Origin of the sequence: Virgibacillus sp. (genome assembly GCF_013393565.1) — a bacterium.
Classification (GTDB): Bacteria; Bacillota; Bacilli; order Bacillales; family Amphibacillaceae; genus Virgibacillus; species Virgibacillus dokdonensis.
Genome location: NZ_JABXHF010000019.1, coordinates 1 through 56,875, shown reverse-complemented (window position 1 = coordinate 56,875; position 56,875 = coordinate 1). Strand labels below are relative to the sequence as shown.

54 protein-coding genes and 1 rRNA gene are annotated in these 56,875 nt (G+C 36.0%); 34 read left to right on the top strand and 21 right to left on the bottom strand.

Annotation, left to right across the window (positions count from 1 at the left end):
* The 3 genes from HLX49_RS05980 to mreBH form a co-directional block, all read right to left on the bottom strand.
* The coding region (locus HLX49_RS05980; protein ID WP_296361001.1) for an acyl-CoA dehydrogenase family protein at positions 1 to 867 on the bottom strand (867 nt) is incomplete at its 3' end.
* Between the two features lie 83 nt (positions 868 to 950).
* On the bottom strand, positions 951 to 2,087 hold the full coding sequence (locus HLX49_RS05975) for a CaiB/BaiF CoA transferase family protein (RefSeq protein WP_296360997.1): 1,137 nt from the start codon (positions 2,085 to 2,087) through the stop codon (positions 951 to 953).
* Between the two features lie 776 nt (positions 2,088 to 2,863).
* Entirely contained in the window at positions 2,864 to 3,871 is a 1,008-nt protein-coding gene (gene mreBH / locus HLX49_RS05970) for a rod-share determining protein MreBH (RefSeq protein ID WP_077702730.1), read from the bottom strand.
* Between the two features lie 685 nt (positions 3,872 to 4,556).
* Here mreBH and HLX49_RS05965 point away from each other — a divergent pair.
* The 6 genes from HLX49_RS05965 (at position 4,557) to HLX49_RS05940 (ending at position 9,853) form a co-directional block, all read left to right on the top strand.
* Complete coding sequence (locus tag HLX49_RS05965) at positions 4,557 to 5,465, top strand: CAP domain-containing protein (RefSeq protein ID WP_367112724.1); 909 nt, start codon at positions 4,557 to 4,559, stop codon at positions 5,463 to 5,465.
* Positions 5,466 to 5,953: 488 nt separating this feature from the next.
* Complete coding sequence (locus HLX49_RS05960; RefSeq protein WP_296360996.1) at positions 5,954 to 6,712, top strand: lysophospholipid acyltransferase family protein; 759 nt, start codon at positions 5,954 to 5,956, stop codon at positions 6,710 to 6,712.
* Between the two features lie 108 nt (positions 6,713 to 6,820).
* Positions 6,821 to 7,816, top strand: coding sequence for a glutaminase (locus tag HLX49_RS05955; RefSeq protein ID WP_101933537.1), 996 nt, complete (start codon positions 6,821 to 6,823; stop codon positions 7,814 to 7,816).
* Between the two features lie 315 nt (positions 7,817 to 8,131).
* On the top strand, positions 8,132 to 8,605 hold the full coding sequence (locus HLX49_RS05950; protein WP_296360995.1) for a low molecular weight protein-tyrosine-phosphatase: 474 nt from the start codon (positions 8,132 to 8,134) through the stop codon (positions 8,603 to 8,605).
* A 9-nt stretch (positions 8,606 to 8,614) separates the two neighbouring features.
* Positions 8,615 to 8,914 (top strand): YtxH domain-containing protein, encoded by a 300-nt coding sequence (locus tag HLX49_RS05945; RefSeq protein WP_254843938.1) that lies wholly within the window; start codon positions 8,615 to 8,617, stop codon positions 8,912 to 8,914.
* A gap of 114 nt (positions 8,915 to 9,028) precedes the next feature.
* Positions 9,029 to 9,853, top strand: a complete 825-nt coding sequence (locus HLX49_RS05940) for a YihY/virulence factor BrkB family protein (RefSeq protein WP_077702736.1) — start codon at positions 9,029 to 9,031, stop codon at positions 9,851 to 9,853.
* Between the two features lie 131 nt (positions 9,854 to 9,984).
* Here the strand turns inward: HLX49_RS05940 and HLX49_RS05935 are convergent, their stop codons facing one another.
* Positions 9,985 to 11,859: a heavy metal translocating P-type ATPase gene (locus HLX49_RS05935; RefSeq protein ID WP_296360994.1), complete on the bottom strand. Its 1,875-nt coding sequence runs from the start codon at positions 11,857 to 11,859 to the stop codon at positions 9,985 to 9,987.
* 567 nt (positions 11,860 to 12,426) lie between these two features.
* Here HLX49_RS05935 and HLX49_RS05930 point away from each other — a divergent pair.
* From HLX49_RS05930 to HLX49_RS05920, 3 genes are all read left to right on the top strand, one after another.
* Complete coding sequence (locus tag HLX49_RS05930) at positions 12,427 to 13,305, top strand: transporter substrate-binding domain-containing protein (protein ID WP_296360999.1); 879 nt, start codon at positions 12,427 to 12,429, stop codon at positions 13,303 to 13,305.
* 309 nt (positions 13,306 to 13,614) lie between these two features.
* On the top strand, positions 13,615 to 14,310 hold the full coding sequence (locus HLX49_RS05925) for an amino acid ABC transporter permease (RefSeq protein WP_077702739.1): 696 nt from the start codon (positions 13,615 to 13,617) through the stop codon (positions 14,308 to 14,310).
* A 732-nt stretch (positions 14,311 to 15,042) separates the two neighbouring features.
* Positions 15,043 to 15,609, top strand: coding sequence for a Uma2 family endonuclease (locus HLX49_RS05920; protein ID WP_296360993.1), 567 nt, complete (start codon positions 15,043 to 15,045; stop codon positions 15,607 to 15,609).
* Positions 15,610 to 15,786: 177 nt separating this feature from the next.
* Here HLX49_RS05920 and HLX49_RS05915 read toward each other — a convergent pair whose 3' ends face one another.
* Complete coding sequence (locus HLX49_RS05915; RefSeq protein WP_296360992.1) at positions 15,787 to 16,962, bottom strand: MFS transporter; 1,176 nt, start codon at positions 16,960 to 16,962, stop codon at positions 15,787 to 15,789.
* 410 nt (positions 16,963 to 17,372) lie between these two features.
* Between HLX49_RS05915 and HLX49_RS05910 the strand changes: the two genes are divergently transcribed.
* The 12 genes from HLX49_RS05910 to HLX49_RS05855 all read left to right on the top strand — a co-directional run bounded on the left by HLX49_RS05910 (position 17,373) and on the right by HLX49_RS05855 (position 30,348).
* Positions 17,373 to 17,765: an OsmC family protein gene (locus HLX49_RS05910; protein ID WP_073011308.1), complete on the top strand. Its 393-nt coding sequence runs from the start codon at positions 17,373 to 17,375 to the stop codon at positions 17,763 to 17,765.
* A 120-nt stretch (positions 17,766 to 17,885) separates the two neighbouring features.
* Complete coding sequence (locus tag HLX49_RS05905) at positions 17,886 to 18,632, top strand: YfkD family protein (protein WP_414930284.1); 747 nt, start codon at positions 17,886 to 17,888, stop codon at positions 18,630 to 18,632.
* Positions 18,633 to 18,922: 290 nt separating this feature from the next.
* Positions 18,923 to 20,224 carry a Na+/H+ antiporter family protein gene (locus HLX49_RS05900; RefSeq protein WP_077702743.1) on the top strand — a complete coding sequence of 434 codons (1,302 nt, stop codon included), beginning with the start codon at positions 18,923 to 18,925 and terminating at the stop codon, positions 20,222 to 20,224.
* Between the two features lie 167 nt (positions 20,225 to 20,391).
* Positions 20,392 to 21,183 (top strand): delta-lactam-biosynthetic de-N-acetylase, encoded by a 792-nt coding sequence (pdaA, locus tag HLX49_RS05895; protein ID WP_077702744.1) that lies wholly within the window; start codon positions 20,392 to 20,394, stop codon positions 21,181 to 21,183.
* Positions 21,184 to 21,439: 256 nt separating this feature from the next.
* Positions 21,440 to 23,017, top strand: coding sequence for an acyl-CoA synthetase MbcS (mbcS, locus tag HLX49_RS05890; RefSeq protein ID WP_077702745.1), 1,578 nt, complete (start codon positions 21,440 to 21,442; stop codon positions 23,015 to 23,017).
* 678 nt (positions 23,018 to 23,695) lie between these two features.
* Positions 23,696 to 25,831 (top strand): ATP-dependent Clp protease ATP-binding subunit, encoded by a 2,136-nt coding sequence (locus HLX49_RS05885; RefSeq protein WP_077702746.1) that lies wholly within the window; start codon positions 23,696 to 23,698, stop codon positions 25,829 to 25,831.
* 331 nt (positions 25,832 to 26,162) lie between these two features.
* On the top strand, positions 26,163 to 27,077 hold the full coding sequence (locus tag HLX49_RS05880; protein WP_296360991.1) for a ComEC/Rec2 family competence protein: 915 nt from the start codon (positions 26,163 to 26,165) through the stop codon (positions 27,075 to 27,077).
* A 23-nt stretch (positions 27,078 to 27,100) separates the two neighbouring features.
* Positions 27,101 to 27,946 carry an SPFH domain-containing protein gene (locus tag HLX49_RS05875; RefSeq protein WP_296360990.1) on the top strand — a complete coding sequence of 282 codons (846 nt, stop codon included), beginning with the start codon at positions 27,101 to 27,103 and terminating at the stop codon, positions 27,944 to 27,946.
* A 16-nt stretch (positions 27,947 to 27,962) separates the two neighbouring features.
* Positions 27,963 to 28,130, top strand: coding sequence for a type II toxin-antitoxin system antitoxin (locus HLX49_RS05870; protein ID WP_296360989.1), 168 nt, complete (start codon positions 27,963 to 27,965; stop codon positions 28,128 to 28,130).
* 292 nt (positions 28,131 to 28,422) lie between these two features.
* Positions 28,423 to 28,791 (top strand): GntR family transcriptional regulator, encoded by a 369-nt coding sequence (locus HLX49_RS05865; protein ID WP_077702750.1) that lies wholly within the window; start codon positions 28,423 to 28,425, stop codon positions 28,789 to 28,791.
* On the top strand, positions 28,788 to 29,663 hold the full coding sequence (locus HLX49_RS05860) for an ABC transporter ATP-binding protein (RefSeq protein WP_296360988.1): 876 nt from the start codon (positions 28,788 to 28,790) through the stop codon (positions 29,661 to 29,663). Before HLX49_RS05865 ends, HLX49_RS05860 begins: the two co-directional genes overlap by 4 nt.
* Positions 29,647 to 30,348 (top strand): hypothetical protein, encoded by a 702-nt coding sequence (locus HLX49_RS05855; protein ID WP_296360987.1) that lies wholly within the window; start codon positions 29,647 to 29,649, stop codon positions 30,346 to 30,348. Before HLX49_RS05860 ends, HLX49_RS05855 begins: the two co-directional genes overlap by 17 nt.
* Before the next feature lie 65 nt (positions 30,349 to 30,413).
* Here HLX49_RS05855 and HLX49_RS05850 read toward each other — a convergent pair whose 3' ends face one another.
* The 6 genes from HLX49_RS05850 to HLX49_RS05825 form a co-directional block, all read right to left on the bottom strand.
* Positions 30,414 to 31,193 carry an ABC transporter permease gene (locus HLX49_RS05850; RefSeq protein WP_296360986.1) on the bottom strand — a complete coding sequence of 260 codons (780 nt, stop codon included), beginning with the start codon at positions 31,191 to 31,193 and terminating at the stop codon, positions 30,414 to 30,416.
* Positions 31,190 to 32,098 (bottom strand): ABC transporter ATP-binding protein, encoded by a 909-nt coding sequence (locus HLX49_RS05845; protein ID WP_077702754.1) that lies wholly within the window; start codon positions 32,096 to 32,098, stop codon positions 31,190 to 31,192. Before HLX49_RS05845 ends, HLX49_RS05850 begins: the two co-directional genes overlap by 4 nt.
* The gene (locus tag HLX49_RS05840) at positions 32,099 to 32,302 is read right to left on the bottom strand and encodes a PLD nuclease N-terminal domain-containing protein (protein ID WP_296360985.1); all 204 of its coding nucleotides are present in this window, start codon (positions 32,300 to 32,302) and stop codon (positions 32,099 to 32,101) included. It abuts the gene before it with no gap.
* A gap of 14 nt (positions 32,303 to 32,316) precedes the next feature.
* On the bottom strand, positions 32,317 to 33,411 hold the full coding sequence (locus HLX49_RS05835; RefSeq protein ID WP_077702756.1) for a DUF1648 domain-containing protein: 1,095 nt from the start codon (positions 33,409 to 33,411) through the stop codon (positions 32,317 to 32,319).
* Positions 33,408 to 33,803, bottom strand: a complete 396-nt coding sequence (locus HLX49_RS05830) for a GntR family transcriptional regulator (protein WP_101933551.1) — start codon at positions 33,801 to 33,803, stop codon at positions 33,408 to 33,410. Before HLX49_RS05830 ends, HLX49_RS05835 begins: the two co-directional genes overlap by 4 nt.
* Positions 33,804 to 34,039: 236 nt before the next feature.
* Positions 34,040 to 34,453 (bottom strand): helix-turn-helix domain-containing protein, encoded by a 414-nt coding sequence (locus HLX49_RS05825; RefSeq protein ID WP_077702758.1) that lies wholly within the window; start codon positions 34,451 to 34,453, stop codon positions 34,040 to 34,042.
* Positions 34,454 to 34,601: 148 nt separating this feature from the next.
* Here HLX49_RS05825 and HLX49_RS05820 point away from each other — a divergent pair, with 148 nt between their 5' ends.
* Complete coding sequence (locus tag HLX49_RS05820) at positions 34,602 to 34,910, top strand: hypothetical protein (protein WP_077702759.1); 309 nt, start codon at positions 34,602 to 34,604, stop codon at positions 34,908 to 34,910.
* A gap of 106 nt (positions 34,911 to 35,016) precedes the next feature.
* Here HLX49_RS05820 and HLX49_RS05815 read toward each other — a convergent pair whose 3' ends face one another.
* On the bottom strand, positions 35,017 to 35,907 hold the full coding sequence (locus HLX49_RS05815) for a TIGR01777 family oxidoreductase (RefSeq protein WP_077702760.1): 891 nt from the start codon (positions 35,905 to 35,907) through the stop codon (positions 35,017 to 35,019).
* Between the two features lie 440 nt (positions 35,908 to 36,347).
* Between HLX49_RS05815 and recX the strand changes: the two genes are divergently transcribed.
* Both recX and HLX49_RS05805 read left to right on the top strand, forming a co-directional pair.
* Complete coding sequence (gene recX / locus HLX49_RS05810; RefSeq protein ID WP_077702761.1) at positions 36,348 to 37,169, top strand: recombination regulator RecX; 822 nt, start codon at positions 36,348 to 36,350, stop codon at positions 37,167 to 37,169.
* 145 nt (positions 37,170 to 37,314) lie between these two features.
* Positions 37,315 to 37,653, top strand: a complete 339-nt coding sequence (locus HLX49_RS05805; protein WP_101933552.1) for a YfhH family protein — start codon at positions 37,315 to 37,317, stop codon at positions 37,651 to 37,653.
* A 334-nt stretch (positions 37,654 to 37,987) separates the two neighbouring features.
* Here the strand turns inward: HLX49_RS05805 and HLX49_RS05800 are convergent, their stop codons facing one another.
* The gene (locus HLX49_RS05800) at positions 37,988 to 38,974 is read right to left on the bottom strand and encodes a metal-dependent hydrolase (RefSeq protein WP_077702763.1); all 987 of its coding nucleotides are present in this window, start codon (positions 38,972 to 38,974) and stop codon (positions 37,988 to 37,990) included.
* A gap of 162 nt (positions 38,975 to 39,136) precedes the next feature.
* Here HLX49_RS05800 and mutY point away from each other — a divergent pair, with 162 nt between their 5' ends.
* A complete protein-coding gene (mutY, locus tag HLX49_RS05795) occupies positions 39,137 to 40,225 on the top strand; it encodes an A/G-specific adenine glycosylase (protein WP_101933554.1) in 1,089 nt (362 codons plus the stop codon).
* A 140-nt stretch (positions 40,226 to 40,365) separates the two neighbouring features.
* On the opposite strand, the gene HLX49_RS05790 is transcribed toward mutY, so the two are convergent.
* The gene (locus HLX49_RS05790) at positions 40,366 to 40,542 is read right to left on the bottom strand and encodes a hypothetical protein (RefSeq protein WP_164085468.1); all 177 of its coding nucleotides are present in this window, start codon (positions 40,540 to 40,542) and stop codon (positions 40,366 to 40,368) included.
* Positions 40,543 to 40,784: 242 nt separating this feature from the next.
* Here HLX49_RS05790 and HLX49_RS05785 point away from each other — a divergent pair, with 242 nt between their 5' ends.
* From HLX49_RS05785 to HLX49_RS05775, 3 genes are all read left to right on the top strand, one after another.
* On the top strand, positions 40,785 to 40,964 hold the full coding sequence (locus HLX49_RS05785) for a gamma-type small acid-soluble spore protein (protein WP_073011385.1): 180 nt from the start codon (positions 40,785 to 40,787) through the stop codon (positions 40,962 to 40,964).
* Between the two features lie 321 nt (positions 40,965 to 41,285).
* Positions 41,286 to 41,813 (top strand): nucleoside tri-diphosphate phosphatase, encoded by a 528-nt coding sequence (ntdP, locus tag HLX49_RS05780; protein WP_077702765.1) that lies wholly within the window; start codon positions 41,286 to 41,288, stop codon positions 41,811 to 41,813.
* Between the two features lie 237 nt (positions 41,814 to 42,050).
* Entirely contained in the window at positions 42,051 to 43,814 is a 1,764-nt protein-coding gene (locus tag HLX49_RS05775) for an ABC transporter ATP-binding protein (protein WP_101933555.1), read from the top strand.
* A gap of 292 nt (positions 43,815 to 44,106) precedes the next feature.
* Here the strand turns inward: HLX49_RS05775 and HLX49_RS05770 are convergent, their stop codons facing one another.
* The 6 genes from HLX49_RS05770 to HLX49_RS05745 all read right to left on the bottom strand — a co-directional run bounded on the left by HLX49_RS05770 (position 44,107) and on the right by HLX49_RS05745 (position 50,668).
* The gene (locus HLX49_RS05770) at positions 44,107 to 44,352 is read right to left on the bottom strand and encodes a DNA alkylation repair protein (protein WP_296360984.1); all 246 of its coding nucleotides are present in this window, start codon (positions 44,350 to 44,352) and stop codon (positions 44,107 to 44,109) included.
* Between the two features lie 180 nt (positions 44,353 to 44,532).
* Positions 44,533 to 45,828 (bottom strand): glutamate-1-semialdehyde 2,1-aminomutase, encoded by a 1,296-nt coding sequence (locus HLX49_RS05765; protein WP_296360983.1) that lies wholly within the window; start codon positions 45,826 to 45,828, stop codon positions 44,533 to 44,535.
* 209 nt (positions 45,829 to 46,037) lie between these two features.
* On the bottom strand, positions 46,038 to 47,960 hold the full coding sequence (locus HLX49_RS05760; protein WP_296360982.1) for an ABC transporter permease: 1,923 nt from the start codon (positions 47,958 to 47,960) through the stop codon (positions 46,038 to 46,040).
* Entirely contained in the window at positions 47,935 to 48,711 is a 777-nt protein-coding gene (locus HLX49_RS05755) for an ABC transporter ATP-binding protein (protein WP_101933558.1), read from the bottom strand. Before HLX49_RS05755 ends, HLX49_RS05760 begins: the two co-directional genes overlap by 26 nt.
* A gap of 254 nt (positions 48,712 to 48,965) precedes the next feature.
* Positions 48,966 to 49,970, bottom strand: a complete 1,005-nt coding sequence (locus HLX49_RS05750) for a sensor histidine kinase (RefSeq protein WP_296360981.1) — start codon at positions 49,968 to 49,970, stop codon at positions 48,966 to 48,968.
* A complete protein-coding gene (locus HLX49_RS05745) occupies positions 49,970 to 50,668 on the bottom strand; it encodes a response regulator transcription factor (RefSeq protein WP_296360980.1) in 699 nt (232 codons plus the stop codon). Before HLX49_RS05745 ends, HLX49_RS05750 begins: the two co-directional genes overlap by 1 nt.
* A 396-nt stretch (positions 50,669 to 51,064) precedes the next feature.
* On the opposite strand from HLX49_RS05745, the gene HLX49_RS05740 reads away from it, so the two are divergent.
* From HLX49_RS05740 to perR, 4 genes are all read left to right on the top strand, one after another.
* A complete protein-coding gene (locus HLX49_RS05740; protein WP_101933560.1) occupies positions 51,065 to 51,490 on the top strand; it encodes a potassium channel family protein in 426 nt (141 codons plus the stop codon).
* 57 nt (positions 51,491 to 51,547) lie between these two features.
* A complete protein-coding gene (bcp, locus tag HLX49_RS05735) occupies positions 51,548 to 52,018 on the top strand; it encodes a thioredoxin-dependent thiol peroxidase (protein WP_101933561.1) in 471 nt (156 codons plus the stop codon).
* A 637-nt stretch (positions 52,019 to 52,655) separates the two neighbouring features.
* On the top strand, positions 52,656 to 53,207 hold the full coding sequence (locus HLX49_RS05730; RefSeq protein WP_296360979.1) for a cob(I)yrinic acid a,c-diamide adenosyltransferase: 552 nt from the start codon (positions 52,656 to 52,658) through the stop codon (positions 53,205 to 53,207).
* Positions 53,208 to 53,619: 412 nt separating this feature from the next.
* Complete coding sequence (perR, locus tag HLX49_RS05725) at positions 53,620 to 54,078, top strand: peroxide-responsive transcriptional repressor PerR (RefSeq protein WP_414930285.1); 459 nt, start codon at positions 53,620 to 53,622, stop codon at positions 54,076 to 54,078.
* Positions 54,079 to 54,336: 258 nt separating this feature from the next.
* Here the strand turns inward: perR and HLX49_RS05720 are convergent, their stop codons facing one another.
* The gene (locus tag HLX49_RS05720; RefSeq protein ID WP_414930286.1) at positions 54,337 to 54,729 is read right to left on the bottom strand and encodes a YgzB family protein; all 393 of its coding nucleotides are present in this window, start codon (positions 54,727 to 54,729) and stop codon (positions 54,337 to 54,339) included.
* A 313-nt stretch (positions 54,730 to 55,042) separates the two neighbouring features.
* On the opposite strand from HLX49_RS05720, the gene HLX49_RS05715 reads away from it, so the two are divergent.
* Positions 55,043 to 55,909 (top strand): nucleotidyltransferase-like protein, encoded by an 867-nt coding sequence (locus HLX49_RS05715; protein ID WP_296360977.1) that lies wholly within the window; start codon positions 55,043 to 55,045, stop codon positions 55,907 to 55,909.
* An 858-nt stretch (positions 55,910 to 56,767) separates the two neighbouring features.
* Positions 56,768 to 56,875, top strand: a 16S ribosomal RNA gene (locus HLX49_RS05710); the annotation flags it as partial.

Genomic DNA, 56,875 nt, shown 5'->3' with positions numbered 1-56,875 from the left:
CATGTTGGAGAGGATTTGTTGTACGAGCTGGTGTTTCCCTATTTCTTTACCAAAGGTGGATCGTTCATGGCAATAAGCTACACTTGCTTCTAAACAAGCCATAATTTGCCCTACTGCGCCTGCTGCTACTGTAAATCTACCGTTATCTAAAGCTGACATTGCAATTTTAAACCCTTCTCCTTCTTCTCCAAGGAGATTTTCTTTTGGAACTTTCACGTGGTCAAAAAAGATCTCACCTGTATTCCCTGAACGAATGCCCAGTTTGCCTTTAATAGCTTGTGAAGAAAACCCTTCCCATTCTCTTTCTACAATAAATGCTGAAATCCCTTTATGTTTTTTTGAGCGATTTTTTGTGTAGGCGAAAACAATAAAGTTGTCTGCTGTATCGCATAAGGAAATCCACGTTTTTTGCCCGTTTAAAATATAGTAGTCGCCTTGGCGATAAGCGGTTGAATCCATTGCAGCAACATCTGACCCCGCGCCAGGCTCTGTTAGTCCAAATGCGCCAATTTTTACTCCTTTTGCTTGAGGGACTAAGTATTTCTGTTTTTGCTCTTCATTTGCCCATTGTAATAACGTCATGCTATTTAAACCGGTGTGGACAGAAACAGCCGTACGAAATGCCGTATCTCCGCGTTCCAATTCTTCACAAACAATGGCAAGTGCATTATAATCCATTCCACTACCACCATATTTCTCTGGTATGCATACACCCATTAATCCTAAATCAGCTAGCTTTTCTAAAATAGCTGGGTCAAATTTCCCCTTTCGATCCCAATCGGCGATATAAGGCATAATCTCTTTATCTGTAAATTGACGTACCGTATTACGTAACATATTTTGTTCTTCCGTAAATTGAAAATCCATTTTCATTACAACTCCTTTTAAATAGTGAATGTATTTTTATAACGATGTTTTTTTAAAAAATCTGCATAGGATTCAAAAGTTAGTTAATCACTTAAAATCATTTGATTATGTTCCCCCGCATTTGGTGGGTGATATCGATACGATACAGGTGTACGCGATAGCTTTAACGGGCTTCCAATTAAATGAATTTCTCCAGCGGTTGGATGCTTCATTTGAACAAACATGTCTCTAGCTAATAACTGTGAATCTCTTGCTACCTCAGCCATATTTTGAATAGGGCCACATGGAATAGATTGCTGTCTGCATTCTTTTAGCCAATAAGCCGTTGGTTGTTGTAAAAACAACTGCTGTAGTAGTGGTACTAATTCGTTTCTGTTCGCTACACGATCAGGGTTGGTTTTAAATTTAGGATCTGTTTTTAAAGAAGCAGCACCAAGAATATCGCATAACATCTGAAACTGTCGGTCATTTCCAGCGGCTATGACCATTTCTCCATCTTTTGTATGAAACGTCTGATAAGGAACGATGTTCGCATGCTGATTACCGAGCTGTGAGGGTATTTCTCCAGACATGAAATAGTTGCTTCCAATATTGACGAGTGCACTAACAGCTGCATCATATAAGGCAATATCTAATTTTTGACCTTGCTTGGATTTAGATCTTTCTAGTAAAGCAGCTTGTATGCCTATCGTTGCATACATACCCGTTAAAACATCTGTGATCGCAACTCCCATTTTTTGTGGTCCTGTTTGTTCATCGCCAGTAATGCTCATCAGTCCACTCATAGCTTGAATAATAAAATCGTAACCAGGCAAATCTTTAAAGGGTCCTGTTTCCCCAAAACCAGTAATCGAACAATAAATTAATTTAGGGTTAATGGAGGATAATGTGTGATAACTTAGTCCAAAACGCTCCATTGTACCTGTTTTAAAATTATGAATGATAACGTCGCTCTCTTTAACCAGTTGTTTAATTTTTTCCGCACCCGATGCCGATTTTAGGTCGAGAGTAATACTTTTCTTATTACGATTTGCACATAAATAATATGCACTCACTTCTTCTTGAAAAGGAGGCCCCCATTTGCGTGTTTCATCACTTCCACCAGGCGCTTCCACTTTAATAATTTCTGCACCTAAATCGCCCATAATCATGGTGCAATATGGCCCTGCCAATACTCTAGATAAATCTAGAACACGAATATGTTCTAAAGCTCCTGCCATGCTTTCCCTCCTTCTAATACATATTTTGTCTGAAACGCTTGCATGCATGGAATATTCGTAACCGCTAAAAACTTCTACATAGACTTGTTATGTAGCTGTTGTAGAAGCAGTCGTATGAATAAGCGAACTACAAAACGCAAAATCCATCCTACAGAACAAAGGTGCAGGGCGCCCCGCACGGTTAGCAACGTAGCGACTGGAACGAACCAACGGAGATAATGGAATCATGCCACTAAAACAGGGGATGTCGACGCACTAAGACAAGCCCGTTTTTAGTCGGCCTTCCTCTTAGCGACGAACCGATGATGACTTAGCTTAGGGCAATGGTGAAGTGAAGTCGCCTAGTTGCTGGGAGCTGGAGCCGGACGTGGTTTATTCGGCTATGTTGTTATACTCAAGCCACTAATTTTATACTTTCTTATCTTATAAAAAAAGCCAGTTCAATTTAAATTACAAACGACTGTAATTTAAATATGAACTGGCTTTCGCCTGCTTAGACAACTCTGGAATGGAGTTGTAGTCAGGCTAGGCAGTAAGTTGATAGGAATTATTTAGTAGGAGTAAATAATTTCTTATTTTTCAGTATACTACAAATAGAATGAAATGTAAACGATTGCTTGTAAGTGGTTTTATAAGGTGCCGTAATCGCCCTATTCAAAATAAGAAAAGGAGGAGACGGCACCAATATAGTAGCTTCATTTAGAAGCGGTTATAGTAACAACATTTCCTAGAAATTGAAACAGAGTAGTGTACCAGTGTCGAATGATTCATCCCCATTATTTAGTAGCTTTTTGTAATTTATGAATCATTTTTAAAGAGCGTCCTGTTCCTATTGCAACAGACTCCAAAGGATTAGGTGCTAGGTGAACAGGAACAATCAACTCATGAGATAACCACTCCTGCATACCTTGTAGCAAAGCTCCACCTCCTGTAAGTACAATGCCGTGATCTACAATATCACCACTTAACTCAGGAGGGCAGTTCTCTAATGTTGTACGAATAGCTCCTAATACTTGTTCCAATGATTCTTTTAAAGCAAGATAAACTTCCTTGGAAGTAATGGTAATCGTCTTTGGTAAGCCAGTAACCATATCACGACCGCGAATTTCCATCGTTTCTTCTTTATGATTTTGATGTGCATAACCTATCTCCATTTTTATATTTTCTGCTGTTCGCTCACCAATAAGAATGTTATAGTTTTTGCGAATATGATGAATAATTTCTTCATCCATTTTATCTCCGCCAACCCGAACGGAATTGCAGGACACGACGCCGCCAAAAGATATAATACCGACTTCCGAAGTACCTCCACCAATGTCAACAACCACATTAGCGACCGGCTCATCAACAGGTAAATCCGCTCCAATAGCAGCGGCGATTGGCTCTTCAATTAAGTGAACTTGTTTTGCGCCGTAGCTTGATACTGCATTATGGATAGCTCTTCGTTCTACAGTCGTGCTTCCTGATGGTGTACATACGACAACAACAGGTTTACGCATGGACATACCAATTTGCTTGCTTACTTTTTTTAAAAACGCTTTTAACATTTGGGATGTAACATCATAATCCGCAATCACACCGTCTTTTAATGGGCGGATAGGAATGATATTCTGTGGTGTTTTTCCGACCATTTCTTTTGCCTCAGTACCTACTGCCACTACTTGTTTTGTATTTACATCAATAGCAACAACAGATGGTTCATTTAATACAATTCCTTTTGATTTCGTGTATATTAATATGTTTGCGGTTCCTAAATCAATTCCAACTTCTGCAGTAGAAAACATAATTGAATCCTCCAATAAATACATTTTTCTTTTTATACTAATTAAGAAAGCATAAAAGTTTAAAGGTTTATAGTATAAGCAAAACTACCATTTCCGCTATAAAGATTTGGGGAATCATGGATAGTAGGTGCTGTATGACTTTTGCTTCAAGTATTGGAAATACTGAACTAGGTTAGATAATAGCACCTAACCCCACTTGTTTAAAGGTGCACTTTATAGCATTCTCTTAATTTTTACCATTTTAGGGGGTAGCTGGACAAGTGTTAGTTTACACTATAGGAAAGCATAAAATCTTTTTGGTTTATAGTATAAGAAAAACGAATATCTCCCGAAAATACTTGGTAAAAAGGTGGTGCTTCTATCTAACATGACATGATAACATGAACCAACATGCAAGTCAGCCACTTATGTTAAAAATCTATTATACTATATTTTTTATCTATCGGGGGGAATAGGAGCGTAACAATTTCATTACAGATAGTCAGATTTTGTAATATAAGCTCGAACATTTTAAGTATGTCAACACTAAATTTAATGAAATGTTTTCCTAGAGGTTGAAAAATTACCATTTTTGTTGCCTAGAAGCATATAGTAGTTCCTTATATTTCAAGACTTGATTGTATAGACAAATATGAATAATAGCTTTTGGAAATCGATGGCATAATTATTACAAAAAATCCATGCTATGATGATTTTGCACAAAACAAAACCAAAGGGAGCGTATGCAAATATGTTTAAGAAAGTAGCTGCAACCGTAGCTTTATTATCAGCCTTATTATTTGGGGGAACTTTTTCAGCCTCAGCAGATACCGTCTCTAAAGAAACTTCACCATATCAGATATACAAAGTCTATTATTCTATAAATGGTAATTGGCAAAGCTTTTCTGAAAATAATATAAATCAATTGCTTCAGAAGTATATGAGTAATATGCAACGTTATGGAAAAAAGATAGATTGGAATAATGTTCATATAGAAAAACAAGAAGCTAACAAGGAAAATGCTGATCAAGCAGCAGATAAGCAAGATAAAAAAGAAGCGAATCAATCAGCGCCAGAACAACCAAAGCAAGTAGAACAGAAACCAAAAGAACAAACACCTGCAGAACAACCTACAGAGAAGCCTGAACAACAAAAACCTGTACAACAAGAAAAACCAAGTAATCAACAAGTGCAAGAGAAAGAGAAGCAAGAGCCTTCTCAAACAGATAAAAGCGAGTTAAGTCAATTTGAGCAGGAAGTTGTTGATTTAACGAATCAAGAAAGAGCAAAACAAGGTTTGCCTGCACTAAAAGTAGATACAGAGCTTAGCAAAGTGGCACGTGCAAAATCTAAAGATATGGCAGCAAATGGATATTTTGCTCATAATAGCCCAACATACGGTTCTCCATTTGATATGATGAAACAATTTGGCATTAGCTACTCAACAGCAGGAGAAAACATTGCAAAAGGGCAGCGTAGCCCGCAAGAAGTAGTCAATGCTTGGATGAATAGTCAAGGGCACCGTGAAAATATTATGAATGCTAAGTTTACGCATATCGGTGTTGGTTATGTAGAGCAAGGCAACCATTGGACACAACAGTTTATTGGTAAATAATATACCATTATTTATATATTTAGCTTGTAGAGAAACCACTCGTTTTCTACAAGCTTTTTTGTACTATAGGCGAGTATAGATTGGTATACGCAGGTTTTTATTCACTACAGAAAAAGTATAAGATTTTTTGGTTTATAGTATAAGAAAAAACAAAGTCTTTCTAAAAAGATAAGGAGTATAAATTGAGGTGCTTAGGATAACGAAAAACGAATATCCACGCCCAGATCCACCGCCCAGTGATGAGGCGACTTCTCGAAATCGCCCTAAGCTATGTCATCTTCTGTTCGTCCCTCACAGCTTTTTCATGCTTGTATTGGAAAGATAAAATTTTAGGATTTGCCGCATACGTTAAGTTTTCCAAGCATCATTCTATGGTGATCGATATGAAGCGAGATATAAGGTAAATCCTTTCTGATTGAAGTCGACTTTATCTTGCTGTTATAGAAATCCAGCGGTATAATAGCTTGTGGTGAAAGGAGCTACTTTAAATGATTTGTACGATAGGAATATACCTCTATGCTAGCATTTTAGTACTCGGAACATTTTTTAAATTGCAGAGAGCGAAAAAATTACAACATGAACTAACTAAAGAAGAAATTTTCATTCAACCAAGTCTTGTCTCGAAGAAGGTGTTTCAACGAACAGGGAGCACTATTAAAGTAGAAGGGCAAGAAAAACTTCCGGAAGGCCCAGCACTATTTGTTTCTAATCATCAAGGGTTGTTTGATATATTAGTGTTACTCGGTTATTTAGGGAAGCCAGTTGGATTTATAGCAAAAAAAGAGATTAAAAAACTACCCATTATTTCCTCTTGGATGGAGCTAGTTCATTGTGTGTTTATGGATCGTAAAGATCGTCGACAATCGGTTCGTGCTATCGGTCAAGGGATTGAGTATTTGAAAGAAGGGCACTCTATCGTTATTTTTCCTGAGGGGACCAGAAGCAGGGGGAGACAACTTCATTCCTTTAAACCTGGCAGCTTTCGTTTAGCAATAAAAGCGAACGTACCGATTGTACCTGTTGTGATAGACGGAACATATCATATGTTAGAGGAACAGGGTGGAAAAGTTTCCCCGTCATCTGTACGTCTTATGATTAAAGATGCTATTACTCCTGATAAATATATGGAGATGAAGAGTAACGAGTTAGCGACACATATAGAAGAAATAATTAAAAAGCAACTAGAAATAAATGCGTTAGGACAAGATAAAGAAAAAGAAGAAAATCAACTGTTATCAGCGGAATAAAGTTAGAAGTAGTGCTTGTAGTCTAACCGTGGGAGTTATGTTACATAACGCTCACGGTTTCACGTTTCAAATTTATAATTCGAAACATACTATATTAGAGGTGATAACATGGTGCAAGGTACGGCAAATTGGAATACAGAAATTACGAAAGAATGGTTACAATCCTATGTAGATGACTGGGTGCAATTTTACAAGAAAGAGACAAAAGAAGGGAAAGTTGCTTCTTATATTCCAGTGTTAAAAAAAGCTGATCCAAATCTTTTAGGAATTACTATCATTGGCAAAGACGGGATGATGATTCAATCTGGAGATGTTGGCACCCCATTTACCATTCAAAGCATTTCCAAAATATTTAGTTTTATAGTAGCTTGTATGGAAAGAGGAGTATCTTATGTGCTCGATCGAGTGGATGTGGAACCGACAGGAGAGGCATTTAATTCTATCATGCACCTAGAGATGCGTAAATTAAAGAAACCATTTAATCCATTTATTAATGCGGGAGCAATTACAGTAACGTCATTATTGAATGGAAAAAGTTCAGAAGAAAAATTAGAACCTATATTTCAGTTGTTTACCAAAATTCTCGGTTACAGATCGCGCATAAATGAAGACGTCTATGTATCCGAACGAGAAACATCTGTAAGAAATCGTGCTATTGGTTATTATCTCATCGAGTTAGGTTATTTGGAGTCTGCATTAGATTTGACGCTTGATACGTATTTTAAGCAATGTTCTATAGAAGTAACAACAGAAGATTTGGCCAAACTTGGTTTAGTTTTAGCTAATGATGGGATAGATCCTCAGACAGCCGAAGAAATCATTCCTAGAAATGTGGTTCGCCTAGCAAAAGCGCTCATGTTAACTTGTGGAATGTACGACGCTTCAGGGAAATTTGCTGCCTATGTTGGTATCCCAGCAAAAAGTGGGGTTTCAGGAGGGATTATTGCTACAGCTCCTCCAAGAGTTAGAAAAGAAACATTGCCTTTTATTGAAGGGTGTGGCATTGGTGTATATGGTCCTGCGTTGGATGACAAGGGCAATAGTATTGCAGGCATAAAATTATTAAAGCATATTGCAACCAAATGGGATTTAAGTGTTTTTTAGAAATAGTAGAATTGTTCAAGTAAGCGTTGACACAATCAATAGCACGTCAACATCTAGATAAATATGGTGGCGATACTATCTAACGATTGCTTTTTCACAGTGGTTACGAGATAGCATCATGAATAGATTGGACACGTGTGAAAAACTTAAAATAGGCACCGCAGAAATTTTGTTTGCTTCATTTTGTAATATTGGATGAGACTGTGATAAAAAGCATGCTGAAACTTACACCTATTATAGAAATGGAAACTTTTGCTGTTAGGGGGGAAGTTGCTTATAATAGAAGGGAACAATTAGCGGAAAGTGGGGGATTTAATGATACGGGTCATGTTTGTTTGTCTTGGTAATATTTGCCGCTCGCCAATGGCTGAAGCTATTTTTGTTAATTTAATACAAAAAGAAGGATTAACAGACCAAATTGAGGTGGAATCTGCCGGAACTGGTGCATGGCATATTGGCAAACCACCCCATAAAGGAACGATAGCGATTTTAAAAAAGTATGAGATTCCAACGAATGGATTAGTTGCTCAACAAATAACATCAAAAGATAAAGGTAAAGCGGATTATTTAATTGCTATGGACGAGGAAAACAAACAAGATTTATTGCGGATGTTTGGAGAAAACGGTAAAGTACGAATAGCAAAATTAATGGATTTTGTGGAGCATACCAAAGAAGAAAATGTGCCTGACCCTTATTTTACAGGTAATTTTTCATATACATATGAATTGGTAGCTGAAGGGTGTTATCAACTCTTACAATATTTAAAACAAAAACATGCGATACAATAAGGAGTGTACATGATGGGAAAAAGAAAATTAGTTACAGGAGTCGTACTAGGGGCAACAGCAGGTGGATTAATTAGTCTTTTAGATAAAGAAACAAGAGTTTATGCAAAAGAAAAACTTGCATCCGCAAAATCTGGTGCAAGCTACATGTTAAAAAATCCGTCTGAGACGATTCACACAGTTCGGACTAATTTTGATAAATTAAATCAAGCATTTACAAAAGGTGCTGAGAATACAATTAATGCTTTGAACGAAGCGGAAACAACACTTGAAAAAGTAACGAATAAAAGGAAAACGGACCGAATAGAATAAAGTACGATGGACAAGTCATACTTCATAATGATGAACCAATGATCTGACCTTGTATAATAACCTATGCTTAAAACACATATCTAAGCATGAGGGAACAAGTTTAGGAGTCGAGTAATGGTAAATACAGTACTTTCTTTTGGAAAGCAGCTATATCAACGAATGATAAAGATAGACCTGTTTGGATTGGCTGCACAGTTAGCTTATTTCTTTTTGTTGTCACTGTTTCCATTTCTATTATTTTTAGTGACGCTTGTTGGTTATTTACCGATGGATGAGTTAGCTGTATTAGATATTATTTCTTCGTATGCTCCACCTCAGATTGTAGAGCTGATTTCAACAAATGTTACGAATTTAATTAGACAACAGAACGGTGGATTGCTTTCTTTTGGTATAATTGCCACACTATGGGCATCTTCTAATGGTGTAAACGCCTTAATGCGGGGTTTTAACTATGCGTATGAAGTAGATGAAAACCGTTCGTTTATTGTTTCAAGACTTATTGCTATTATAATGACAATAGCAATGATAGGAATTATAATTATCGCATTATTATTACCTATATTTGGTAAATTAGTTGGTTCTTATTTATTTTCATTTGTCGGTTTATCAGAAGGTTTTATTCATGTATGGGAAGCCTTGCGTTGGGTTGTTTCGTCAGTTGTTTTCTTTATTGTCTTTCTTGCATTATATAAGCTTGCACCGAACAAACGAATCTATTTAAAGGATGCAGTGCCAGGAGCTTTGTTTGCTACAGTAGCATGGCAACTAGTTTCATTAGGTTTTTCTTACTATGTGAGTAATATTGGTAATTATTCAGCAACATATGGCAGTCTCGGAACTGTCATTGCACTCATGATTTGGTTTTATTTATCAGGGATCATTATCCTAACTGGCGGTCTAATAAATGCTGTCATTCGAAAAAACAAACATGTAAAATAATATAGGATTAGACAAGGCATTTTCATAAACTTTGTCAATGATCTTTGCATATAGAAAGCAAGCAATTATATTTTAATAGGCCTTAGGGAAATTGGTAACCCCTAAGGCCTTATCGGTCTTAACTTGATAAGTTATTTTAATAACCGTAATCCATTTAAAATAACTAAAATGGTGCTACCCTCATGTCCTATTACTCCTAATGGCATATCAAGGATTTGTAAGAAATTAGACGCAATGAGTATAGCGATAACTGCAAGGGAGAAAAATATATTTTGTTTTACGACGCGATTCATTTTTTGAGACGTGTGAATGGCGTTGGTTATTTTGCTAAGGTTGTTTTTCATAAGCACGACATCTGCAGTTTCTAACGCTACATCTGTTCCTTCTCCCATTGCAATGCCAATATTTGCTGTAGCTAATGCTGGGCCATCGTTAATTCCGTCACCAACCATGCAAACATGTTGATATTTTCCTTTCAGTTTTTTTATTTCTTCCACTTTCTCATGTGGTAAACAATTTGCTACATATTCATCAATACCAGCTTCTTCTGCAATGGCTTTCGCAGTAAGATCATGATCTCCCGTAAGCATAACGGTGTGAATTCCATGTTGTTTTAATAGTTTAATAGCTTGTATGCTGTCTTTTCTTACCGTATCTTTCAGTGCAAATAAAGCTACAATCTGCTGTCCTTTTTTTACATAAACGATTGTTTTCCCCTCAGAAGCAAGTTGCTTCGTTATATCCTCAAAATCCGCTTCATAACCAATATAATCAGGCTTACCAATCTCCCAAGTTTCATCCTCAATTACGGCTGAAATACCGTTTCCAGTAAGCGTAGAAACTTGAATATCTTGTAACGAAGTACCTATTTGTTGTTGCTTGCCAAATGTAACTATAGCGTAGGCAAGAGGGTGTGTTGAATCTTGCTCCATAGCCATTGCAATAGGTAATACATCCTCTTGCTTATGATCTGGATGTACATGAAAATCAGTCACTTCCGGTTTCCCTTTCGTTAATGTACCTGTCTTATCAAATGCAATGGCTTGAATATGTCCCATGTTTTCAATGTGGACACCCCCCTTAAATAGAACCCCTGCTCTTGCGCTTTTAGATATGGCGGATAAAGTAGCTGGCATAATGGAGGCTACAAGGGCACATGGAGAAGCAACAACGAGTAAGATCATAGCTCGATAAATACTTTCCTGAAGTGTCCAGTCAAACAAAAGATGGGGAATGAACATCATCAAGACGACAACAATTAATACGATTTTCACGTAAGCTCCTTCAAACTTTTCAATAAATAACTGGGAAGGAGATTTTTCATCTTGTGCGGATTGAATCATTTGGATGATTTTTTGGAATAGCGTTTGATTTGCTGCTTTCGTAATTTCGATATATATCGAACCATCCAAAGCAACTGTTCCTGCAAAAACTTCTTCATTTTCTGTTTTTCGAACCGGAATAGATTCTCCGGTAATGGCACTTTCATCTATGGATGTTGCTCCACGGGAAATGATCCCATCTGCAGGGATTCGCTCTCCGGCACGTACATAGATCATGTCACCTATTTGTAAAGACGAAACAGTAACCATTTCTTTTTGATCGCCATTCATTCGTAATGCTTCTTCAGGTTGTAATTTCATAAGTGAGGATATTTCTTTGTTACTTTTATTCATCGTATACGTTTCAAGCGCACCTGATAAAGCAAAAATAAAGATTAGAATGGCACCTTCTGTCCAATAACCAATTGCAGCAGCACCAATCGCGGCGAATATCATTAACATTTCTACATTTAAGTCTTTATTACGTATGGTTTCTGTAATTCCTTCTTTTGCTTTGGCATACCCTCCGATTACAAATGCGACGAGATGAAGGGTAACCCATAAAGCGTCAGACAGATGATTTTCGAATGTCCAAGCAATTGCAATAAGTAACCCACTAAATAGAGCTGCAATTAGCTCTTTATGTTCAGATATTTTTTTCGTTATCTTTGTTTCGGTTAACATGATCGGCCTCTCCTATCGTTACTTATTGTTAAAAAGTTTACGGTTTTTTAACGGAGGGGTGAGAAGACACACAGAATGCATGGCTAAAATTAAATTCCCCAACCTAAAAAACAATACGCCTTTTTTCTATAATTATTATTATATAATATTTATTGTTATATTATCATAATGGGTGAGATTGTCAAGACCGCATATGCTTATTTTACCATGAAACTGTGCTTGAATTTGCTTTTTTGCATTAAAAATTAGCCTAATACAACAATAATAGCACTTTTTTAGAAAAATTAATAAAGTAAATGGTGCTTATTTTATTAATTGATAGAAATTATCAATTAATAATTTTATAAAAAGTATGTGTGTAAGCCATTTGTTTTGAAAAAATATTTTCATTTAAATATATATAACAATTGAAAATGTGTGTACATAAGTAAGTTGTTGTTTGTACTTATGCTTCCCTAACAATTAGAGTGAAAGGATAACAAGTTGTTTCTATTCCCCTTTAATTTATATGTATATTCTGTTACAATCCGATATGTACTTATAAATACAACAGATGGAGGAGTCATGATGAAATATATAAAGATATCCTTGATTTTAATTGCTTCAATAGTGTTTATTACTGCTTGCTCTAACAGTTCAGGTGATTTAAACAGTGAGGGTGAAAATGGTGAAACAGATAAGAGATGGCAAGAGGTAAAAGAAAAAGGAGAGTTAGTTGTTGGGACGTCCGGTACACTAATAGCAGCCTCCTATTATGATGGGGAAGAAGAAAGTGAGGAGCAATTGACGGGATATGATGTAGAAGTAATGCGTGAAGTTGCTAAGCGTTTAGATGTAGATATTTCGTTTGAAATTATGGGAATCGACAGCATGTTACCCGCCATTAAAAGTGGCAGAATTGATGTTGCAGCAAATGATATTGAAGCAACAGACAAGCGAAAAGAGTCCTTTAACTTTAGTGAGCCTTACAAATATTCTTATTCTACCATGGTAGTGCGAAAAGAAGATAATTCTGGAATTGAATCGCTAGAAGATTTAAAGGGGAAAATAGCTGGTGGTGGAGCCACTACTATATATAGTCAAATTGCCGAACATTTTGGCGCAGAAGTAAAAACGTACGGAAATGCTCCGAATGAGGCTTATTTACGTGATGTTCACAACGGTAGATCAGATGTTATCGTAAACGATTATTATTTATCTAAATTTGGTGTCGCAGGATTTCCAGAGTTTGATATTCATCTTCATCCAGATTTAAAGTTTCACCCAACAGAACAAGCTGTAGTAATTCCAAAAGATGCAGACATGCTTACTGAAAAAATAAATGATGCTTTAGCTGCAATGAGAAAAGATGGGACGCTATCAGAGTTAGCTAAGAAATTCTATCAAGAAGATGCTTCTCAAAAACCTGAGGATGATATACAAGAAATTGAAGGATTAGAATTATAATTCATATAAGCGAATTTTTAATTAGTTGGGGTTTTCTTTCATCCGCACTAATTATTAATCGACCAGGGATATGACTTCAGCCTTTTATGAAAAAAGGCATTTAGGGTGCTGTTACCTCCCACTTAGAATTTTTCCCATACTAGTGGGAGTCTTATAGCGCTTTACACCCGGAATAACCGGTTTAGAAGCCATTTTTAAGGCCATCCACAGTATCTGGATGGCTTTGTTACAAAATAGGAGAGCTTTTGCAAACAAACTCTTGTATATAAGCGATAGCTTTTCCTATACATGTGACAGAAAGGGAGATGAATGGTGCAAACATTCCAATTTAGTGACATATTTGATGTTCAGTTAGCGATAGATAATCTTCCGTTTGTATTGAGCGGACTGCCAATGACTTTACTTGTCTCGGTTATTGGTATGCTATTGGGGCTTGTTTTAGGGCTATTGCTTGCTTTAGCGCGAAATGCTTCTTATTTTTTCTTGCGCTTACCTGCTAGATTATACATATCGTTTATGCGGGGGACGCCAATCCTTGTTTTTTTGTTCATTCTGTATTTTGGACTTCCGGTTATTGGGATTAAATTGACAGCATTCATGGCAGCTTGCTTAGGGTTTGGTTTAAATAGTGCTGCGTATATTGCTGAAATTGATCGTGCCTCGTTGAATAGTGTAGATAAAGGACAATGGGAATCAGCAAAAGCATTAAATTTAACTTATTGGCAGACGTTGCGAAAAGTTATCTTGCCACAAGCGACTAGAATTGCTATTCCACCATTAACAAATGTATTTATGGATTTAGTCAAAGCTACTTCGTTAGCAGCTGTGATTACGGTCCCAGAGCTGTTCCAAAAAACACAAATTGTTGCAGGTAGAGAATTTGATGCCATGACGATGTATATTCTCGTAGCGCTCATTTATTGGCCGCTATGTATCGTTATTGCTTTTATCCAAGAACGTTTAGAAGCACGCTTCAGTAAATATGTCGTGCATGAAGCAGTTTAAGTTTTTTTACTATAATATTTAAAGGTTTATCGTATAAGAAAATAAAAACTACAGCTTTTGCCAAGTATTATGGGGAAAGCTGTAATTTTTCTAATCTAGGAAGTAAAAAGTTTAGTCTATCACAGTAATTGTAACTATGGTATATTTAGTATTTTGCTCATTGCATTAACCGTATGGAAAGGTAGTCGTTTTATTTAATGTGTCCAACTGCCGATGTACTTTGGGAAAATCTCCATCTCTAAACGAATGAACTGTTCCACTCAAAGGATACTTTGCCACGTATATAGTTCGATTTATTAAAATTCCTTTGAAATCATACATAGTCTGATTTTAATTTACTCAGCTTAGCTTGTAATAATTTTTTAATCCTTTCCCTATATCTCCTTACAATGAGTTTATTGGGAGTAAATGTATAAATTTGTCAAATAGCTGAAGTTCACAATTATTCATAAGTCAATTATTACATTTTAAAGTTATCATTTATCGTGCCAACACTGAAACTGAAATCGCAATAAAATCCACTTATACTTCCATTGATTCAGAGTTGCCATACTTTAAAAACTTTCTCTTATATACGGCAACATTAAACCTTTTAAATATCTATTTCAAAGTGTACATTTTTGCTTAACATGTGTATGAACATTACAAGGTGATACGGACCCTTCCCCAAGGTTGGTGTAACTTTTCAAATGACAGATAATACTATACAATTAAAAAAAGGGTGTGAGTAAAATGAGTTTACCAAACGAAGAACTTGTCTCCTTAAAAAAATTTTACCAAATGCGGGAGCAGACCGATCAGCTCCTTGAATATATTGATGGCGTCGTTTACATGTCGCCCTCACCCTCCACCGTTCATCAACGGCTATCTATGCGATTAGCCGCGCAATTATATAACCTATTAGAAAGCGGTGATTGTGAGGTTTTCTCGGCGCCGTTTGATGTGAAACTAAGTAATGAAAATATTCCTGGAGATAAAGTGTTTATCCCTGATTTGTCTGTCATCTGTGACAAAAGTGGCTTGGATGATCAACAATATACAGGTGCTCCTACAATGATTATTGAAATAATTAGCCCATCCAATCAGGCACATGACCTTATTATCAAATTGAATTTATATATGCAGTATGGGGTCAAAGAATATTGGATTGTGAACCCCCTGCTCAACACAATCATGGTATATGCCTTGAATGAAAAAGCGAAATACGAACAGAAAGACATTGTCCGTGAAAAGGGTATCGTCACATCATCAGTGCTTCCTGATTTTTCAGTTGATGCTGAGAAGTTTTTTCAGCAATAACAGCGTTACGCGGGATGGTTCTCTCGTCCCTAAAAAAGTCAGTCCAAATGTAACATCTGGACTGACTTTTTGCGCTATAGGAACGTATAATCTTTTATGGATTATAATATAAGCAAAACGACGAAAGCCGCTTCTGCTCGTCGAAAATTCGCTCATTAAGTTCTAATAATTTCCTTTTTACGTCCCCACTCGATTTGTTTCGTGTTGGGTGTTCTTCTTTACTAACATAGCTACTGTAATCACCATTAAGATAAAGCTTATAAAATAAAAGAATGAAACGCGTTCAAAAACGTCAATAAAATAACCGCCAATAAAAGGTCCGCTAATGCTACCAACACTAAACATGATGCCAACCATTAAATTTCCAGCTGGAAGTAAGTTTCCGGCGAGTAAATCTGTCATATAAGAGATACCTAAGGAAAACAAAGAACCTACACACATTCCTGCTAAAGTGAACAGGATAAATAAAGCAAGGGCAGAAGACTCTAAAATGGCAGTAAACAGAAAACATAGCGAACCGAGCGATAATACAGTTATTAGTACCGATCTTCTACCGAATTTATCGCTTAATGCACCTAAAGGGAATTGGGTAATTAAGCTACCTGCTGCAAAGCAAGGAATAATGAGTGAAAGTGTATGAACATCATGCCCAATACGCAGGCCATAGATAGGGAAAATGCTATGTAAAGAGGCCTCTAAGAAACCATATCCAAAACCAGGTAACATCGCAATCCAGGCTATTTTAAAGGTTTGTTTAAAGCGTTGCATTGAACTTGTCGGATAAACTGGGTCTACAGATTGTTCAGGCCACTGATTACGAAGGAAAAACAATAATAGCCAGACGGTGAAGCTCAAAGCTGCAGAAGCTAGAAAAGGCACCGATTGGTGAATGGATAAAAGTCTTGTCATTAATGGACCTATAGCAAAGCCTGCTCCAAACGATAAACCATAAAGAGCAATACTTCTTCCTCTTGTTTCCGCTGTAGCTGTTGCCGTTATCCATGTTTGTGTGCCAAAATGCAACATTTGGTCACCAATTCCTATAATAAGTCGCAATATAAACCAAAACCATAAAGACTCCCATACTGGAAATATAGCCAAAGAAAGGATGACGAGCAAACCGCCGACAAAAATCATTGGTTTAAAACCAAATTCTCGCATTGGCTTTTCCATAAATGGAGAAGCGATTAAAACTCCAATATATAATCCTGTTGCATGCAAGCCGTTAATAGAAGAGGCTACGCCATTTTGTTCAAGAATAATAGAAATTAATGGTAATAACATTCCTTGTGAGAAACCAGATATAAATACAAGCGCAATTAGTATCCACAAACGATATTTGGTCAGTTGCATGATGGACTCTTCCCTTCTGAGTGGTTCTCTGTTGTTTGTTGACTTGGCAACTCTTTAGGATGCTTGAGCTGTGAAACAACAATCTTCACCGGATGACGTTTTTTGGAGTGAAATATTATTATGTGTATCTGTCTTTTGGTTCTAATAAATTAAGTAAATTGGTGTGGCAACATTACTATTGTATCAATGTGGCAGTTCGTATTGTTGTTTTTATAAGGATCGTAGCTTCTAAAACGACAAGGTGGTAAACAATTACTTGCCCATACAAACCGTTAATTCGATCCTGTAATTGGATAAACCTAGCAATAATTTACTAGGAATAGAGGAAAAGGTCAATTATTGTGAATAAATTGGCCATATCGTTTATGATAAAAAGGAGAAGTATATTAAAAAATAGGAGGGAAGTTCTGATGAAATTACATTTAAAAGAACATGGTTTTAGAACTGAATTAGACTTTGGTCAGTTAGATATTTCTGGAGATGAGGAATTTGGCTTTCGCCCGTATCAACTAATGGTTGCTTCGATCGCTAGTTGCAGTGGTTCAGTCTTTCGTCAAATCCTTCAAAAGCAGCGCACAGACGTTCATGACATGCAAATTAATGCTACTGTTGAAAGAAATAAAGATGAAGCAAACCGCATCGAGAAAATAGCGCTTACTTTTATTATTAAAGGTAGTCATTTAGATGCAGAAAAATTGTACAAAAGCTTACATGTAGCACGTAATAACTGCTCTATGGTGCGTTCTGTGGAGGACAGTATTGAAATTGTAGAGAGAATAGAAATTATTGAACTTAGCAGATGATTTGTTCACGTAGGTATAAAATTCATATGTCAGAAAAAGCTAAGAAAAAAAGAAAGGGTTTGACATATGAACAGACTGAAGCATTCTATTTTCCTGATTCTTTTTGTTTCTTTCATAGTTATGGTGCTTGGACCAAATCAATTACTAGCTGAAGAAAAGAAAGAGACTTCTTTTAATATCCCTAGCCATGTACTAAATATTTCAAAAGATAATACTTTTCCTAATTCTACAGAGGATGAAGAAGTAATTGAGCCAAGTGAATTAACGAAAGAATTAACAGATAGTTTAGATATTAAAATTGAAAATCCAGTGTTAATTAAAATGTTAAATGAAACAACTTTAAACCCATCTCCAATTGCTTTTGGTTATCGAGGAATGGTTTATTTAGGACGTTGGCCATTAAATTATGAATCGCTGGAAACAACGATTAATTGGGAATACCAGCAAGTAAATAAAAATGAGTTGAATAATACAAGTGGGTCAGAGCCTCAAGAAATAAACTATATACAACAAGAACAAAAAGAAATCAAAGGAGCATTGACGAATAAAATCAGCAAACCATCTGATGTGAAAAAAATGATGTTGCTCACAGCAAAAGAAAAAACGAAACTGCCTCTTTCGTATCAGACAGTTATTGGAAAAAACACAAAAAAAGATAATACGTATAAAGTGCCCAGTGATAAACTTGCCGTTCTCCAATCGTATGCGCCAGCAGTAAATGAAAAAGGACAAGTTACATTTGGGGAAGTATATGTGAAGTTAAAGGGATCCGATAAATCCATTGCTGTCAAAAACGTGACGAAACAAGGAATTGGAGCTTGGATTCCCATTCAAGATCATGTCTCCTTCTCTTATAAATTAAAATAATGTTTAAAACAAAAAAAGCTATCGCCCTAGCGATGGCTTTTTTTACATTTGCTCTATAACGAATGGAAGGATTCGCTTTCCATTTTCTAATTAGAATATCTTGGCTGTAAGCAAGTATTGTGTGATAGTTTTTCTCTAAGGAAGTAAACGTTTGAAAATCATATTTCCTTTACCATAAGCGTATAATAAATTTGAAAAATACTGAAAATGTAAGAAAGGGTTGATTTTTTCTCTTTAATACTTTATCATAATGAAGTACTAAAGAGATGCGAAAGTGGGGAAGAAATAAAATGGAATGGGTCGTCCTTATATCTGTTCTCATATTAACCATATTAAGTTTGTTACGTGTAAATGTCATTATCGCTATTATTGCAGCTGCGATTAGTGCTGGTTTGATGTCTGGGCTAAATATAAAAGAAGCTGTTGAACTGTTAGTTAGTGGAATGGGTGGTGGTGCCAATACTGCATTAAGTTATATATTATTGGGTGCTTTTGCTGTAACAATTAGCTATACAGGTATTACATCATTATTAGTAACTTACCTTATTCGAATATTATCAGGTAAAAAGACGATGCTTTTACTCGTAATAGCAGCTGTAGCATCACTATCACAAAACGTCATTCCTGTTCACATTGCATTTATTCCAATACTTATCCCACCTTTATTGCCACTATTTGATAAAATGCGATTAGATCGGCGTGCAGTGGCGACGGCATTAACGTTTGGGTTAAAAGCTCCCTATATTCTAATTCCGGCAGGATTTGGCCTCATTTTCCATGAAACGATTGTGGAGAGTATGAAGCAAAATGGGGCGAGTATCACAGTGAACGAAACGGTGTTAGCTATGCTCATTCCAGGTTCAGGGATGATTGTAGGTTTGCTGATCGCTATTTTTATTACGTACCGTAAAGATCGTGTAGTCAATGATGGAATGAAAGAAGAGACATCAAAGGAAGAAACAAAGGCGGTACCATTCAACAAACAACATGTATTTACACTTATAGCAGTTGCTGGTGCTTTAACGGCGCAAATTATAACAGGCAACCTCATTATAGGAGCTCTTACGGGGCTTGTGCTCATGTTTATATTTTTTGTTATTCCTTTTCATAAAGCAGATCAAGTTGTCAGTGAAGGTATCGGCATGATGGGAACAATTGCTTTTGTCATGCTTGTGGCCTCAGGTTTTGGAAATGTATTGACAGAAACAGGTTCCGTAGAAGCGCTTGTAGAAGTATCTTCGGGGTTTTTAGATCAAAATAAGGCCCTTATTGCTTTCATTTTGTTGCTAGTAGGACTTATCGTTACGATTGGGATCGGCTCTTCTTTTGGAACCATTCCTATCTTAGCCGCATTGTATGTTCCCATTTGCTTAGCTGCAGGCTTTTCTCCATTAGCTACAGCTGCATTAATTGGAACGGCAGGTGCACTAGGTGATGCAGGGTCGCCAGCTTCAGATAGTACATTAGGTCCAACTTCAGGATTAAATGCTGACGGCAGACATCACCATATTTGGGACACGGTGGTACCAACTTTTATACACTATAACATTCCCCTATTTATTTTTGGTTGGGTAGCTGCTATTATTTTGTAAACAATCAAATAAAAATACTGTTTGAAATTAAAATTGCTATGACCCGTAGGAAGCTTTTCATCCTACGGGTTGTTCATTTTAGTGTTGCTTCTATTATTGTTTGCGATAATACATAAGAATAAATAGGCTGAAAATGTGCATAGTAAGATCAAAAAAGGTGATTATCCATGAGAAAAAGATTTTCTATATGTGCAGTTTTAGTTATATTGGCTACCTTATATACACCACTTTCATCTTTAGCATCTGGCTATGGATGGGGGTACAGTAAAAACGAAGTGCATAAAATCCCTGATATTGGAAAATATGCAAGCCTGCTTGAAAAATACAATGCGTATTATGCAGATCCATCTGGAGAAAAAAATGTATACGTAACATTTGATAATGGCTACGAACAAGGTTATACAGCTGATATCTTAGATGTATTAAAAAAGCACCAAGTTCCAGCAACTTTTTTTGTTACAGGGCACTACGTAAAAGAAGAACCTGAATTAGTAAAACGTATGGTAAAAGAAGGGCATATTGTCGGTAACCACTCGTATCATCATCCTGATTTTACGATTATGAATAAAAAAAATATACAAGAAGAATTAGAATCATTGGAGGAAGCAGTTGCAGCAATTTCCGATCAAAAAGATATGAAATACTTACGTCCGCCAAGAGGAATGTTTAATAAAGATACATTAGAATGGGCGAATGAATTGGGATATATTCACATCTTTTGGTCGCTTGCCTTTAAAGATTGGGAGACAGATAAGCAAAAAGGGTGGAAATATGCATTTGATCAAGTAAAAGAGCAAATTCATCCAGGTGCGATCATTTTATTACACACTGTTTCCTCCGATAATGCAAAAGCACTTGAAAAAATGATTCGTGCGTTACAAAAACAGGGCTACTCATTTAAAAGCCTTGATGATCTGGTGTTAAGAAATAAACTTCCTGAAGCTATATACGGCTTGTAGTTTTCCCTTACAGTGCAGTAAGAGGGGGCTTTCAACAGAAGGAAGTTGAAGGTCCTCTTCCATTGTTGGAAACCATTATGCTTGTAACAATGGAAGGTGCAGGTGTAAATTACGGGGAGATATAGCAATTGGCAAGCAAAATGAAAGTTTTTGCTTGCCAATCATTTTGAAACTAAAGTCACGTGTACATTTTTATTTAAAATTTTCCTAATATTTGATATGATTAGAAAAAGTATTTAAATGAGGAGTTGATATTTTGAAAAGGGAAGCACTTATTCCGCCAAAAGCTTATAATATTGCCATGGAGATAGAGCGTCACGCCAACAGCAAGAATAAACTAGCACTGATAAAGGAGAATGAATTTGGAGAAACCGATCAGCTTACATATAAGGAGCTAGTAAAGCGAGCTAACCAAATTGGTAACGTTTTCTTAAAAGCTGGCTTAAAAAAAGGTGACAAAATTTTAATTATGGTCAATCGCTCTTTTGAAGCCTATGAAGTATATCTGGCTGCATTGAAAACAGGAATCATTATTATTCCTAGTTCCGAAATGTTAAAAACGAAAGATTTGCAATACCGTGTATCACACGGAGAAATAAGTGGTGTCGTTAGTTTGTATCGTTTCGCAAACCAGTTCGAAGGAATACGTGAATATGATCAGTTACATAAATTTGTTATTGGTGAAGCGGTAGATGGATGGGTATTTTTGGATGAAGAAAAGAAACAAGTTAGTGAGCAATTAGAAATTGTTGATACGAATAGAGAAGATACCGCTTTTTTACCATACACATCAGGTACAACTGGGAATCCAAAAGGGGTTGTCCATAGCCATGCTTGGGGGTACGCTCACTTAAATGCAGCTGCATATAATTGGCTTGCTATCCAAGATGGAGATCGTGTATGGGCGACAGCAGGGCCTGGTTGGCAAAAATGGGTGTGGAGCCCGTTTTTATCCGTTCTTGGAACAGGTGCAACAGGTTTTTTTTACACCGGAAAATTTAACGCTGAAAAACATTTACAATTAATAGATGATTATCAAATAAACATAATATGCAGCACGCCGACAGAATATCGTATGATGGCGAAAGTCGATAGCCTTCCACACTATAATCTAATGTCCCTACATAGCGCTGTATCAGCAGGGGAGCCACTAAACGTTGAAGTAATAGACATATTTAGGCATCATTTTAATATTACTGTACGAGATGGATATGGACAAACGGAGAACACATTATTGCTCGGGTTTACAAAGGATATGCAGGTGAGGCCGGGATCAATGGGAAAGCCTACTCCAGGTAATAATGTAGAGGTAATTGATGAAAATGGTGATCCACTAGGTCCAAATGAAGTCGGAGATATTGCAGTGAGATTAGATAGCCCAGCTTTATTTTCTGAATATTATAAGGATACAGAGCGTACCAGTATGGCTAAACGAGGTTTGTATTATATAACGGGGGATCGTGCCTATAAGGACGAGGATGGCTTTTTCTGGTTTGAAGGAAGAAGTGATGATATTATTATTAGCTCTGGCTATACGATTGGTCCTTTTGAAGTGGAAGATGCGCTTATAAGGCATGCAGCCGTACAAGACTGTGCAGTCGTTGCAAGCCCTGATGAAATAAGAGGAAATGTAGTAAAAGCATTTATTGTTCTTCGGGAAGGATTCCAACCGAGTGATCAGCTAATAGAAGAATTACAAAATCATGTAAAAACGATAACGGGGCCCTATAAGTATCCAAGAAAAGTTGAATTTATGGATGATTTACCAAAAACAACATCTGGTAAGACGAGGAGAGTAGAATTACGTAATAAAGAAAAGATGGTAAATAAATAGAGCTATCAATGTGAGGAGATCAAATAAATGATTCTCCTCTTTTTCTTGTAATAAGAAAGTATAAAATTTGTTGCTTTAAATACCGATTTAACGGAATAGCCACGTTCGGCTCCAGCGCCCAGCAACTAGGCGACTTCACGAATCGCCCTAAGATAAGTCATCATCAGTTCGTGCTAAATAGGAAGGTCGACTAAACAGGGGTATGCCGCCCAACGTCGGCATACCCCTGTTTTAGTGGCATAATTCCTAAAACTTCAGTTGATTCGCTCCACTCGCTATTGCTAATGGGGCTTGCGCCTTTGTTCTGGACTATAGAAAAGTATAAGTTTATAGTATAAACCAAACTGACGGCGTTTTATCTGCATAGAGAATGAATGATAGCCAAGTTTTCTAATAGAGGATTCATACATCTTGTGGATGTTATGATACGTGAGCAAAGACCTTGAAAGTCAAACAAAGTCAAAGTATAATAATAGTCAAAAGGTCAAATAAAGTCAAAGTCATACGAAAACCATTAAAAACAAGCTTAAAACTTCGTATTATAGAAAAAATAAAAAAATAATACAAATCCCTTGAAAGTCAAAGAAGGTCAGAGTATAATATTAGTTGAAAGGTCAAAGATAGTCAAAGTCAAACATTGATGAGTATATAGATAAACTTTAAAAGGAGGAGTTCCATATGTTATGTCAAAATTGTAAACAAAATGAAGCAACAGTTAATGTAGCAATGCAATTAAACGATCAACATATGCAAATGCATTTATGCAATGAATGCTTCCGTAAAATGCAAGGCCAAATGATGGATGGTAATAATAACTTTTTTTCTCAATCCCCGTTTAGCAATGCTTATGGGTCATTTGCAGAATCGGGAAATGGCTCACCGAAAATGGGAACACGCACAAGACAACAGACAGGAAATCAAGGAAATGGTCTACTTGATCAGTTAGGTAAAAATCTAACAGATGAAGCAAGGGGTGGAAAGATTGACCCAGTAATCGGACGAGATAATGAAGTGAAACGGGTTATTGAAACATTGAATCGTAGAAATAAAAACAACCCTGTTTTAATTGGTGAACCGGGCGTGGGTAAAACAGCTATTGCAGAAGGTTTAGCTTCAAAGATAGTAGAAGGTGACGTCCCAACCAAATTATTGAATAAAGAGATTTATTTGCTTGATGTAGCATCACTTGTTGCCAATACTGGTGTACGAGGACAATTTGAGGAGCGAATGAAACAATTAATTCAGGAGCTGCAACAACGTCAAGATGTGATTCTATTTGTTGATGAAATTCATTTACTAGTTGGTGCAGGAACAGCAGAAAGCTCACAAATGGATGCTGGCAACATTTTAAAACCAGCGCTTGCTAGAGGAGAGATTCAACTAGTTGGAGCAACGACACTAAAAGAATATCGTCAAATTGAAAAAGATGCAGCATTAGAACGTCGTTTACAACCAATTATCGTTGAAGAACCAACTCCGGAAGAAGCGGTGCAAATATTAAAGGGTATTAAAGATCGTTACGAAAAATTTCATGAGGTACGCTATTCTGATGAAGTTATAGTAGCTTGTGTAAACTTATCTAAACGCTATATCCAAGATCGCTACTTACCAGATAAAGCAATTGATTTAATGGATGAAGTTGGTTCTAGACTAAATTTAAATAATTCATCTAAAGATTCTGAGTCTATTTATCATCGTTTAGAAGAAGTAAAAAAAGAAAAAGAAGCTGCGGCTGAGCGTGAAGATTATGAACGAGCAGCACACTTACGTTATCAAGAAATTCAGTTACAAAAACAGTTGGAAAAAGCAAAAGGTGAAGAGCAAGATATAGATGTAGATGTGTCTGACATTGAGTTAATTGTCGAAGAAAAAACGGGTATTCCAGTAACGAAACTACAAGCAGATGAACAAGAAAAGATGAAAAATCTTGCTAAACATCTAGGCGAAAAAGTTATTGGACAACAAGAAGCAGTTAATAAAGTAGCTAAAGCAATTCGTCGTAGTAGAGCTGGTTTAAAAGCAAAAGAACGCCCAATCGGTTCGTTCCTATTTGTTGGACCAACTGGAGTAGGTAAAACAGAATTAACAAAAGTGCTAGCTGAAGAATTGTTTGGTACAAGAGATGCGCTTATTCGACTTGACATGAGTGAATACATGGAGAAACATGCTGTATCTAAAATTATTGGTTCACCTCCTGGTTATGTAGGACATGAAGAAGCCGGACAATTAACTGAAAAAGTGCGTCGTAATCCGTATTCCATCGTTTTATTAGATGAGATTGAAAAAGCGCACCCAGATGTACAAAATATGTTCTTACAAATCATGGAGGATGGTCACTTAACAGATTCTCAAGGCAGAACAGTGAGCTTTAAAGATACTGTCATTATTATGACAAGTAATGCGGGAACTGGATTTAAAACAATAAGTGTCGGCTTTAATAAAGATAAGCACGATTCCGTCTCCACGTTGGAAAGACTAAGCGACTATTTCAAACCAGAATTTCTTAACCGTTTTGATGCGATTATTCGCTTCAATGAATTAGAAAAAGAACACCTACTAGAAATTGTTGACTTAATGCTTCAAGAGCTACATGATACAATCGAAGAAAACAATATTTCAATTACTATTACGGACGAAGCAAAAGAAAAGCTTGTTGATGTAGGATTTGATGCAAGATTTGGTGCGCGTCCACTACGAAGAGTGATTCAAGACAAAGTAGAAGACCAGTTAACGGATTTAATACTTGAAAATGAAAATGTAAATCATGTTCAAGTCGACGTTATAAACGACAATATCGTAGTTAAACAAGCTTAAAAATTATAATGAAAAGCTACTGAGCACGAAGAAGTGTTCAGTAGCTTTTTTTTAGGACTATAGGAAAGCAATTTAGATTTTATCGTATAAGAAAAACCATTAAGAGTTGGTGAAAGCCTTCGTTTTTCTAGTGAAAAATCTTATAAGGTAAGTCAATGATGGAAGACCCACTTCATACTTTTGTCTATAAGGAAAACAACCGTTCAATTTACACTAGTCTAAGGGTAACAATAAGTACATCCAAAAAATGACTGTTTGTATCGTTCATAAATACGCCCTGTTTGCAAGAGAATAAACAGTATACTCCAAAATGCAAAGGGTGCAGTTTCTTATGTACAAAAGACAGCATATTTCTATAATAATTCTCACTATATTTATTACTTTTATTCCTTTTCAATCTGTACATAGTGATAATGCTGCAAAGGATATGCAAGTTCATTTTATTAATGTCGGTCAAGGTGACAGTATATATATTCGAACCCCGAGTAGTAAACATATTTTAATCGATGGCGGACCGCCAAAATATGGTAAAAAGGTAGTCAATTACTTAAAGCAGCAAGGTGTAAAAAAATTAGATTTAGTAGTAGCGACACATCCAGACATAGATCATATTGGCGGGCTCGTCACCGTAATGAAGCAATTGGAAATAAAAAAGATGTTAGATTCCGGTAAGCTGCATACAACGAAAAGGTATTCCAAATATATTCAGGAGCTTGTAAAACAGGAAATTCCTATATCAATTGCAAAAATGGACGAAGAAATAGAGCTTGATCCATCATTAAATATTCAAGTACTCAATACGTATCAACCATCTAGGACGAATAATCAATCTTCTATCGTTTTACAAGTATCGTATAAACAAGTTGATTTTTTATTTATGGGGGATGTAGAAATGAAACAAGAAAAAGATATTCGAAAAAAAGTCGATGCATCAGTCGAAATATTGAAAGTCGCACATCATGGATCGAAAACAAGTTCCTCGCTCTCGTTTTTGCAATCCATCCAGCCTAATATAGCTATTTTAACGTATCACAAGAATAACCGTTATGGGCATCCAGTTGAAAGAGTGATTCATCATTTATATAAAGTAGGAGCTTCCATATATTCAACTGGAGCGTTAGGGCATCTAGTAATTCGTACAGATGGGACAACCTATATGGTCGAGCCGGAAAAAGAACCTTATGATGCTTTATATGCCAGTTCATTATTTACAAAAATATACAAAAGTGATATCGTTATAATATAAAAATGATAGGTAGGTGCAGGCACATGAAGGAGAAACCAGCTTGGACGTTTAATGGGTATGCGGGAGTTTTAATTATTGCATTTTTGTTGGCGGGTACGGTATTTAGCTTTTTAGAACAACAATTTATTATTGGAATTCTTTGTGTCATCGTAGCTGTTACTTTAGGAAGTGGAATTACTTTAATCCAGCCAAACCAGTCTGCAGTTGTCATGTTTTTAGGGAAGTACATGGGAAGTATTCGGAAGGAAGGAATTGTGATAACAGTCCCTTTCTCTGTTCGAAAAATGATTTCGCTTCGTGTGCGAAATTTTAATAGTAATCGCTTAAAGGTTAATGATGTTAACGGAAATCCAATTGAGATTGCTGCGGTTATTGTTTTCAAAGTCATTGATAGTGCAAAAGCCGTATTTGATGTGGATCAGTATGAACAATTTGTAGAAATTCAAAGCGAGACGGCAATTCGTGCGGTAGCTACCAAATATCCTTATGATTCTTTTTCAGACGCGGAACTATCCCTTCGTGGAAATGCGGAAGAGGTATCGAATGAACTGCGTGTTGAATTACAAGAGCGTTTGAAGGTAGCAGGTGTAGAAGTAATTGAAACACGGTTAACCCATTTAGCTTATTCTACGGAAATCGCTCAAGCAATGCTCCAACGTCAACAAGCAAGTGCGATTATTGCAGCAAGAAAACAAATTGTGGAAGGAGCCGTAGGGATGGTGCAGGATGCCATTACGCAATTAGAGCAAGACGGCGCAGTAGAACTTGATCATGAGCGTCGTGTGGCCATGGCCAATAATTTACTCGTATCCATTGTTGCTGATCAAGGCACGCAACCTGTTATAAACACAGGATCCCTATACCAGTAATAAAAAGAGGGGTTTTATGGCAAAAAAGAAAAGCTTTCCGTTACGGATTGACCCAAAGTTGTATGAGATATTGCAAGTTTGGGCTAAAGATGAATTTCGCAGTGTAAATAGTCATGTAGAATTTCTGTTACGAGAAGCAACTAAAAAAGCGGGTAGACTACCAAAGAGTGAAGATAAAAAATAGGGGAAGATTAAATGGTAAAGCTTGCAAAAAGCCAAGGTGGCATTCTGCAAGCTTTTTTTATTTATTTTATGTAATGAGTCACATTCCAGATAAACTTTTCCATAGTTATCCCGAACATATAGCTTGTGTGTTTATAAAACAATCATTGTATAAAAAATAGCAAAAGTGTTGATAAATAGCGCGCTGAAAATATGTCGAGAAAAACTTGATACATATGCTAAAAAAGGTTGACGAGTGAGCTGTTTTGTTATATGGTTAGTTACATAAGTAATTAACCAATGAAGGTGATGAGATGAAGCCTAAATTAGATGAAAGCAAACCGATCTTCTTGCAAATTAAAGAGCAGTTGGAAGATTCGATTATAACTGGTGCTTTAAATCCTGGCGAACGAGTACCATCGACAAATGAATTTGCCAGTTACTATAAGATAAATCCGGCAACGGCTGCAAAAGGAATTAATGAACTCGTTGATGAGTCCATTTTGTATAAGCGAAGGGGTGTAGGTATGTTTGTAACGGACGATGCAAAGCAATTATTAATTGATAAGCGAAAGCAATCCTTTTACAAAAATTATGTATTACCGTTAAAAAGTGAAGCAAAGAAACTGCATATTAGTCAATCAGAGTTGGAAAAAATGGTAGAAAGGTTGGATGAAGAATGAAAATTGAAGTTCGCCAGTTGACAAAGCAGTATAAGAACAAGTTTGCTTTAAACCATGTTTCCTTCACCTTAGAAGAACCGAAAATTTACGGATTGTTAGGAAGAAATGGCGCTGGAAAAACAACGTTTATGGATATGCTAGCGGGAAATATTTTGCCAACAAAGGGCGATATTTTCGTGAATGGAGAGAGACCTTTTGATAATCGACATGTACAGGAAAATGTTTGTTTGATTAAAGAAGGAAATAACTTCAAAAAAGAGTGGAAAGTGATAGAGGTAATTCGACTTTATTCATTTTTCTATCCAAAGTTTGATCAACAGTTAGCGAAACAGTTATTAAAAACATATAACTTGAATCCAAATGCAAAAGTAAAGACACTCTCCAAAGGAATGGAATCCGCACTCGGTATAACAGTTGGATTAGCTAGCAAGACGCCAATTACGATCTTTGATGAGCCTTATATTGGCTTGGACGCTGCAGCGCGAAAACAATTTTATGATGTCATGTTACAAGAGTATGAAAATGAAAAACGAATGATTATTTTTTCCACGCACTTAATTGATGAAGTGAGTCTTATGTTTGAAGAAGTGCTTATATTACAACAAGGGAAATTGGTATTGCAAAAATCCGCAGAAGCATTACGCCAGCAAACGATTTCTATAACCGGACGACAAGAACAAGTACAGACGTTTATAAAAAATAAACAATTAATTAGTAAGAAGGAATTTATGGGTACGATGACAGCTTATGTATTTGCAGATAGGCAAGAAGCAAAAGAAGAAGGGCTGGAAGTCGAAAGTATTTCAACGCAAGACTTAATGATACAGTTAACAGAAAAAGAAAGAGGGGATCGCCATGAAGCAATCAGTTAAAGGGATAATTTATTTTTTGTTAGTCGAAATACGTAGGTCATTAATCATTTTTTGGACCATTTTATTTACTATTTTACTTGTTTCACTCGCTTTTTCTTATTGGCTATCACAAATAGAAGAAGGCTCTTTTACTTTTAGTTTAACAGGTCCTATCTATGTGTTCTTTAGTGTTTGGGGATTTATTTGTATTAAAGAAATTATTCCTTTTTCTATTAAGCTTGGCGCTACTCGGAAGCAAATATGGAGTACCATCGGTCTATTTTTTCTTAGTTTAGCAATGATCAAAGCCGTATTTGTTCAATTTTTACGAGAAGCGATATGGATATTCAACGATTGGGTTGGCATTGATGTTTTTAGGTTTTTGCACCCTGTTCATTTTCTTACCGATAACTGGTATAGCCGTATGGTCATAGATGTTGCTATTTTTTCCTTTCTCTTTGTAATATCCTATATTATTGGCTCTGTATTCTATAAGTACGGGCTCATTGGCGGTGGAGGTTTGTTAGGGGTTATTTTACTTGTTTTACTAATGACAATTGCCACAGGGGACTTTGCTCCATTTGTACGAGAAATGATAGCGAATATGAGTCTTACTTTTTATATACAATTGTTTGCAGTGAGCGTAGTGCTTTACCTGTGCTCTTTCTTACTCATCCGTCGAATGACAACGATAAAAGTCCAATAATCTTTAGCTTACCCTATCCACATGCTTTGTTAGTTTGAAGCAAATGGATAGGGTAACGATTTATTTTATTGGTTTCGACGAATAAAAGTCCGGTTAAAACGATAGAAGGATGCTAGTAGTATAAGCGCAATGAGCACGATACTTATAATCGTTGTATACATCAATTCAGAAGATACGTCGCCGGTAACAAGGAGTTCTTGAATATACACGGATAAATTAGTTGGACTCCATGCTAAACGGGTTCCTAGTAAGCTTGTTACAAGACTGATAACAGCTGTTGTCCCAATGGTTGCAAAAGCGACTATGCCAGGTGATTGTGTTACCGTATTAAAGAAAATGGAAACGGTGCAAACAAGCAGCAACCATAGCCCGTAGTAAAAAATGACAGCGAGCAACATAGAGAAAGTGATTTCCCCATAAAGTATGTTCGTATAATACCAGCTCGCCGTCATACCAATAATAAAAGCAGCGAAGACGAGTAAAAGGAGGGAAAGCCACTTCGCAAGCACAAATTTGGTATATGACACAGGTTTGACAAGTACAAGCTCTATAACTCCGCTTTTTCGCTCACCACTAATGATACCCATGGATAAGAGGACAATGACTAGAACACCTAATGTAGAATATTGGCTTAAACTCATCATGATTGCATCAGCTGGTGAAAACGTAGGTAACTCAATTACTGCACCATCTCCTAAACCACCAACCGATTCTAATATTTCTGGAAGGTAATAATTCGTTATCGGGTCCATAATAGCTAATAGAATAAAAACGAGCGGTACCCATATCCACTTTTTATTACGCCAATTTTCCAAAACTTCTTTTTTAAAAAGTACTTTCATCATATATTGTTCACCGCCTTCATAAACATCTCTTCTAGTGTAGCTTGCTCAAGTTTAAATGCCAATAAAGGCCACTTTTCATCCACGGCTTGTTGCAATATTTCTTGTCTTGCTGTTTCTATATTATTAGCAATCACTTGTACGGTGTCTTTTTCTAGTAATGTGCTTTTAACATGATGAAGAGCTGCCACTTTCTTTTGATAAAATGCTTGATTTTCCGAGAATTGTAACGTTATTTTTGTCGTTTGATATTTTTGACGTAAGTCCTTCATTTTTCCTGATTCAATCATTTCTCCCTTACGTAATAAAATTAATTCATCACTAATTTCATCCGCATCACTTAAAATATGGGTGGAGAATAATACGGTCATTTCTGTTTTTAGCTGATCCAGTAACGTAAGCACTTCTCTACGTCCGATCGGATCAAGGGATGATACAGGTTCGTCGAGCATGAGTAGCTTCGGTTGATGGATAATTGCTTGGGCAATGCCGAGACGTTGCTTCATACCACCTGAATAATTGCCAATTCGTTTGTTTTTTGCTTCAGCAATCCCTGTTATATCAAGTAGTTCCGCACTTCTTTTACGTGATGCGGTCTTGGTTAGACCACCCAGCTGTCCGCTATAGACGAGAAATTCACTTCCTGTCATCCATGAATAAAATACAGGATGCTGTGGTAAGTAACCAATAAGCGTTCGCCTATCGATACTTTTATGCTTGTCAAAAATGATTTCCCCAGACGTAGGTTGTAAGAGACCAGCAATCATTTGCAGTGTCGTCGTTTTTCCGGCACCATTTGGACCAATTAATGCAATACATTGATGTGGAGTGAATTGGTATGCCAAATCTTGTACCGCATATGTGTTGTTAAACTGCTTTGATAAATGAGAAATAGTTAAAATCGTCATTTATTGGTGTCTCCTTCCGAATAGAAAATATAAAATAGGACCAATCATATTAAGAAAAATGATGATAATGAGCCATAACCATTTAGGACCATTTGTATTTTTGACTTTTGCCCAATCAATGAGTGCAACAATCACTAATATAAGTTGAATAATGATAATCGGTGCTAGGATAGCCCAGTTAATAGAATGTAAGATATCTTCCATTACCCATCTCTCCTTTAACGAGTTAGCAAAATAATACTGAGCGTAAGCAGTGAAAATGCGAATAGTATTCCCCAAGATTTAGGGTTTGCCCAATTAAACGCCCAACCAATTCCAAAACGTTTTTCTAAAAAAATCGACGGATCCTGTTTATTAACATAAAATACGCCTAGCTTCCAATAGCGGTCATTGTCACGATCAATGATTTTATCGTTTCCCTCATCCGCTATTTTTACCCTACTACCACCTTGACCAGTAGAAAAGGCTAAATAGATAACGCCAACTAACAGAAGCCCATGAATAATGACAGATGTGACAGTAAATACATGGTTACCTTTAGGGAGAAGCAAAATAAATTGTGCTACAGAGAGCCATATCGTGAGCAATATACTGCTAGCGATCATATACAGTGACCACCGTCTCCGAAAAATGACATTTTGTTGTAAAGATCTATCTGGATTTTCCGAACTAATTTGTTGCTTTACCTTTCCAATGAGAATATTGACTGCGAAGAATAAACCTATTAGAAATAGCTGGGTTAACGGTAAAGCGAATACGGATAAATAAGATTTGGATACAAAATTTGTCGCTTCACCAAGAAAATCAAAGTTAGTCGGCAATTGATCTGGAAATTGGTCATACCATATATATGTTAGTGTGGTGGTGATTAGGAAAATTAGAAATGGTATGATAAACCATTTATTAGAGAACTTTAGTTGCTGCGTACGAAACTTTGTGTGAACCATTACTTTTTCTGTTTTATCGTCCCACCATGTAGCGGCTTTTTTCCGTTGCTTCATTATCCTGTGAAAATAAAGATAAATAAAGAATTCAATGATCATATAGCCAAAAATGAGAAAGGTGAGAAATACGCCTCCTCTTTTATCTTCCATGATCGATTCGGGCGAAACTAATACAATTCCAAACACAACGATGCTTACAACTACTGTAAGTAAAGCGTATTTTCTTCGTAATTGTTTCATTTCTGAGGTTGCATATATTTCTTCAGGGATGGACACACCAAAGCTTTCTGTTTTCCTAGTCAAATAAGGTATGAAAATGAAAAAAAGTGCTAGTGGAATAAATGTGATAGCTAAACTAAAAGTGTTCATAGCTGGTCGCCTCCTTTCATAAGGTTATCGAAAATACGTTCGCAAATTTCCGAAAATTCTTCCTGCTTTAAATCACGGCAAATGCTCTCAGCTATGAGTGGTCGTAAATTCTTTTCTAACGCCATTTTGTAAGCTTCTGTCGCCTTTGGGATGCCGTCTGGATGAATCATAACTCCTTTCTGGCGATGAATTTGTAAAAACCCTTCCTGTTTTAATTGTTGGTAGGCTTTATTAACAGTATGTAAGTTAATGCCGATATCAGCAGCTAGTGATCGAACAGATGGTAAAGCATCACCTGGAAGTAGCTCTTTCTTTGCAATTCCTTCAATAATTTGTCTCATCAATTGTAAGTAAATGGGATCTTCGGATTCAAAATCTAGTTCAATAAACACACTATATAAACTCCTTTTTTTGTTCTATCTGTTATACTTATAATATAACAAATAGATAAAAATAGCAATGTTTGTTTTATTTTTCTTGAAAATTTGCTTAACAGTAACTATGTAAAATGGATAGCACTTTATGCCTTTTACAATAATAAAAAAACTATCTTGCCTGGTGAACGCCCTTTTTTATCGTAAAAAAAGAGTCGGAATAAAGTAATCTTTATTCCGACTCCATGTGCGAGTTATAATTGCTTATATTGTTGAATGATAGCTCCTAGCAATTCGTGTATAGAATGTTGCTTTTTAGGAGTGAGTTGTTTTAATTGAAATAATCTTTCTTTAATTTCTGGAAATGTCATTACATATTCCATTATTTCTACAGCCTCATCGTCAAATGATTGATCAGAAGTTTGAAAGACGTGCTTTAGTTCAGCAATCACATTTTCATGAAATGTGTTATTGCCTGCTAAATAGTCAATGGATACATGAAAAAGATCTGAAAGTTTCATTAGCGAAGAAATATCTGGGGTAACATGGCTGTTTTCCCATTTGGCTATGACAGAGCGTGAAAGCTGAAGCTTATCTGCTAATTGCTGCTGAGTCCAACCTTGTTGCTCTCGTAAACGTTTGATGTTGTATGCAATTTGTATGTTCATGGACTATCACACTCAATTGGTTAAAATTAGAAAAGATTCTATAGTAATTTCCATCCTACCATGATTCTTAAAAGAAAATGGGAAATCATTGTTCTTATTTTGAACATATTGTAAAATGTTCCTATAAAGAATAAAGAGGAGGAAACGCATGATCTGCTGTCTAAAGATTTATCACCCAACAGTTACGACTTTAACCAAATGTAAGATGTTACGATTTATGTTTAAAGATTATCCACTTCAAATTGAAGTGATATCAAAAAATGCTGTACTTATATATGTATGGGATGTACCAAAAAAGGAGGTTTGGCAAGCTTTTATTAACTTTGAAAGTACGAATGTAATTACTGGATATGGATTTAGTGAGGAAAAAGCGGAAGCAAGACTGATAGCAGAAGCAATGGTAATTAAGTTGTTATCCATGCGAAACAAGAGACAAAAGCATCCACTTGTTTTTTAAAATTGATGAAGGTTTCAATACATCTAATAAATAAACTGGCAGCTTAAGGTATTATATTGCAAAACTGCCAGTTCATTTTTTCATAACTTTGCTATCCCGCACAGATTTATTTGTGGTGAAGATGGTGTAGTGCTTCCTGCAGATAAGGGAAAGAGAACGTAAATGAATGATCTAGTGCTTTTTGGGGGATAACGTACTGACCTTTAGTTATTAAGCCCGCCATTTCGCCAAGTGCCGTGTACATAAATATGGAAGGAACAGGAAGCCAATAGGGTCGATTTAACACTTTTGCTAATATCTGCATAAATGTTTTGTTTTGCTTTGGGTGTGGTGCAGTTACATTTACAGGTCCAGATATAGCTTTATTTTCGATACAAAAAACGATTAATTTCACAGCATCTTCAATATGAATCCATGATATCCATTGTTCCCCGGAGCCAATTTTGCCTCCTACACCTAGTTGGACAGGGAATCGCATCATTGGTAAAGCCCCACCGTTTCCTAGAACAACACCAAAACGAGTAAGTACTGTGCGAATATTGTATTTCTCAGCTTGTTTAGCGACGTTTTCCCATTTCGTTGTAACCTTTGCTAGAAAGTCATCACCAGGAGTAGTCGTGTTTTCGGAAAACATCAGGTCATTGGAAGTTCCGTAATATCCTACAGCAGAACCACTAATGAATACATCTGGCTTATTTGGCAATTTTTCCATAAATGCTAGTGTTTTTTCGGTTGTTTGAATTCTGCTGGATAAAATGGATTCTTTCTTTGTTTTTGTCCAATAACCAAATAAAGATTCACCAGCAAGGTTAATCACACTTTTAATAGGCGGCAATTGTTCATTAGGATAGTCATAACCAATGAAAGTTTGTTTATTTGTATCTGTATGTTCTTGGGGGGAGCGTGTCAACACATATACATGATAATCACGCTCACATAAATAGTCCGTTAATGCTTGGCCAATAAATCCAGTTCCTCCTGTTATTAGTACATTCATGTTTTCTCCTCCTTCATATTCAATATGTAAATCTTAAGTTAATGTCAGTTTCCCCAATATGTGCTATTCCATGTTTCTCATCGGCAGAGCGCATTCAAAGGTGCTATCATTTTGTGAATTTTATTTGCTCATAAGATGTAGCGGCAAGGGGTTTTGGGTCTAAGTTAGTATAAGTTTTCGTTATAAAGACTTGCAATCATGAAACGGCTACATTACATTTCAACTTATATCTAATTATAAACGATACAAAAAAGCTAGAGTAGCAAAAGGTGCTATCCACAAAGTACGGCGAAAAGATGATCTGTACTCGAAAATGTAACAATGCTACAGTGGAGAACGAAAATTTGTTAGCATGTAAAAAAAAGCCTTCCTTAATAAAATAGAATAACTTTTTCATTCCGCTCCATTTTGGTATGATGAAAAAAAGGAGAGAGAGTGGAATGTCAAAAATCACTCGTATTACAACACAGAAAAAAATGCATCAACGATATAATATTTTTTTGACTGATGATAATAAAGGGGAACGCTACGGTTTTAGTGTAGACGAATCTGTATTGATTCATTTTCAGTTACGAAAAGGCATGGAAATATCAGATTCCATGATGGACGCCATCAAAAGAAGTGATAGCATGTACCAATCTTATACCCTTGCTATTCGATATTTAAGCTTCCGCATGCGAACAAAAAAAGAAATAGAGGACTACTTAACAAAAAAAGAAGTAGATCAAGCTCATATAGTAAGCGTGATGGACAAGTTGGTAGAAGAGCAACTTCTTAATGATCATCAGTTTGCTGACATGTTTGTACGATCACGAATAAATACATCCACAAAAGGCCCGGCAATCATTAAGCAGGAATTGTTGAAAAAAGGAGTAGAGGAAAACATTGCAGATAATGCGTTAAAGCAATTCTCATATGCCATTCAATATGATAAAGTGAAAAAATTGGTGGAGAAAAAACAACAACAGAAAAAAACAGAGTCATATAAAAAGCGACTACAAAAAATGCAAACTTTTTTACAACAAAAAGGTTATGATAAAAGTGTAGTCCAAACAGTGGTGCAGGAACTTCCATCATCCATTGATAGGAATGCCGAATGGGATGCTATTATCCATCATGGAGAAAAATTAAAGAAAAAGCATGCAATGAAAAGAACAGGGTTTGAGTTGAGGCAGAAAATAACAGAAGGATTGTATAGAAAAGGTTTTTCTTTTGAACTTATTCAGCAGTATTTAGAAAGACATGTGGATGATAAAGAGTAATAGTGATAGGGCTGTTAGGTTTCTTTTCTGTTTGTTGATTGGTAAAATTAAAGAGGATTTAGTTTCTATCGCTGTAGGAAATAAGAATTTTCCTAAGATAAACATGTAATAAAAATGCAAATGGGGAGAAGGATGGGAAACAAAAATGAACAATAATTATCGCTATAGTGACTATTCTATTGAGCAATTGCGTCAGGAAATAGGCAGGTTAAAGGAAAAAGCGCAAAAAGCAGAACAGCTAGGAAATATTTCTGAGGTGGCAGTTAATGAGCGTAAAATGCAGGTTGCTTTAGCTTATACAATAAATCCAGATGACTTTACAGCAAATGAGACGTATGAATTTACAACAGATCCAGGATGGAACTTCAAGGTGGACTATATAAATGGTGTGTTTGCTTGGGGGCACAGAGTTAATCTATTAGGAGAGGTACTAGAAAAACAGGAAGCAATTCCGATATCTTTGTTAGGGAAACGTATAGAATAAATCCGTTGTTTTCAAGTTGTTATAGTTTTTTTAATCTACAGGTGGTGCAGGGCTTGCCTTATGTGCATGCTAATGGTATGATATAAAGTCTAAAATTGCCTAACCAAAGAAAACAGCAGGGGTTAGCCTGCTGTTTTACATCGGAAGAAAAGAAAGTGTAGAATTTGATTTAACGGAATAGCCACGTCCGGCTCCAGCGCCCAGCAACTAGGCGACTTCACGAAATTGCCTTACGATAAGTCATCATCGGTTCGTTCCTCACCGTGATTCCTAAAACTTTAGTTGATTCGTTCCACTCGCTACGTTGCTAACCGGGCGCTTGCGCCTTTGTTCTTTAAATGGGACTTTCTTCTACATAAAGTTTATGCTGAAGTTTCTTTTCTGAAAAGATCCATCCTGTGTAAGAACTTGTAATGTGCATCGAATCATCTATTTGCACAACGGCAACAAATGGATAATGCCCCTTGGAGCGATAGCGTAAGTCGATAAATCGCACTTCCGTATAATCTTTATATTCGTTAATTTCCCATCGGTATACGGGAGAAAATGAAAGGAACGCAGCAATATTTTTATCAGTCTTGGCCACTTTCATCAGCTCTGTATCTGGGAGCGGTACTCTTGTGAACTCATCAATAATTTCAATGTGATTGTTATCAACGACACCAACATAGAACCTATCCTTTGTCGTTATAGCGACACGCCAATAATTTTGTTTAATCGTTGGTGATGTAGCAATCTGCTCCACGTCGGAAAAATAGCTGTTGATTTTTTTTACGATGAATCGTTTATCCATGTAACGTTTGATGTAATAAAGTACAATAACGCTATAGATAACAGCCCATATAAATGCAGGGTTTGCTCCCAACGCCCAAGCAGCAATGCCGGCAATATGCAAGAAAAATATATATGGATCGAACGTATTAATAAAACCATAAGCTACCCATCGATTAGAGAAGGGCCGATATGCTTGTGTTCCATAGGCATTAAAAATATCCACTAACACATGGATTATTACGGCTATAGCAGTCCATAGCCAAATATGAAAGAAACTCTTTTCTGGTATAAACAAATGGATCATACTTGCAATTAAAATTCCCCACATAAGAACTGCTGGAATAGAATGTGTAATTCCACGATGATGGCGTATATAGGTAGCATTATTTTTTAATTTTAAAACGGTATCAAAATCTGGTGCATGGGAACCTACAATTGTTCCTACTAGAACAGCATTGAATAAAGCTGGGTCATTGCTTATAACAGGATCAATTGTAGCTAATCCCCCAAGCGCAACTCCCATTACAATATGGGTACCAGTATCCATAATGTTTTTTCCTCCTTAAGCTGCGTTTATAGTTGTATATTCCTACTGCAGTAATAGGTATGTTCAAAAGCTTACGTATGTTTTTGCGAACTCTGAACACGCACTATAAAGGACAGGAAATATTTAATGATGTTTTTATTGTACCATATAGGAAGTGATTTTATGAATGATGAAAAACTACAATCTATTGACATTTTAACATTTCGACGTGATTTACTAAGCTGGTATAAGGAAAATAAACGCGATTTACCTTGGCGCCAAGATCAGAATCCTTACCGAGTATGGGTCTCTGAAGTAATGCTACAACAAACAAAAGTAGATACGGTTATTCCGTATTTTAATCGTTTTATGGCTAAATTCCCAACTGTAGAAGCATTAGCACAAGCGGATGAGCAAGAAGTGTTAAAGGAATGGGAAGGGCTTGGCTATTACTCTAGAGCGCGAAATTTGCAAAATGCGGTGAAAGAGGTAGCAACGAAGTACAATGGAAGGGTGCCAGATGATGCAGAGGAACTAGGTGTATTAAAAGGGGTAGGTCCGTATACAAAGGGAGCGATTTTATCCATTGCTTATAATCAGCCAGAGCCAGCTGTAGATGGAAATGTCATGCGTGTTTTATCCCGAGTATTAAAAATTGAAAGTGATATTACGCAACAACGGACGAAAAAACTATTTGAAGCCTATGTACGCAAGCTCATTGATCCACAAGACCCCTCATCGTTTAATCAAGCTGTCATGGAATTAGGGGCTTTAATATGTACACCTAAATCTCCAGCTTGTTTATTATGTCCGGTTCAAGCGCATTGCCAAGCTTTTGTTGCAGGTATGGAAGAACAGTTGCCCGTAAAAAAGAAAGCAAAAAAACAAAAGAATATTGCTTATGTTGTGTTGTTAGCAGTTGATGACCAAGATAATTATGTAATTGAAAAGCGAAAAGAAGATGGTTTGTTAGCTAATTTGTGGCAATTTCCTATGGTTCCTATAAAAGAAGTAGAGTGGGTTCATTTAGAAAATTGGGTTTATAATGAATATGGATTAGAAATAACGCTAGGGGAAAAACAAAGTAAGTTAAAGCATGTTTTTTCACATTTAATATGGCATTTAGAAGTATATGAAGCAAAATTAATTAAAAAATTAAGCAAAAGTAACAGGTTACAGTTAGTTAATAAACAGGATTTAACAAATTACCCTTTTCCTGTACCACATCAAAAAATTAGGAATAGTTTATATGAAAAGGAACAAAATATGTAACAGGAACACAAGGCAAATTGTTGCCTTGTGTTTTTTATACTATAGGAAAGCATAAATTTTTAGGACTTATAGTATAAGCAAAACGACGGCGTTCTATCGTTATAAAGATTTTGGCGATAGCCATCGTTTTTCTAAATGTTTTAATTTTTTCTCGCTTGCATCTCTTTATTAATTTCATGCAGGATGCTTAGTCCTTCTGGGTTTATATATGGCAAAAGCTGTGACAAAGCGTGTTGGAAATAATCTAATTCATTCTTATCCCAATCTTGTTTACTGATCATGGAAAGTTCTGTGAAATCACGTCTGTTTTCTTCCATAATTCACCCTCCAGTAAGTCCATAGCAATTTCTATTCTCTCTTAAACGTATTCAGTTATAGGATAAAGCTATTTAGAAAGCCAACTATAGCGCCTATAATAATCCCTCGTTCTTAATATGCGTATATAACAAAATTATATTCGTTTATGGAATAAATAACCAAAAAACCATTATTTTACTACAAAAATAATGGATAACTTCATGTGTTGTCGGACAAATTAATTATTGCGGAGGTGATATTGATGGCTAAAAAGCAACAACCAAACCAAACTTCTACTGGTACAAACATTCAAAAGGTTAAGCAACAGAATCAACAAGCCGCTCAAGGGCAAGGTCAGTACGGTACAGAATATGGTGCTGAACAAACAAATGCTCAAGAAGTAAGAAAGCAAAACCAAAAATCTCAACAAAACAAAAAGTAACGATTTATAGCCTCAATTATGCCAAGGACTATACCAAAAGCTGTGTTAGAGCTTTTGGTATAGTCCGATTTTTGTTTTGCTATAGGAAGTATAATTTTTTAGTATTTATAGTATAAGAAAAACTACAGCTTCTGCAATAAGACTTGGTGACGAGCAAAGTTTTCTAATTTGCATTCTTAGTAGGGTGGGTATATTTTTCAAATGGAAACAGGCAAGATGTTTGCATATTGAAAATGAATTACTTTATATTTCTCTCCATTACTATTATAATAATATGCATGATTCGTTATGGAGGTTTTTTGTAAAGGAAAGGGAGATTGAATGGTTGCTCCGATCCCAGGAACTAATATACAAATACAAAGTTATAAGCATAATGGACGGTTGCATCGTATATGGACAAACAGTCTTGTTTTAAAAGGGACAGAGACCGTTGTTATCGGAGCAAATGACCGAACAGAGGTAAAAGAAAGTGATGGTAGGTCATGGTTTACGAGAGAACCAGCTATTTGTTATTTTCATGCTGCGCATTGGTTTAACGTCATCGGTATGCTTCGAACAGACGGTATTTATTACTATTGTAATATCAGCTCTCCATTTCTATATGAGCATCGTGCAATTAAATATATTGATTATGACTTAGATGTAAAAGTTTATCCAGATATGACATATACTTTATTAGATGAAGACGAGTATGAACTACATCGACAACAAATGAAATACCCAAGTAAACTTGATTATATCTTACATCACCAATTGAATATTCTTGTAAGGTGGGTGAGACAAAGGTATGGTCCTTTTTCACCAGGGTTTGTCGATGAATGGTATGAGCGATACTTAACATATCGATAAAGCAAAAGGAGAACGAAAATAGAATGATTATACCTTGTTACAAATGAGTAGCAAGGCTTTTCTTTGCAATGTAGGAAAGTAAAAAGTCTATAGTATAAGAAAAACTACAGCTTTAGCCATAAGACCTGGCGAGCGACAAGCCAGGTGATTCTAGTGTTGGCTTAATGCTGCAATTGCATCGTGTATTTAAACGGACAACTGCTCTTACTTTATTTTTTCGTAAAGGACGTATTCGAAATGAATTCAATGAAGCAATATATGTATTTTGTAAAACCTTATAAATGGAAGATATTTTGGACGGTTATAGTCGGAATTGTAAAATTTGGCATTCCGTTATTAATGCCTTTAATCCTCAAATTTGTAATTGATAACATTATTGGTAATGAAGTACTGAGTCAAACGGAAAAGACAACCCAACTCATTTGGTTGATGGGAACTGCTTTTATCATTTTCTTTGTTTTACGACCACCTATTGAATATATTCGACAATATTTAGCTCAGTGGGTTGGAAATAAGGTGCTTTTTGATATTCGAGACCGTTTATTTGACCATTTACAGCATTTAAGTTTGAGATTCTATTCCAAAACAAAAACAGGCGAAATTATTTCCCGGGTAATACATGATGTCGAACAAACAAAAACGTTTGTCATTACAGGTCTAATGAATATTTGGTTGGACCTGATAACGATACTGATTGCTATCGGAATTATGTTGTCGATGGATATCGAATTAACCATTGTAGCTATTATTCTATTTCCTTTGTTTGGCTTTTCTATTAAATATTTTTATGGAAGACTGCGGCAACTCACTCGTAAACGCTCACAAGCGCTTGCAGAAGTTCAAGGACATTTACATGAACGCGTGCAAGGCATGCCGGTAACGAGAAGCTTTGCATTGGAAGATTATGAACAAGAACAATTCGCTAAAAGAAATAATAATTTTTTGAACAGAGCACTGGAGCATACAAATTGGAATGCTAAAACTTTTGCAGTAACGAATACAATTACAGATTTAGCACCTTTATTAGTAATCGCGTATGCGGGCTATCAAGTTATTCATGGTCATTTAACAATGGGAACAATGGTCGCTTTTGTCGGATATATGGAACGGGTGTATAGTCCGTTAAGAAGATTAATTAATTCTTCGACAACACTTGTGCAATCGATCGCTTCCATCGACCGCGTTTTTGAGTTAATGAATGAGAAATATGATATTACAGATCGACCTCATGCGGCGGAATTAGATAACCTACGTGGTGAAGTAACTTTTGAGGATGTTTATTTTCAATATGAGGATGAAGAACAGGCTGTGTTAAGGGATGTTTCCCTTCATGTGAAAGAAGGAGAAACCATTGCTCTTGTCGGTATGAGTGGCGGAGGAAAATCAACGTTTGTAAGTCTTATACCACGTTTTTATGATGCTACGAGTGGAGCAATAAAGGTAGATGGAATCGATGTTAGAGATGTGAAGGTGCGTTCACTACGAGATCAAATTGGAATGGTGCTGCAAGACAACACCCTGTTTAGCGAATCAATCGCAATGAATATTCGCATGGGAAACCCTCATGCTACGGATGAAGAAGTGGTGAAAGCAGCTAAAGCGGCAAATGCTCATGAATTTATTCAGCAGTTACCATATGGCTATGATACGCTTGTTGGTGAACGAGGTGTGAAATTATCAGGGGGACAGAAACAGCGAATTGCCATTGCACGTGTTTTCTTAAAGAATCCACCAATGCTTATATTTGATGAAGCAACATCCGCTCTTGATTTAGAAAGTGAGCATACGATTCAAGAGGCAATGGAAAAATTAGCTTCTAACCGAACAACGTTTATTGTTGCGCATCGATTAGCCACAATCACGCATGCGGATCGTATTGTCGTAATGGAAGATGGAAAAATTAAAGAAATTGGAACGCATTATGAACTGATGTATAAACAAGGAATATATTATAATTTGTACCAAGTGCAACACCTAGATACTACTGTTGAACAAGGTTAAGCAAAGAAGCATACGTGATAGCTTTAAAAAATTGGAAATTAGATGATGATTCGCACAATGCGTGTTATGAAGGTTATAGGAAAGTATAAGATTTTTTTTGTTCATAGTATAAGAAAACGGTATGAAAGTTTTACATGATCGGGGCGAGTAGATTACCGCCCCGTAGCTTTTGTTCCACTATAGGAAGTATAAAAATATGACGCTAAGCTCTGTTTTTCTAACAATTTTTACATGTTCACTTCCTTCTTAAAGTGAACATGCGAGTATATAAAGTCTAAATAGATTCTGGTTATCAAGACTTGTATTGCGCGTATTGAATGAAAGTTGTTTCATCTTCAATGACGCCACAAGCTGCACACTGGATTTTAAATTTAGGCCCTTTATACATGATATGAAAGGTTTCCACTTGATTTGTTTCATATGTCTCGACTATTTCTCCCGTTTGTGCATCCATCTTCATAGGGTTTGCTACTTGATCAATTTTGTTAAATCTCGTCTTATTTGTTTTGCAATTGGGACAACAATATGGCGCTTGCATTATGATCCTCCTTCTGTTCTTTTTCCTATTATTCTAATAGAGAGGTTATTTTATGCATACGTAAAAGGACTGCTTGTAACTTTACAAACAGTCCTTGCTTACTATATAGGGAACCATCAAGCTGTATAAATGAGATTCGTTTCGGTATCACGAGCGATAAGCTAACTTATCTTATGTGGCTTATTTCGTTTGCATGTGTTGAAATGTTTTCTCTACAGCCGCGATTGTTTCCTCAATATCTTTTTCCGTATGTGCAATGGTTAAGAACCAAGCTTCATATTTTGATGGGGCTAGGTTAATTCCTTGGCGAAGCATGAGACGGAAAAATGTTGCGAAGCTTTCTCCGTCACTAGCCTCAGCTTGCTCATAATTGGTAATCTCGCCATCACCAAAATATACGGTAAGGGCCCCACAAAGTCGATTGACCGAAATGGAAATACCGTATTTGTCAGCTTTCTCTATAATTCCCGCTTCCAGCTTTTCGCCAAGCTGATCTAGCTTTTCATAAAGCCCTTCTTCTTGTAGTACTTCTAGACATGCGATTCCAGCTGCCATGGAAGCTGGATTTCCAGCCATCGTTCCCGCTTGGTAAGCAGGGCCAAGCGGAGCTACTTGTTCCATGATCTGTTTTTTACCGCCATATGCACCAATTGGTAGACCGCCACCAATGATTTTACCCATTGCTGTCATATCAGGTTCAATACCATATATTTGCTGAGAGCTTCCATATGTAAAGCGAAAAGCAGTAATTACTTCGTCATAAATAACGAGGGCTCCAGCATTGTGTGTAAGGTCGTTGACAGCTTGGAGGAAACCTTCCTTAGGCTCTACAATCCCAAAATTTCCAACGATAGGTTCAACAAGCACAGCTGCTATTTGACCTTCCCAAATATCTAATGCGTGTTTCAACGCTTCCATGTTATTAAAAGGAACCGTAATAACATCTTGAGCTACGGATTCTGGGATACCTGCTGAATCAGGGGTACCGAGCGTTGCTGGGCCAGAGCCTGCTTCTACTAGGACCGAATCAAAATGTCCATGGTAACAGCCAGCAAACTTAATAATTTTTGTTCGATTGGTATAAGCTCTTGCAACACGAACAGTGGTCATCACGGCTTCTGTACCTGAGTTGACAAAACGCACTTTTTCCAATGAAGGAATGGCTTGCTTCAGCATTTTAGCAAACTGATTTTCTAATTTTGTTGGTGTACCATATAACACACCATTCGTAGCTGCGTGTGTAATCGCTTTGGCAATATGTGGGTGGGCATGCCCTGTAATAATTGGTCCGTAAGCCCCTAAATAATCAATATATTTATTACCGTCGACATCCCAAAAATAAGCTCCTTCTCCTTTTTCCATGTAAACGGGTGCGCCGCCTCCAACTGCTTTATAAGCACGTGATGGTGAATTAACACCTCCCACAATATGCTTTAATGCTTCCTGATGGAGTGCTTCTGATGTTGAAAAATTCATAATTATTTTCCTCCTAGGTTACATGAATCCATGTAATTGTATACCAATTACCTAAATATGCAATACGTATCTTGCAAACTTGTTGAAAACTGGAATCATGCCTTGCTTTTAAAACTTTGAAAACATGGTGTATTCACCTGAGCCCTTTAGCTCCTGTTGTAAAAAGTAAGTTAATCACCTATTTTATAGCTTATCAGATTAGAGTGCTGTTATAAAGCAGAAGAGCGTGCCGCTTTTTTAAGTCTAGAAAGGTAGAAATTACGAATAAAAATAAAATTGATAAAGTGCACAATAAAATAAAATGAAATAATATACATACTAGGTATGAGTACAGATGATGCAAGCATATTTTGTAATGCTTTATAGGCAAAAGCAGCATGAATAACGGCTACGAAAAATGGTAGAAAAAATAGAAAGGCAATTTGCCTCGTTGCGATTTTCTTCATTTCTTTATTTGTTAAGCCAATACGATAAAGGGAATAGTAATGAGCAATGTCCTTATCAATACCTTGATACATACGGAAATAAAGAATCGATCCAGCGGCTAGAAAAAATAGCACACTAATAAAAATCCCAAAAAAGAACAAATACGACATCGATTCATTGAAACTTGTATATAAGTCTGCTCTAGAGCCTGCATGGATAGTATCATTGGAAGCAGCGACTTCTGCTTGTTCTATTTTCTCGACGTAATGTACCCAATTAGGTATATTTGCCGTATAATAAAAAGCTTTTTCCCCGTGTTTTTGAAATTTGTCAAATGTAGCATCTGATACAACTAGTGCACTTCCACCTAATGTGGTAGCGTTCGTCGTATTTTTCCCCGGCTTTATTTTCAGTTCGATTTGCCCTTTTTCAGGAATAAATCGTAATTTTTTTGGTGGAGGTGGGATATATGGGCTAAACACAGCTTCCGTAAGTAATATGGCCTCATTATGTTGTAAAGCTTCTAGTTTTTTTTGTTGATTTACATCCATCATTTTATTGTAATCGGAGAAACCAAATACAATTACTTCCACATTGTCCCACTCAGATTTATTCGAGACAGACGACGTTTTTACAGCAGGGATGGCTAAGGATTGAAAGGGTATTTCTGATTCATGAAAAAAAGATTCCACTTCTTTTATAGTTTCATCCAATTCCGCTTTATTTTCTTCCCCTTCTGTAAGCAGAGAGTAATCATGCGGTACGAAACGTTCGCTTTCTTCTTCCGCTGCTTGGAATAGCCCGTACAATACTCCGGAAGATGTAAAAGCAACGGCGCTTAATATAGTTACCATAGAGAGTAACTTAGCGTTGTCTTTTAATTTATATGTTAAATCCGAAATAATTAATAAGTTTAATCGCTTGTAAAAAATGTTTTTTCTGCGTTGTAAAAAGCTAGTTAAAGCGATACTAAATTGCGTAAATAAAAAATATGTCCCTGGAATAATTAGTGCTAAAATAATAAACATTCGATACATCATAGATATAAGGTCAGAAGTGTATGCTAAATAATAGGAATAAGTAACAGCAGCTAACGCTAGTACGCTTATAATCCAAGAGAAACGCGGTTTTTTCCTTGGTGAATGAGCGCCACGAAATACTTCCATAACCGATTTTGTTCGCAATGTAAGTACAACAAGCAGCGAATTGATTTCAAACATAAAAAAGAACAGTATTACGGTGATAGCAATCGCCTTCCAGGACAAATAAAAGGAAAACACTTCCCCCGTTCCTAAAATGACAGAAAATATCATTAAGAAAAGCTTCGTGAATAGTGCTCCTACTAATATTCCTGCAACGATAGAAGTTAGACCAATAATTGTATTTTCCAAAATGAGCATTCGATTTAACTGAAATTTACTAATTCCTAACGTTGTTAAAATACCATATTCTTTCTTGCGTGATTTAATAAAGGCAGACGTTGAATATAGTACAAATAAAAAAGAAAACAGGTAAATAATGACTTCAGAAGCAACGATGCCCGTTTTTACGGCATCAATAAAGTCGTATGTTGCTATTTCAGGGTGGAAGATAACTACGGCATACATAAAAAAAACGATGACAGCAAACATACAACTTAGAAAATAACTTAAATATGCACGTGTATTACGTTTGACATTATTAAAAGTGAACTGTCTGAAGGTCATGGATGTTTCCTCCCAATAATGACTGCATGTTTAAGATTGCTTCAAAAAAAGTTTGCCGATTGTCACCTTGATGTATTTCGTTATACAACTTTCCATCTTTAATGAAAATGACTTTTTGGCAAAAACTTGCAGCAAACGGGTCATGCGTTACCATTAGTGTTGCTGTTTCATAATGCTTTTGCAAGTGACTTAGCGTATTCATTACTTGTAGTGACGCTTTAGAATCTAAATTACCAGTTGGTTCATCAGCAAATATAATGGAAGGATTATGAATAAGCGCTCTAGCGATGGCCGCTCGTTGCATTTGACCACCAGATACTTCCATAATGCGTTTGTCTAAAATATCTTCAATGCCTAATTGTTTAGAAATGATATGTAATTTTGGTGTCATCTCTTTCACTTTTACTTTATTTAATGTTAAAGGGAGCAAAATATTTTCTCTAATAGTTAATGTTTCCAATAAATTAAAGTCTTGAAAAACAAACCCCATTTCTTTTCTTCTAAATTTCGCCAATTTGTGATGAGAGAAAGAAGTGACATCTTCTCCATGAATAATAATTTTTCCCGAACTCGGTTTATCAATGGTCGACAGTAAGTTTAGCAAGGTCGTCTTGCCACTTCCTGAAGGTCCCATAATACCTATGAATTCTCCTTGCTGTACAGTAAGCGTAAATTGGTGCAAAGCTTCGTACGAAATTCCACGTTTGCTACCGTACGTTTTGGATAAATTTTCTGCTTGTAGTAACGGCATATGTGCACCTCCCTATTTGGTAGCGATTTTACACTATGTATAAAATGTTAGGTTATATAGGATAAGCCATGTTTTTTAATCATAGAAATATACTTTTGAATTCAATGTAAGGAATGGAAAGAGTATATAGTTTTTACTAAAAACGTATTTATAACCAAACCAATCTGATTCATCGTAATTCTATGATACAGGAGCGATATATCCTATTGATTTATCTTTCAAACAGCAATGGTTAAGCTTACAAGGTTGTAAGCCTAACGATGACTAAAATGGATGGACACGGTCGTTCCTTTTCCTTCTTCAGATGTAATGGTTAACTCATGGCCAAGTTCTGTACAAATTTGCTTAGATAAAAATAGTCCCATTCCTGTTGATTCTCTAAATTTTCTACCATTTTTCCCTGTGAAAAATGGATCAAAAACTCTGTTGATGTCTTCACGCGGAATTCCGTAGCCAGTATCGGTGATTTGCAATACCAGTTTATGATCGTCGGATAAACTTGTACAAAAATATATTTTGGCTACTTCGTCTTTCGAATATTTGATGGCATTGGAAACAGCTTGACTAATTACAAAACGGAGCCATTTAGAATCGGTTGTTACCACGTATTTTTCTTCAATGGTAAGTTCAGGATACACTTGGTTACGAATAAAGCTGGATTTAAATTCTTGAATAATATCTTTAACTAAATCTCTTAATACAATTTGTTGTACTTGAAAATCACGATCAAACTTTTGCAATCGAGATTGGTATAAGGCTAAATCTAATCCTTGTTGCATACGCTCTAATTCTTCGTGCATACTGTGCAAGAAATTTTGGGACAACTGTAATTTTTCTTTTTGCAAAGTTAGATGCATGACAGAAACAGGTGTCTTCATTTGATGCACCCATTGCTGAATGAAATGGAACTCCATTTGTTTTTGTTCTTTCAACTGCTCGATTTCTTCAGCGTAGCGGTTTGTTTGTGCATCATGTTGCTGCTTAATATTTAAAAGTAATTGTGTCGGTGGGTCTGGTAGCCACGTTGCATTATCTTTGTCATGATGGATTGTCACATAATAATCACGTAATCGGTAATAACGATAGGCGAGAAATAGGAGTAATCCAAATGTTAATAAAATAAATAAATAGATAATCAAATCCCAGTCCATTGGTACAGCTTTAATACCATAAAATAGCTGAACGATGAGAATGAAAACAATTAACTGCGTGTAAAAGAAAAGTATCGTTGGAATACTATCTTTGAGAAAATCTTTCATTATTGTTCACTCCACGTATCGATCATTTTGTATCCAGCACCACGAACGGTTTGAATACTTTGGTGCACACCAATATCTTCAAGCTTTTTACGTACACGCGTAATATTAACGGATAGCGTGTTGTCATCAACAAAATGCTCGTCATCCCATAGCATTTCCAATAAGAAGGTTCGTGATAATACATGATTTAAATTCTCCATAAATGCTTTAAGTAGAATAAATTCATTTTTTGTCAGTATAGCTTTATGACCGTTAAGGCTAACTTCCATTGCAGTTAAATGTAAGGATAAATCACGAATTTCTAACAAGTCTATAGGTGTACTTGAGGCGTATTCTCCATAGATTCTACGCATAATTCCTTTTATTTTTGCCTGAACCACATCAAAGTTAAATGGCTTGGTAATATAGTCATCTCCACCGTTTTCTATTGCCATCACTTGATCCATACCTGAATCACGTGCGGAAATAAAAATAATTGGACAATTAGATATACTGCGAATTTTTCGGCACCAATAAAACCCATCATAGCTAGGAAGATTAATATCAAGTAATATTAGATGTGGTTCAAAGGCTTGAAACTCTTCTACAATACGGTCGAATTCTTGAACAAGCTGTATGTCGTATTCGTATTTTTCGAGATAATCTTTTAATAAGTCAGCAATTTTTTTGTCATCTTCTATAAGATAAATTTTCTTCATTGGACTCACCTTCCTTTTCTACTTCATAGCTAAATCCACCAACAATCCTTCGCTATGCCACAAGTAAATTGTTAATGCTCAAACGAATTCATGTATTATAGGTCAAACAATTAATTGGTTCATAAAAACTAATACAATTAATTTTTAAGTTGCTATTACTATATAAAAGCTTACATCCTATTTTACTCTATCTCTTTTAGAATTTGAACTGTACTCTTTTTATAGGGGTATTTTATTAAAAAAATGGTTTTGAATTTCTATAGTTTATAGTATAAGGAGAACGATAGAAGTCGTCATCAATTGTTAGTGGCAAGCCACGTTTTATTAAAAGTATTGACAAACAAGTCTAATCCTTTGCATAAACTTATAATAATATGCAATTGGAGAGGGTGTGCTATGTTAGCGTGGTTACTAATCATTGCTGTCATTTTTGTTATGGGGAGGAGCTTCATTGATTTTATCCATGTAGGGAAAATGCAGACTTATATACGAAGAAGCGGTTTTTCTTTGGAACTCTTCTATATGCTATTGGTCATTTATGGGGTTGTTATCGTTGGATTCGGACTCATTTATTTTGTGCTGTCCATGCAAGATATGGTACTTGTAGAAAATGGAGAATTGAGACAAGTGAGTATACTTGATGCCCTTGGACAGGCTGTTTATTTTAGTGGAGTAACAATGCTAACAATCGGATACGGTGATATAACGCCTGTTGGTATTGGAAAAATTATCGCCCTCGTGCAGGCCTTAATTGGTTATATATTACCTACTGCTTTTGTGCTAAGATTGGTGCAATACCAAGATCAGAGCAGGAATCAGTGAATAAGTAGGCGAATATATGATATAGTAGAAACGCAACTATTGGATGGAGGGGTAACGATGACTGTACAAGTAGGAGAAAAAGTAGCGGATTTTTCTCTACCAAATCAAGCTGGAGAATTAGTTCGTTTATCTGATTATAAAGGAAAATATGTCGTTTTATATTTTTATCCAAAAGATATGACACCAGGCTGTACAACAGAAGCTTGTGATTTTAGAGATGCGCATGAGAGCTTTGAAGATCTTGATGCTGTGATTATTGGTATTAGTCCTGATCCAGTGTCATCACATCAAAAGTTTATTGATAAGCATGACCTGCCATTTTTGTTACTTGCTGATGAAGAAAAACAAGTGGCAGAACAATTTGGTGTTTGGAAACTAAAGAAAAACTTTGGCCGAGAATATTATGGTATAGAACGCTCCACGTTTATTATAGATAAAGAAGGCGTGTTACAGAAGGAATTCCGTAAAGTAAAAGTGAAGGGGCATGTAGAAGAGGCGCTGTCATTTATTCGCGAGCAATTGCAGTAAATATGTAACAAGTGGCCTCTCATAGAACTTTACTATCTTTATAACTAAAGGCAAACAAATGGAAGTGCTCTTAGCTCTCATGTGCACTTACTTTTAATCCGTCGTTTTAAGGGCAGATAGTCGATTTTGACTATCTGCTTTTTTATAGTCTAGGAAATTATAAAAATTTTGCAGCTGGATAAACTTACTAAGTTATTTAGCTACGTCCGACTCTGGCGCCCAGCAACTAGGCGACTTCACGAATCGCCCTATGATAAGTCATCATTGGTTCGTTCCAGTCGCTACGTTGCTAACTGGGCGCTTGCGTCTTTGTTCTTTACGGTATAGGGAAATTTTAAGTGTTTTTAACTTTTTTATTAAAGAATTAGGAATAAGCCTGATATTTTAACAAACAATTAAGAAAGGTAGCGATACATTCAATTTATTGTCATCATGGGTAATAAGCTAAGTCTTTATAACGAAAAAATTTAAATTTTCGTATCGGGAACAAGTTTTTAAAACGGTTATAAGACGATAAATTTTTAATAGCATACTAGGGAAAAAAGAACTCTTATTTCTATGTTAAAGTGTTAAATTCTTTTATAATTTAAAGCATAAAGGATGATAAAAACTGATAAATTAGGAGGGGAGGATACATATGCGAATATATACACGTTCTGGAGATAAAGGAAAAACATCGCTTATATATGGTGAGCGCGTGAATAAAAATGATCTTCGCGTTGAAGCGTATGGAACTTGTGACGAGGCAAATTCGATGATTGGTTTAGCTATTAGTTATTTGCAACAAGAGAGTACGTTTAAAGAAAAAGACTTTGTTATCGAAGAGCTTTCCCGTGTGCAAACATTGCTGTTTCATGTTGGTTCAGAGCTAGCTACACCATCAGGTAAAGAAGTCCCTTGGAAATTAACCGAGGAGCATATTCAAACATTGGAAAAGAAAATCGATGCTTGGGACAAGCAGTTAGAGCCGTTAAAAAATTTTATGTTGCCATCTGGAGTACCAGCCTCTTCGGCCTTGCATGTCGCTAGAACAGTTTCGCGAAGAGCAGAACGTCTAGCTGTAGGGATAGAAAACGTCAATCCATTAAGCCTTGCTTTTCTGAATCGCTTATCGGACTATTTATTTGTTGCAGCGAGATACATGAACCAACTGCTCGAAGTAGAAGAAAGAACCTTGCACATTACATGATTTTTGTAGCAAAATAAGCTAAGTTTTGAATAGCGAAAGCAGCCTTCTTGCTGATTAAGATAATACCTAGAAATGTATACTTTTGTACAAGGAATTTCTTTGTACTATAGGAAAGTATAAAGTTTTAAGGTTTATAATAATAAGAAAAACTACAGCTGCTTCTATAATAATTTGGTAAGCCAAGTTTTTCTAATATGAGAATGTAGGTAAACGTAACACGTTTGTATGCATGTAACTAGTCTGTGCGGGTTAAAATAACTATAATATGATTACTTGTTAATAGAAATTGCATGCAAACAATTATTTTAAGGGGCTATCATTGACAGAATGCGGTTGTAGGGCTTAAACTATTTATAAAGATTATAATTTAAGAATAGAATTATTTTTGTATAAACTACTGAAAGTGAGGTGGATGAGGGTGTCTGAAAACAGATTGCAAGAGGCTATAAGTACATTAAAAGCATCAGGCGTCCGTATCACTCCACAACGACATGCGGTTCTTGAGTACTTACTCAATTCGATGGTTCATCCTACAGCTGATGATATTTATAAAGCTCTTGAGGGTAAGTTTCCTAATATGAGTGTTGCAACGGTTTACAATAATTTACGTGTATTGCGTGAAGTAGGCCTCGTTAGAGAATTAACATATGGCGACTCTTCAAGCAGGTTTGATTGTAATACTTCAGATCATTACCATATTATTTGTAACTCATGTGGAAAAATTGTTGACTTTCATTATCCTTCGTTGGATGAAGTCGAGGCATTAGCTGAGCAGGTAACGGGATTTAAAGTCAGTCATCACCGCATGGAATTGTATGGTGAATGTGAAGAATGCCAAAAAGCAGAAAAAAACAAACAGAAAAGTGGATAATCTATGTAAAAAAGTCTCGATTGCATTTTGCAATCGAGACTTTTTTGCACTATAGGAAACGACATTGTTTATTTCACTATAAATGTGGCATTAAGCCAAGTTTTTCTAGACATTAATTTTGTTGCAATGTGTGTGTGTTTGTGTTCCGAATATAAATGTGCTGTAAGACTCACTCACTTCTAGAGAAGTCTTAACTGTGAGATATGATTATTCAAACCAATAACCATCCAAATAGTGCTGACGTCCACATTAGAATGGTTATTTTTTTATAGAACCTTCCTCTTTTTTCACTGTTTTCCAATAGCGCCTTGTATTATATTTTTCATCGAATTCTTTACCTTCTAATTCTTTATCCAGTGTCAATGGTTGTTTACAATGCATACAGGCGTCAACGCGACCAAGCATCTTTGTTGGTTTTTCGCAGCTTGGACAAATAATCGGCACTGCTTTTAGCGATAAGGTCCCTATCCAAAGGTAAACTACACAACTTAAGACGACCATTATAACCCCTAGTATGAAGAATGTAACCATAAGCCACGGAATTTTTTTGGTTAGTATGCCACCATACATAAGAAGAATTCCAGCAAATATAAGAATCAATGCAAAGGATCTAATTTTGTTTATTTTGCTTGAATATACGATTTGAGCCATGATGTCCCCCCCTTAACCCCTTCATAAGTAGTATAGCATAAATTATGAAAAAGATTTGATAATTCCATTGCCTATAACCTAGTATGAGCTGAAAAAGTCATACCCCCTCGCCGGACTCTTTCGTGTTCCATTATTAAGAAAAAAAACTACTTAAACAAATAAGACTAGGAAAGAATTTGACTAATAAAAAGAGGGAATCGAACCTTTTACAGCGAATGTAATATAATACGACAATTTATGCAAGTAAATGTACATATAAATGACATTCTATGTCGATTTAAGTTCATATCTGCAAACAAATGGAGGAAAAGTAATGGAACAATACTTGCGATCAATTTATCAACATCATGCTAGCAATTCCGATGTATTAGGGATTTTAATATTGGAAAAAACGAAGCCAGATAGCCCAATAACGGATAATTTTGATGTCATTTTACTTATCATTGTTCAAGAAGCTGAAAAAGCTTGGAATGTGAAACACTATGAATTTGCGGATAAAACGTGTGCACTTCATATAGTAACGGAAGAACTATTAATGGAATGGATTGATACGAGCGGTTACCGGAATGCAGTGGAATGGATAATTTATGGTAGAATCATTTTTGATCGAAATGAATTTTTTAATAATTTAAAAGCTACGTTGCAAAGCTTTCCAGATGACAAACGGGATTTACGGAAAATCATGGAGTTTGGTAAGCTTATAAAAAGCTATAATGAAGCCAAAGAGTTATTTGAAGCTGGAGAATATATGGATACGAATAGTAAAATTTTATATTCACTTCATTATTTGGCTAGATTGGCTGTTATTGAAAAAGGGTATTATCCGGAAGTAACTGTTTGGAGTCAGGTAAAACAAATTGATATTGAAATTTATAAACTATACGAAGAATTTATAGAAAGTAAAGAAGAACTGAAGAAGAGAGTACAGTTAATGTTAATCGCTATGGATTATGTCATTAAAGCAAGAGCGAATATGGCTGTAAAGCATTTGTTAGACATGATGCACACAAAAAACGAATGGTATTATGGTGAATTAAAAGCTTTGCCTAAGATTCAGCCTTATTCTCTAGACTTATCAGCGATTATAACGTACCTTGTTGATAAAAATATGCTAATAACTGCTACAGAGCAAACAAAAGGCGAAGGAGTGTATCATAGAAAATATATGGTAAGTAAATAGTGGAACGATTTTTTATACTATAGTAAGTAAATCATAAAAGCTTAAAGGTTTATAGCATAAAAAAACTAGAGCTTCCGCTATTTCAGGTGGCTATTTTGGGGGTGATGAGCAGGAGACTCATTATGGTTGTGTTCAACACGCCCCTTTCTATTTTGCTTATTTGCAATGAAATGAAGTATAGATTAAGACCAGCTTTTATACGTATTAAATGTGTTGCACTAGTGATGTAAGGAAATGAACTCTGATTATAATTAAACTCTAAGACGTTTTCACATGAAAAGTCACTTCGAAAAAGAAAGGGTTAAAGATTACTACTCTATTTTAAAGAAAGAGAACTGCTTATCAGAGCTTCAAATTTCCTGAGCAATATTTAAATTTTCATAGTATAAGAGAAAGGATTGTTTTAGCAGAAAGATTCAGCGACAATTTAAGTTTTTAATGTATTATTTTGCTATAAGATGCTTTTTTAGCGAAAAAATATAAATAATGATTGACTTTAAATATAACACGTGGTACAGTTATAAACGTCGCAAAAATTGCGTTGGAAATTAGCGGTAACATTGTTCGAAAAAACTTATTGACATATCTTATAGAAATGTGTTAAGTTAATTAAGTCGCCATTTTGAATAATTAAGTCACAAAAAACTTTCGAAAAAAGTTGTTGACAAGATTTATGGAAAATGGTAAACTTAAGAAGTTGCGTCAAAAAAGACGAACTAACAAATTTGCTCTTTGAAAACTGAACAAAACAACCAGTATGTCAAGGAAAAACAAACCCTGTTTTTCTTAAGAAATAAACTGAGAGAAATCTCAGAAGAAGCTAAGAATGATGAAGAACAGTGTTCATCATCACAAACTTTTATGGAGAGTTTGATCTTGGCTCAGGACGAACGCTGGCGGCGTGCCTAATACATGCAAGTCGAGCGCGGGAAGCAAGCAGATCTCCTTCGGGAGTGACGCTTGTGG

Bases quoted from the DNA above. Each gene is read 5' to 3' on its own strand.
- HLX49_RS05815 (WP_077702760.1), bottom strand. From the start codon at position 35,907: ATGAATGTACTAATAACAGGAGGAACTGGATTTATTGGCCAAGCATTA.
- HLX49_RS05925 (WP_077702739.1), top strand. From the start codon at position 13,615: ATGGTGCAAACATTCCAATTTAGTGACATATTTGATGTTCAGTTAGCG.
- HLX49_RS05850 (WP_296360986.1), bottom strand. From the start codon at position 31,193: ATGATGAAAGTACTTTTTAAAAAAGAAGTTTTGGAAAATTGGCGTAAT.
- perR (WP_414930285.1), top strand. From the start codon at position 53,620: ATGAGGGTGTCTGAAAACAGATTGCAAGAGGCTATAAGTACATTAAAA.
- bcp (WP_101933561.1), top strand. From the start codon at position 51,548: ATGACTGTACAAGTAGGAGAAAAAGTAGCGGATTTTTCTCTACCAAAT.
- HLX49_RS05945 (WP_254843938.1), top strand. From the start codon at position 8,615: ATGATGGGAAAAAGAAAATTAGTTACAGGAGTCGTACTAGGGGCAACA.
- mutY (WP_101933554.1), top strand. From the start codon at position 39,137: ATGAATGATGAAAAACTACAATCTATTGACATTTTAACATTTCGACGT.
- HLX49_RS05840 (WP_296360985.1), bottom strand. From the start codon at position 32,302: ATGGAAGATATCTTACATTCTATTAACTGGGCTATCCTAGCACCGATT.
- HLX49_RS05825 (WP_077702758.1), bottom strand. From the start codon at position 34,453: ATGAACATACAAATTGCATACAACATCAAACGTTTACGAGAGCAACAA.
- HLX49_RS05870 (WP_296360989.1), top strand. From the start codon at position 27,963: ATGGCAAAAAAGAAAAGCTTTCCGTTACGGATTGACCCAAAGTTGTAT.
- HLX49_RS05770 (WP_296360984.1), bottom strand. From the start codon at position 44,352: ATGCAAGCGCCATATTGTTGTCCCAATTGCAAAACAAATAAGACGAGA.
- HLX49_RS05730 (WP_296360979.1), top strand. From the start codon at position 52,656: ATGCGAATATATACACGTTCTGGAGATAAAGGAAAAACATCGCTTATA.
- HLX49_RS05910 (WP_073011308.1), top strand. From the start codon at position 17,373: ATGAAATTACATTTAAAAGAACATGGTTTTAGAACTGAATTAGACTTT.
- HLX49_RS05720 (WP_414930286.1), bottom strand. From the start codon at position 54,729: ATGGCTCAAATCGTATATTCAAGCAAAATAAACAAAATTAGATCCTTT.
- HLX49_RS05965 (WP_367112724.1), top strand. From the start codon at position 4,557: ATGATGATTTTGCACAAAACAAAACCAAAGGGAGCGTATGCAAATATG.
- recX (WP_077702761.1), top strand. From the start codon at position 36,348: ATGTCAAAAATCACTCGTATTACAACACAGAAAAAAATGCATCAACGA.
- HLX49_RS05915 (WP_296360992.1), bottom strand. From the start codon at position 16,962: ATGCAACTGACCAAATATCGTTTGTGGATACTAATTGCGCTTGTATTT.
- HLX49_RS05930 (WP_296360999.1), top strand. From the start codon at position 12,427: ATGAAATATATAAAGATATCCTTGATTTTAATTGCTTCAATAGTGTTT.
- HLX49_RS05805 (WP_101933552.1), top strand. From the start codon at position 37,315: ATGAACAATAATTATCGCTATAGTGACTATTCTATTGAGCAATTGCGT.
- HLX49_RS05920 (WP_296360993.1), top strand. From the start codon at position 15,043: ATGAGTTTACCAAACGAAGAACTTGTCTCCTTAAAAAAATTTTACCAA.
- pdaA (WP_077702744.1), top strand. From the start codon at position 20,392: ATGAGAAAAAGATTTTCTATATGTGCAGTTTTAGTTATATTGGCTACC.
- HLX49_RS05745 (WP_296360980.1), bottom strand. From the start codon at position 50,668: ATGAAGAAAATTTATCTTATAGAAGATGACAAAAAAATTGCTGACTTA.
- HLX49_RS05775 (WP_101933555.1), top strand. From the start codon at position 42,051: ATGAATTCAATGAAGCAATATATGTATTTTGTAAAACCTTATAAATGG.
- HLX49_RS05740 (WP_101933560.1), top strand. From the start codon at position 51,065: ATGTTAGCGTGGTTACTAATCATTGCTGTCATTTTTGTTATGGGGAGG.
- HLX49_RS05790 (WP_164085468.1), bottom strand. From the start codon at position 40,542: ATGGAAGAAAACAGACGTGATTTCACAGAACTTTCCATGATCAGTAAA.
- HLX49_RS05875 (WP_296360990.1), top strand. From the start codon at position 27,101: ATGAAGGAGAAACCAGCTTGGACGTTTAATGGGTATGCGGGAGTTTTA.
- HLX49_RS05935 (WP_296360994.1), bottom strand. From the start codon at position 11,859: ATGTTAACCGAAACAAAGATAACGAAAAAAATATCTGAACATAAAGAG.
- HLX49_RS05835 (WP_077702756.1), bottom strand. From the start codon at position 33,411: ATGAACACTTTTAGTTTAGCTATCACATTTATTCCACTAGCACTTTTT.
- HLX49_RS05950 (WP_296360995.1), top strand. From the start codon at position 8,132: ATGATACGGGTCATGTTTGTTTGTCTTGGTAATATTTGCCGCTCGCCA.
- HLX49_RS05940 (WP_077702736.1), top strand. From the start codon at position 9,029: ATGGTAAATACAGTACTTTCTTTTGGAAAGCAGCTATATCAACGAATG.
- HLX49_RS05880 (WP_296360991.1), top strand. From the start codon at position 26,163: ATGTACAAAAGACAGCATATTTCTATAATAATTCTCACTATATTTATT.
- HLX49_RS05755 (WP_101933558.1), bottom strand. From the start codon at position 48,711: ATGCCGTTACTACAAGCAGAAAATTTATCCAAAACGTACGGTAGCAAA.
- HLX49_RS05750 (WP_296360981.1), bottom strand. From the start codon at position 49,970: ATGAAAGATTTTCTCAAAGATAGTATTCCAACGATACTTTTCTTTTAC.
- HLX49_RS05715 (WP_296360977.1), top strand. From the start codon at position 55,043: ATGGAACAATACTTGCGATCAATTTATCAACATCATGCTAGCAATTCC.
- HLX49_RS05955 (WP_101933537.1), top strand. From the start codon at position 6,821: ATGGTGCAAGGTACGGCAAATTGGAATACAGAAATTACGAAAGAATGG.
- HLX49_RS05885 (WP_077702746.1), top strand. From the start codon at position 23,696: ATGTTATGTCAAAATTGTAAACAAAATGAAGCAACAGTTAATGTAGCA.
- HLX49_RS05785 (WP_073011385.1), top strand. From the start codon at position 40,785: ATGGCTAAAAAGCAACAACCAAACCAAACTTCTACTGGTACAAACATT.
- HLX49_RS05765 (WP_296360983.1), bottom strand. From the start codon at position 45,828: ATGAATTTTTCAACATCAGAAGCACTCCATCAGGAAGCATTAAAGCAT.
- HLX49_RS05960 (WP_296360996.1), top strand. From the start codon at position 5,954: ATGATTTGTACGATAGGAATATACCTCTATGCTAGCATTTTAGTACTC.
- mreBH (WP_077702730.1), bottom strand. From the start codon at position 3,871: ATGTTTTCTACTGCAGAAGTTGGAATTGATTTAGGAACCGCAAACATA.
- HLX49_RS05760 (WP_296360982.1), bottom strand. From the start codon at position 47,960: ATGACCTTCAGACAGTTCACTTTTAATAATGTCAAACGTAATACACGT.
- HLX49_RS05820 (WP_077702759.1), top strand. From the start codon at position 34,602: ATGATCTGCTGTCTAAAGATTTATCACCCAACAGTTACGACTTTAACC.
- HLX49_RS05800 (WP_077702763.1), bottom strand. From the start codon at position 38,974: ATGGATACTGGTACCCATATTGTAATGGGAGTTGCGCTTGGGGGATTA.
- HLX49_RS05905 (WP_414930284.1), top strand. From the start codon at position 17,886: ATGGTGCTTGGACCAAATCAATTACTAGCTGAAGAAAAGAAAGAGACT.
- HLX49_RS05865 (WP_077702750.1), top strand. From the start codon at position 28,423: ATGAAGCCTAAATTAGATGAAAGCAAACCGATCTTCTTGCAAATTAAA.
- HLX49_RS05900 (WP_077702743.1), top strand. From the start codon at position 18,923: ATGGAATGGGTCGTCCTTATATCTGTTCTCATATTAACCATATTAAGT.
- HLX49_RS05860 (WP_296360988.1), top strand. From the start codon at position 28,788: ATGAAAATTGAAGTTCGCCAGTTGACAAAGCAGTATAAGAACAAGTTT.
- HLX49_RS05845 (WP_077702754.1), bottom strand. From the start codon at position 32,098: ATGACGATTTTAACTATTTCTCATTTATCAAAGCAGTTTAACAACACA.
- HLX49_RS05855 (WP_296360987.1), top strand. From the start codon at position 29,647: ATGAAGCAATCAGTTAAAGGGATAATTTATTTTTTGTTAGTCGAAATA.
- HLX49_RS05975 (WP_296360997.1), bottom strand. From the start codon at position 2,087: ATGGCAGGAGCTTTAGAACATATTCGTGTTCTAGATTTATCTAGAGTA.
- ntdP (WP_077702765.1), top strand. From the start codon at position 41,286: ATGGTTGCTCCGATCCCAGGAACTAATATACAAATACAAAGTTATAAG.